Raw genomic sequence first — 57,671 nt, forward strand, 5'->3', positions numbered from 1 at the left:
GCCGAGGCAGGCCTGCCCGAAAAAGTCGATTACAATCTCCACATCAAACCTATTCTGTCGGATCGTTGCTTTGCCTGCCACGGGCCCGACAAGAATAAACAACAGGCGGGCCTGCGGCTCGACACGCCCGAGGGTGCTTATGAGGCCCTCGCCAAAAGCGGCAAAACGGCCGTCGTACCGGGCGATCCGGGCGGCAGCGAATTGGCCCATCGCATTCTGAGCACCGACCCCGACGAGGTCATGCCCACGCCAAAGTCGAACCTGACGCTTAGCACCGACGAAAAAGCGATGCTGCTGCGCTGGATTGAGCAAGGGGCCGAATACAAACAGCACTGGTCGCTGGTAGCACCCACAATGCCCGAAGTGCCTCGGCCCAACAACGACCGCTGGTCGCGGAACGACATCGACCGGTTTGTGCTGACGAAACTGAATGAGAAAAAGTTGGCTTACGCTCCCGAAGCCGAAAAATCGACCCTGCTCCGCCGCGTCAGCCTCGACCTGACGGGCCTCCCCCCCACCCCGGCTGAAGTCGATGCGTTTCTGGCCGACAAATCACCGAATGCTTATGAGAAAGTAGTCGATCGGTTGCTGAAAAGCCCGCATTACGGCGAACGGCAGGCGATGGAATGGCTCGACGTGGCCCGCTATGCCGACACCCACGGCTACCAGGACGACGGACTGCGCACGGTATGGCCCTACCGCGACTGGGTAATTCGTTCCTACAACGCCAACCAGCCGTTTGATCAGTTCGTGACCTGGCAACTGGCAGGCGATATGCTGCCCCGTTCGGCCAATATCAACGAGCAGCGCGACAAATGGCTGGCTACAGCCTTCAACCGAAATCACCAGCAAACGCAGGAAGGGGGCGTCGTTGATGAAGAATACCGCGTGGAATACGTTGCCGACCGGGTCAACACGTTCGGGAAAGCCTTTCTGGGCCTGACCACCGAATGCGCCCGTTGCCATGACCACAAGTATGATCCCATTTCGCAGAAAGATTATTTCTCGCTCTACGCCTTTTTCAACACGAACAACGAACGGGGACAGATCCCCTACAACGGCGAAGCAGCGCCCACCGTTACGCTTCTTAACCCACAGGAGCAGGCGCAGTTGGCCTACATCCGGCAAAAGCTGACGCCGCTCCAGAAGCAACTCAATCCTAATCAACCGGCTTATCAACAGCGCTTTACCGGCTGGCTTGCTCAGGCCGAACAGCTTGCCTCGACTGGGCGGGGTACCCAGCCGAAGCCCAACGAAACGGCACTAGTGGCGCACTACACCTTCGATGAGGAAAACCGGGGCGACATTAAGGCGTTTGACGAAAAACGAAATGCCGAAAACCGGAAGAAAGACGAGGAGCGCCAACGCCTTGAAGCCCGCGCCAAAGCGGCCGGGAAGCCCTTCGTATCCAAACCGGAACCCCGCCAGCCCAAAACCCGCGCTTCGGTTGAGCAGAACCCACGCAATGCGTTCCTCAACAGTGCCAACGATACGTTACACGCTCAGTTGGGTGGCGACGTCGACAACCTGCCCCGCTCGGTGCCGGGTCGCTTTGGCAAGGCCCGGTTCCTTCCCGGCGATAGCTACATTACGTTGCCCTACGAAATGGCCGCGTTTGAGCAAAATCAGCCGTTCACCATCAGTTCGTGGTTTAAGCTGAACAAAACAGGTAGCAGTCTCACCTTACTGGGCCGAACCACCGGCCCGATGGACGGACAACGCGGCTACCAGCTCGACCTGCTCAGCGACGGGCGGCTGAAACTCATGCTAAGCCACGTGTGGCCAGCCAATGCCCTCGATGTGGAGTCGGTGGGGAACGTACCCGTTGGCCAGTGGTTCCAGGTGGCGTTCACCTACGACGGATTGGGTAAAGCCAAAGGACTGACGCTGTATTTGAATGGCGAACCGATGCCGAGTCGCATCGTAACAGACCATCTGATTCACAGCACGGTATGGGGCCGCCACAAGTCGCACTGGGCGCAGCATTCGTTTTACGTAGGGCGGATGCACGACAATTTTTACAAGGATTTTGCCGTCGACGAACTACGGATTTATAACCGCTGCCTTACCCCCATCGAGATGCCCCGGCTGGCCGGTAAACCCGACGCGCTGGCTACGGCCTTGCGTACGCCCTCGGCTAACCGCACGCCTGAGCAGCGGGCTGCCCTGTATACCTACTATGTCCGCACGCAGGACTCTGGTTACCGGGCGACCTTCGACAGCACGATGGTCTACCGGGGCAAGCATTTCATGACCCTCACCGATGCCAATCAGGTCATGGTAATGAGCGAGATGAATCAGCCCCGCCGGACCTTCTTACTGAAACGGGGGGCCTACGACGCACCCGGCGAGGAAGTGAAGCCCGAGACGCCCCACTTCCTGCCCGCCCTGCCCAACAACATACCTAAAAACCGCCTTGGCCTGGCCCAGTGGCTGCTGAGCGCCGAGAATCCGCTCTTCAGCCGAGTGATGGTCAACCGGGTGTGGCAGCAATATTTCGGGCAGGGGCTGGCCAAAAACGTCGACGATTTCGGGAATCAGGGCGCACTCCCCTCCCACCCTGAGCTACTCGATTACCTGGCCGTACGTTTCCGGCTTGGCGACGGCGAGGCCGTTAAGCCCTGGGATCTGAAAGCCATGCATCGCCTCATCGTCACGTCGGCGACCTATCGGCAAAGCTCATCTGTAGCGGCGGCGGCTCGCGAAGCTGACTTCGACAATACGTACCTGAGCCGCGGACCCAGCTACCGGCTGTCGGCCGAGCAGGTGCGCGATAACGCGTTGGCGGCAAGCGGTCTGCTCACGCGCCGTATAGGCGGGCCGAGCGTGCGACCTTATCAACCGGCGGGCATCTGGGAGGCGCTTTCGACCCGCAACGCCGTCAACTACGTGCAGAGCAAGGGCGATAGCCTTTATCGGCGTAGCATGTACACGATCTGGAAACGGTCGTCGCCCCCGCCGATGATGCTCAACTTCGACGCGTCGGAACGGCACATCTGTATTGTGAAACGGCAAAAAACGAGTACCCCGTTGCAGGCCCTCGTGACCCTCAACGACCCGCAGTTTGTGGAAGCCGCCCGTGTGCTGGCGCAGAAAGCAGGTAGCTCGGCACGTGAGGCTGAAGGGTCGGGTTCAGCAATCATCAACCAGTTTTTCAAGGCCATTATCAGCCGCCCGGCCCGGCCGCAGGAGCTAACGCTGATGCAGCAGCTCTACGCCGAAGAACTGACCGATTTCCAGAAAAACCCGAAACGCGCCTCCAAACTGCTGGCGGTAGGTGAATATCCAGTCGACAAAGCGCTGCCACCCGCGCAGCTTGCCGCCTGGACGGTCGTAGCCAGCACCCTTCTCAACTTCGACGAAGCGATTATTAAGCGATAAAGAAGTCAGTAGCCTTCGGCATTATTTATAGTCATTGGGTAGTCATTTATCGCAACTAGAACAACTAATGACTATAAATGACGCCGAAGGGTACTGACTACAAATGACATGACTTCATGGACATTCAGGACGAAATACATGACACCTTGAGTCGCCGGACGTTTCTGGGGCAGACCGGCGCGGGGCTGGGTACGTTGGCGCTGGCGTCGCTACTCAATCCGGGGCAGTTGTTTGCCAAACCGGCCACGGGCGACGTACCTGCTTTAGGTAAACCGCATTTTCCGCCGAAAGTGAAACGGGTCATCTACCTGTTTCAAAGCGGTGCCCCTTCCCAGCTCGACCTGTTCGATTACAAGCCGAAGCTCGAAAGCATGTGGGGTCAGGATCTGCCCGCGTCGGTACGCAATGGCCAACGGCTGACAGGCATGAGCGCCGGGCAGAACAAATTTCCGCTGGCGGCTTCGGCGTTCAAGTTTGCGCAGCACGGACCGGGACGCATGTGGGTGAGTGAGTTGCTGCCTAACATTGCGGGCATCGCCGGCGACGCCACGTTTATCCGGACCATGAACACCGACGCCATTAACCACGACCCCGCCGTTACGTTTATCCAGACGGGCAGTCAGCAGGGTGGGCGGCCCAGTTTTGGGTCGTGGGTAAGCTATGGTCTGGGCAGCGACAATCAGAACCTACCATCGTTTGTGGTGCTGCTATCCAAAGCCCGCAACGGCGATCAGCCGCTTTACGCCAAACTGTGGAGCAACGGTTTTCTGCCGTCGGTGCATCAGGGCGTAGTCTTTCGGTCGGGGCCCGACCCGGTTTTTTACCTTAACAACCCGCCGGGTATCGACCGCACGAGCCGTCGCCGCATGCTCGATTACCTGACCAAGCTCCATGCCGAGCAAAGCCACCATGTGCTGGACCCGGAGATCAACAGCCGGATGCAGCAGTACGAAATGGCCTATCGGATGCAGGCGTCGGTACCCGAAACGCTGGATATCGCGCATGAACCCAATTACATTTTCGACATGTATGGCCCCGACAGCCGCAAGCCGGGTACGTTTGCGGCCAACTGCCTGCTGGCCCGTAAGCTGATCGAAAAAGACGTAAAGTTTGTGCAACTCTACCATCAGGGCTGGGATCAGCACGGCAACCTGCCCAACGACATTCAGACGATGACCAAGAGCGTCGATCAGGCGTCGGCAGCACTGGTGAAAGACCTCAAGCAACGCGGCCTGCTCGACGACACGCTCGTGATCTGGGGCGGCGAATTTGGTCGGACCAACTACTCACAGGGTAAGCTGAGCAAAGAAAATTATGGTCGCGATCACCACCCGCGCTGTTATACCATCTGGATGGCCGGGGCGGGCGTGAAGAAAGGCCTGGTCTACGGTGAAACTGATGAATTTGGCTATAACGTGGCTAAAGATCCGGTACACATCCACGACTTCCAGGCAACGATTATGCACCTGATGGGTGTCGACCACGAGAAACTAACCTTCAAACACCAGGGTCGCCGCTATCGCCTCACCGACGTTCACGGTAAAATAGTAAAGCCGCTGCTGGCGTAGTATCAATGAATTGCAAAAAATGCGGCACTGATAATTGGGGCACTTGGGTTTCATCATCTACGTCGAAACTCCATGTGTACTGCAAAACATGCCGAAGAGGAAGGGCTAATGCTTATACGCAACGGAGAGCCAAAGCTCATGGTACACACACTATTAAGGAATGGCTTACCAAGTTAAAAGAACACGATAAGTGTCCCAACTGTAATCGGCTATGGGCATCTATTCCACGCAGGCCTGACAAGCGCTATCGCTACGTTTGGACGAAAGATCATATTATTCCTTTGAGCAGGGGCGGCACCAACAGCATCGAAAATATTCAGCCACTATGCTATCAGTGCAATTTTGGTAAGCGGTAAAGACTTTTGCTGTTTGAATCTTCTTACAACGCTCGCGACCCTAGCTACTCCACCCGAAACGCAGCCAGCACTTTGGTCGGTTTGCCGTCGTTGCCCCAGGCACTGAGGGCGTATTTGCTCCAGCTTCGGGCGCCTTGCGGTTCCCAGTATAACACGCCGAGCCCTTTGCGGTTAGGGACGGCCTTTACTTTTTGCTGCACAGCCACCAGCATGTCGTAGGTATTCTGCACTTTAGTGTCTTCACCGCCGACTTCCACGACCATCACCTCTTTGTTATACCGCGCCGCCAGATCGGTTAGGTTATCGCCCAAATCGTTGATCGACAGCGTGTAGTCTGGGTTACCATCGAGCCAGTATGGGTAGTATGATAACCCGATTACATCGTAGCGGGCTTTATGCACGGTGGCACTATCAAACCAGGCCCGAAACCGGGGGCGGTTATTGCCCTGATCGACGTGCAGAATCACTTTCGACTGCGGGCTCACGGCCTTAATGGCGTCGTAGCCTTTGTTGATCAGTTGCGCCAACTGATTCCAGTGAGCCGTGCTGCCTTCGGGAAGGAGCATACCGCCGGGCGTTTCGTTGCCCACCTGCACCCATTCCGGTGTAATACCTTTGGCCTTGAGGGCCGTCATCACGTCGCGGGTATAGTCATATACGTCGGTGAGCAGCGTAGGAAAGCCGTGGGTTTGCCAGGCGGCGGGCTTAATCTGCTTCGAGGGGTCGGCCCAACTGTCGCTGTAATGAAAATCGATCATCACGCGCATGCCGGCCTGCTGCGCCCGCACGGCCATCGCTACGGTTTCGTCGCGGCTACAATGTCCGCTCTGGGGATCGTTGGATGGATTCACCCAGGTACGTAGCCGCACGCTGTTCATGCCGTGGTCTTTCAGGATCTGAAAGCAGTCCTGTGCCACACCCTGCTCGTTATAGAATTTGTAGCCGGTAGCCTCCATCTGCGGCAGCCAGCTAATATCGGCTCCTTTGGCAAAAGCCGTTTGGGCGGTCGAGTTTGTTGTAGTCGGCCTGAGCGTTCGTTTGGCACAGCCTACGCCCAGGATCGTCAGCAACCCGGCTACGGCCAATAGCCGTCCGTTGAGTACATGCATACAGTTCATTGTACAAAGAACGCCTCGAATACTCCGCTGTGTATGACTTTTCCGTCTGAAAAGTAACGTCTGGCTGTTCGTTTGGCCTTTTTCGTACAGTAAATCAAGGCTGTGAGGCTTGTATAGTGTATGGGCTTTCTCATCTTCGTAGTGCATTAACCAACACACTATGACCAACCGCTACCTCATTCTGATGCTCTGTCTGTTCACATACCTGACCGCTTCGGCGCAGGTTGCCGACAGCTACTACCTTCCCCAAACCGTTCAATACAACGCCTCCATCCCAACGCCCCGGCAGCACCTGGGCTATCAGGTCGGCGAATGGCACGTCTCGCACGATCAGATCGTGGGCTACATGAAAAAGCTCGACGAGGTGTCGGACCGGATTACGCTTGTTGAGTATGGACGTACCTACGAGAATCGTCCGCTGTTGCTGCTTACGATCACCTCGCCGCAAAACCAGCAACAGATCGACCGGCTCAAGGCCGAGCACGTTCAGTTGGCCGACCCCGCCCGCTCGACGAGCCTCGATGTGAGCAAGATGCCCGCCGTGGTCTGGATGGGCTATACCGTCCACGGGAACGAACCCAGCGGCAATAACTCGGCCCTGCTGGCGGCGTATTACCTGGCGGCGGCACAGGGGCCGGGCATCGACTCGCTGCTCAACGAAAGTATCATCCTGCTCGATCCCTGCATCAACCCCGATGGCGCCAACCGCTTTGCCAACTGGGTCAACGCCCACAAGAGCCAGAATCTGGTCAGCGACCCGTCGAGCCGAGAGTTCAACGAGGTGTGGCCCAACGGGCGCACCAACCATTACTGGTTCGATCTGAACCGCGATTACCTTTATCAACAGCATCCCGAGAGCCAGAGCCGGATGGTGAAGTTTCACGAATGGAAGCCGAACCTGCTCACCGACCATCACGAGATGGGCACCAACAGCACGTTTTTCTTCCAGCCCGGCGTACCCAGCCGCACGCACCCACTGACGCCCCGCCGCAACGTGGAGCTGACCAACCGGTTCGGGCAATTTCAGGCCGAAGGCATGCAACGGATTGGCTCGTCGTTCTACACGCAGGAAAACTTCGACGATTTCTATTACGGCAAAGGCTCAACGTACCCCGACGTGCACGGCTGTGTCGGGATCTTGTTTGAGCAGGCTAGTTCGCGGGGGCACGCGCAGGAAGGCAGCAACGGCCTACTCACCTTCCCGTTTACGATCCGCAACCAGTTTACGGCCATGCTCTCGACGCTCCGGGCAGCCCGGTCGATGCGCGTCGACCTGCTCAATTTTCAGCGCGATCATTACCGCGAAACCAACGCCGACGACGTGCGGGCCTATGTCTTCGGCAACAGCAACGACCGGGTACGTACCTGGGAAATGGTGAACATCCTGCGGCGGAATCAGGTGGCGGTGTATGAACTGAACCGCGACGAAACCCTCGACGGACGTACCTACACACGTGGGAATGCGTACCTCGTGCCATTGGCCCAGCCGCAGCACCGCCTCATCCGCAGCATGTTCGAGAAACGAACGACCTTTCAGGACAGCCTCTTCTACGACATCTCGGCCTGGTCGATGCCCCATTGCTTCAATGTGCCGTATTCCGAGGCCCGTACCGCGCTGACGCCCGGTGCCAGAGTCGAGGCCAACCCCTTCCCGAAGGGGCGAGTCGTGAGTGGCCCCGTCGGCAGCGATTATACCTACCTCTTCGCTTGGGACAGCTATTTCGCGCCCCGCGCCGCCAGCGAACTCATGCGAAAAGGCTACCGGCTCAAAAGTGCATCGCAGCCCTTCGCCGTGCAGGTGTATGGCCAGATGCAACCCATGCGGTTCGACTACGGAACCGTACAGATTCTGGCCAACGGGCAAGACGCCACTCAGCTTCGTAGCCTGCTGGCTACCCTGGCCGAGCGCGATGGCGTCGATTTCTACGCCGTATCGTCGGGCATGACGCCCGAAGGCATTGACCTGGGCAGCGATAATTTCAAAAACATGCGGCAACCCCGGCCCCTGCTGGTAGTGGGCGCAGGCGTGAGTAACCTCGACGCGGGCGAGGTATGGCACCTGCTCGATACCCGCGTGAATATCCCACTGTCGACCGTCGATATGGCGCAGATGAGCCGCGTCAACCTCGACCGGTACAATGTGCTGGTACTCGTAAGCGGCGATTACAACGGCCTGCCGACGGAGAAAATCAGGCAGTGGGTACAAAACGGCGGCACGCTCGTGATCATGACCGACGCCGTGCGTTGGGCAAGCGAAAAAGGGCTGTCGACCGCCCGCCTCAAGCGCATGCCGACCGATACGACCGGCACGCGCGCCTATGCAGACTACGAACGCTACAGCGGATCACGCGTGATTGGCGGGGCCATTTTCCAAACCCGCGCCGACCTGACCCATCCGCTGCTCTACGGCTACAAAACCAACCTGCTCTCGGTCTTCAAAGACAATACGGTGTTCCTGGAAAAGAGCCGTGACCCTTTCGCCACGCCGCTGTATTATACACCAACGCCACTGGTCAGTGGGTACGTGGCGTCGGCCAACGAACGGCTCTTCCGCGATACGCCCGCCATCGTGGTGAATACGCTGGGTAGTGGCCGGGTCATTGCCATGGCCGACAACCCGAATTTCCGGGCGTTCTGGTATGGCACCAACAAACTCTTTCTGAATGCCCTTTTCTTTGGTAATCAGATCGGTGCTTTCGCCCGCAGCAGTTCTGACGAAAACGACTGATGCGTTTCAGGTTAAACGGTTGACGTTGACCAAAGACGCTGTTACCCTCAAACGTTAAACCTGGACCGTTAAACCTGTCCCTTTTGCGCGAGCTACTCCACGACATCCGAACGTACCTGCGGGCCGATTTTAAACCTGGCCTGTATGCGGCCACTGCTGCCTGGATAAGCCTGCTCATCGGCATTAACTATGCCATTGGGCTGGAAAATACGATTATCGACTCACAGCCATTCAATCCCTGGCGGCCTGTGTGGTACTTCGGTCTGTACACGACGGCTTACTACGGGGCGTTCTGGCTGTGGAGCCGCTTCCATCACCGGCACGACATCTGGCAAAACCGCCTTTTCTGGCAGCATACGCTGGTAGCGTTGGTCGTTTACAGCTACGCCGTTGGCTCCAGTGTCTACGCCGATCTGGCCCGGCGGGTCGAGGACATGCGGCTCTATCCGTATGTGCACCGAATCCTCGGTAACCTACACTCGATCCTGACGATTCTGCTGCCGCTAGTGCTTTATTATTACCTGATCGACAAGGCGCAAAACGGCTTTTACGGTCTTCAGCCCAAGCGAAAAGGGTTGCTTGTGTACCTCACGCTGCTGCTGCTAATGGTGCCTGTTATTGCGTTGGCAGCAACCCAGCCCGATTTTTTGCTGGCCTACCCCACCTACCGAGACACGGGCGCTCATCTGGCGTTGAACGTACCTGAGTGGCTCACCATTCTGGGGTATGAACTAGCATATGGCTGGGATTTCGTTCCGACGGAATTACTATTCCGGGGCTTTCTCGTAATTGGCCTCGGTCGGTTCATCAACCCCAAGCCGGTGGGCTCTGTGGCTGATCAGACAGCCCTGACCCTGCCGGGTCCAGTTTTACCAATGATTATCTGGTATGCCAGCATTCATTTTGGGCGACCGCTGGGCGAGACAATCTCATCCTTGTTTGGCGGCTATATCCTGGGCGTTCTGGCCCTGTCGACACGCAGCATCTGGGGCGGGCTGTTCATCCACATTGGCATTGCCTGGCTGATGGAGGCGGCCGCCTTTCTAGCCAGCCGGTAGATTCAGGCGCTCCCTTACGGGCCAGACCTATCTCAAGAAAAACTTTAATAAGAGACCCCAAACTGATTTAATCCACAATCACTTAGGTTATCCACACTGTTTTCTTACCAAATTGTGGATAACTTGGTAACAAAGGCGCCCATGGCAGTAGCTATGGGCGCCTTTGTTACTGAATAACCAATTACTTAACCATTCACCAACGAGCCGCGAGCCGATGATGTTGGGAGTAACTGCTGCCGTTTATGGTAGTACACATACGAGACGTACCCAACCAGCGGAATTACCAATATGGGTGCCCACGTACCCAGCGGTTTCCCACTCATGGCAATGCAGTAGATGGCACCTAAGATGTCGATCATCAGACCCGCATAGGCCCATTCGCGCAAGCGAGGAAAGCCAGGCACAAACAACGCAATTACGCCGAACAGTTTAGCCCAACCTACAAGAGGAAGCAGGTAAGCAGGCAAACCAATCTCTTTAAACCCCTGCACGGCTTCGGGCATCACCATAATGTCAGGAATAGCCGAGCCTAGCATAACAAAGGCGAATAAACCCGTAGTGATCCAATAGATCAGATTAGTCGTTTTCATAATGACAGTACGTTTTCGTGTTAACTCCAGGGTATAAGTGAGGGAAATTAGGCAGTTTCTGGCTTGCTGAAATTCAGAAACCAGTGGAACCCAAACTGATCGGTGAAATCACAGAAAAGGCTGTTCCAGAAGGTATGTTCCAACGGATGGAATACTTCGCCGCCCGCCGATAGCTTGGCAAATAACTCATTGATTTCGGTTTCGCTACTGCATTCAAGCATCAGCGATACGGGATGACCAATGGCATCGCCAGACCCAACGTGCAAATCATCGCCCATGAGCATAAAGCTGCCCAGTTTCAGGTCAGCGTGCATAATCTGGTTTCTTTTTTCGGCAGGGAAGTCGCCCGCCATCGGTGAGTCGCCAATCGGTAACACCACCAGTTCGCCGCCGAGGCACTCCTGATAAAACGTCATGGCCTCGCGGCAGTTGCCGTTGAAATGCAGATACGAAATAAGCTGTGTCATAACCCTGTATTTGTTGTTTTTGGCTTGGTAATAGCACAAAGATACAGGGACGCTACTGCCCAAATCGGGGGTGAAAGCGGCAACGTAGGGGGGCTTTTGCGCCATAGTTTTCGACCAGATCAGGCACCTAAAAAGAGCGGTTCTGCACCAACTACAGACCAACTCAGTAACTTGTAGGGCAAGGCTTCCTTCTCCATGAACCCCTCCGGCACGCTGACTTATCCTCAACTGACCTCGACCCGCTTTGTCGCGGCCTTTCTGGTTATTGTTTATCACTTCGGGATTTTACCCAGGCGAGTCATTCCCTTCCACTGGTTCGACCAGATTCATTTTTTCAACTTGGCTGGTGGTTCGGCGGTTTATTACTTTTTTGTCCTATCCGGCTTCGTCCTGACAGCCGCCTACCACGGCAGGCCGCTTCATTACGGGCTGTTTATAGCCAATCGGTTAGGTCGAATTTACCCGGTTTATTTTGTTGCCCTGTGCCTGACGCTGCTCGTCACAAGCCTGCCTTTGGAGCTCGTCAGCGGGTTACTCCATACCCCATCGATTGATGCCACTAAGCAACTGGTGAAGGTCGCGTTGCTGTCGGCAAAGACGCTGAACAAACGGGATCTATGCCTGTCTGTTTTTTTGCTACAGGGGTGGCACGTCACCACCTGGCAAGTATTCAACGGGCCGGGCTGGTCCTTGTCGGTGGAGTTCTTTTTGTATCTGCTCTTTCCCTTTCTGCTGCCACTTGTTCGTCGGAAAACAGAAACCTACCGCCTTGTCTTTTTAATCGCGGGTATTGCAGGGTCTATTGCCTGCCCGCTGCTGCTGGCATCGCCCTTGGTCGATAGCAGCCGGGGTTTTCTGTTTATCGGCTCCCCCCTGTTGGCCCTTCCCGGTTTTCTGCTCGGCATGGTCGCCTACGAGTTCGGTCTGCGGAATCGCCTGCCAGCGGGATCGCTTGTGCCTGCTTTTGTTTTTCTGGGAAGTGTCGGCTGCTGCGTTCTATTGCTCAGTGTCTTTGTCTTTGAGGCCAGCGACTTTTTACTCAATCCATTTTTCGCACTCATCATCTGGAGTTTGTCGCAGGATACCTCACTTATCGCCCGCACGCTGGCTCATCCCAAACTGGTTTTGCTCGGGGAGATAAGCTACGGGTATTACATCCTGCAACTTCCGGTATTCCTAATCGCCAGCCAATGGCTGCACCTGTTTGACGGACTGACCGATACGGCCTTTTTCTATCTCTTCAACAGCCTGTTGTTGCTGGTAGCCTGGGGAAGCTTCAGGGGGCTTGAAACGCCGGTCAGGCGTTTTGTAAAAACGATCACCGCCCGCATTGACCATCGCCTTACGGCCCTGAAACAACGTGACCTCCCCTTGCAGGAGTCGGCTTGACAGAAGGCCCGAAAGGGATTTGATACGGGCGATACAGTACGCCTGTCCCTATTTTTAGCTCCCAGTTACTAACGTGGTTAGCCTTTCTCACCGGGCTTCCGTATTTTTGTACTTTATTAAGAATAGCACTTAACAAACTGCTGTTAGTCAATACTATGCAAACGTCAACCTACGTCCCCTACAAGGTTAAGGACATTGCCCTCGCGGAGTGGGGCCGGAAAGAAATTCGTTTGGCCGAGGCCGAAATGCCGGGTCTGATGGCCCTGCGGGCTGAATACGGCCCAAGCAAGCCTCTGGCTGGTGCGCGGATTGCCGGTTGCCTGCACATGACCATCCAGACGGCGGTACTCATCGAGACGCTGGTTGAGTTGGGTGCCGATGTAACCTGGTCATCCTGCAACATCTTCTCTACGCAGGACCACGCCGCCGCCGCCATTGCCGCTGCGGGTATCCCCGTTTACGCCTGGAAAGGCATGAACGAAGAAGAATTCAACTGGTGTATCGAGCAGACGCTGTTCTTCGGTGAAGATCGCCAGCCGCTTAATATGATCCTCGATGATGGTGGCGACCTCACCAACATGGTGTTCGATGTATACCCTGAGCTAATCGGCGGTATCAAAGGGCTCTCGGAAGAAACGACGACGGGGGTTCACCGGCTTTATGAGCGTATGAAAAACGGAACGCTCCACCTGCCTTCTATCAACGTGAACGACTCGGTGACGAAGTCGAAATTTGATAACAAATACGGCTGCCGCGAATCGCTGGTTGATGCCATCCGCCGCGCTACCGATCTGATGCTGGCTGGTAAAGTAGCTGTTGTGGCTGGTTACGGCGACGTAGGCAAAGGCTCGGCTGAGTCGTTGCGGGGAGCTGGCTGCCGCGTATTGGTGACCGAAATTGACCCGATCTGTGCGTTGCAAGCCGCTATGGATGGGTATGAGGTGCTGCCGATGGACGAGGCCGTAACCCGCGCCAACATCTTCGTGACGGCTACGGGCAACATTGGTATCATTAAAGACCGCCACTTCCGGGCCATGCGCGATAAGTCGGTGGTTTGTAACATTGGCCACTTCGACAACGAGATCGACATGGCGTGGCTGAATGATAACTATGGCCACACCAAGAGCCAGATCAAGCCGCAGGTGGATATGTATGAAGTCGATGGCAAAGAGATCATCGTGCTAGCCGAGGGCCGCCTGGTGAACTTGGGTTGTGCGATGGGCCACCCGTCGTTCGTGATGTCGTGCTCGTTCTCAAACCAGACACTGGCGCAGCTTGAACTGTGGACTAACGCCGACAAGTACGAAAACAAGGTTTACGTGCTGCCGAAAGTGCTCGACGAAAAAGTAGCCGCCCTTCACCTGTCGCACGTGGGTGCCAAGCTGGAACCGCTGGCGCAGGAGCAGGCCGACTACATTGGCGTGCAGGTATCGGGTCCGTTCAAATCAGAACTGTACCGCTACTAGTCTTCGATTACCAAACCCACTTTGGTTTAGCGCGGCTTCGGAAACGGAGCCGCGTTTTTTTGTCAGGTACGTTGTGTAAGTCATCGGCAGGAACCAACTGGCTCGGTTCAGAAAACATGTAGCTTTGAGCAACCACCGGAAGGCACAAAAGCCCTTCAACCAGACTGATGCTCAAGACTATACGCTGCTTCTCTACGATAATCCACTGGATCGTGCTGGTCGTATGGCTGGCCGGAACTGCACCGCTCCTGGGGCAGGGCCCTCAACTGCAACTAACTCCGCACGTAACTGGTCTTTATCACCCAGTCGATATGGCGGCGATTGGGACGCAGCAGTTGCTTGTGGCGCAGACCAACGGGCAAATTTGGCTGATTCAGAACGGGGTAAAACAGTCACCCGTTGTGCTCGACATTGGTCCGTTGCTTTACGACCTCGACTTCAACGGCATCTTTGGCCTGTGTGTGCATCCTCAGTTTGCTCAGAACGGCTATCTCTACGTGCAGTATTTCCGAAAAACGGATCAGGCGGCCGTTATAGCCCGCTATACCTGCACACGAACGGCGCCCATACAGGCCAACATAGCCTCGGCACAACTCATTTTTACGGTGCCTTACCCAGCCGCGGGGCATCGGTCGGGGCGCATCACGTTTGGGCCGGATGGCTATCTGTACATCAGCACCGGCGATTCGGGCGAAGGCGCACGCGGTAGCCAGGGCGACCTCAACCAGTTCGCTCAGAACCAACAAAGTCCGTTCGGCAAACTGTTTCGGATTGATGTCGACGGTGGTACGCCTTACGCCATTCCGCCCGGCAACCCCTTTGCCAGCCCAACCGACGGCATCCCCGACGAACTGTTCGCGCTAGGGTTGCGCAATCCGTGGCGGTGGAGCTTCGACAAACTCACGGGTGATCTCTGGATGGCCGACATTGGGCAGGACGGCTGGGAAGAGTTAACCGTAACGCCTGCCAGCGCACCGGCTCCGCAGAATTACGGCTGGCCCTGCTACGAAGGCACGCACCCCTACGCCACCAGCGGGTGTAGCCTGACCACCGTTTTTGCCCAGCCGCTGCTCGAGTATGCCGGCTACAACAACAACGGTCAGCAGACCCGGTCGATCACGGGCGGGTTTGTGTACCGGGGCAATGCCTACCCTAGCTTGCGAGGCTGGTACGTCTACGGCGACTGGTCGCAGGGAACGCTCTGGACGCTGCGCCGCCCTACTAGCACAACCCATCAGAACGTTACCCAAACACCAACCGTCGACGGACTGGTGTCGTTTGGCGAAGGTACCGACGGGCAGCTCTATGCCTTGTCTTTCTGGAGCGGAACGGTCTATGCCTTGGGCGTTTACACACTCGCCAGTACCCAAACCGGCAACTGGCAGGCGTCTGCCACCTGGTCCTGCAACTGCGTTCCCGACGCCACGGCAGCCACCGTAATCGCTGCCAACCACACCGTCGAGATCAGCCAAAATACCCCGGCCCAGTCGGTTCAGCTACGGGGTAAGGTTCGGTTCTCGGGCAGTGGCTCATTGCGTTTTCAATGAACCTTCGGGCGGGCGAACCGATGGCGATGAGCGCAGCAGCCCACCTGCCCGGTATTTGCCCGGCGACGTACCCAGTCTGGCCTGAAACAGCCGATTCAGCGTGCTGATGTTGTCGAAACCAGCCTGCGCGGCAATCTGGCTGATGGGCAGGTCGGTGGCGGTGAGCAACTGGCAGACGTGCGTGAGCCGTACTTTATTGAGGTAGTCCACAAACGTAACCCCCATATGTTGCCTGAACCACCGGCAGAACGCATTGGGCGAAAAATGGCAGGCGTGGGCCATTTCCTGAAGCGGAACCGGCCGCTGGTAGTGCGCATTAATGTAATCGATCGCCGTTCGGATGCGGGTGGCAGAGCTGGTCATAACCGCGTGGCGCTGGTATGCCTGTTGCAGAATCGGCCCTCGTTCAGGTACGTTACACAGGCGGTCTAACAGGTCAATAAGCCGCACCAGCGCCGACGTACCTGCGTGCTGTACCACCTCTTTCAACAGCGTAATCAGCGCCGCGTCGGGGTTCGGGAAGGCAAGCCCCCGCCGGGCTTCCTCGAAGAAAGCGGCCAACGGCCTGCATTCGGCAAACGAATCGAGCAGGTTCTTGGGAAACTGGATACAGTAGGCCTCGACTAGCGGCGTGGCTTCGTCGGCGTAACTGACAAATGTATGGGGCAAGCTGTCGCCAATCAGGAACAGATCGCCTTCGTCGTACAGCGAAATATCATCGCCAATAAACCGTACTCCTTTCCCACGCGCAAAATAGACCAGTTCCAGTTCGGGGTGGTAATGCCAGTGTGAGTCAAAAGCTGGCTGATAGAGCCGAAACGCTTTGAACGAGGCTGTCGCCAGATTGGTAATGCCCGCCTCCAGTTCAGGTTTCATAGCTAAGCAGCATCAACTAGTTGAGAACAACGATAGGCCAATATTACCCTGTAGAATAGGGTGACCAGTCGTGAATGCTAATATCCGAAAAGTATTGGCTTAAAGTGGTAAAACAGCTGCCGATTTCATCCGCGCATCTTTGTAGCATCCGAGCCGGTACGTTGTCTTGTCGGCTCCATCTTACATCTATTCCTGACTACGCACATGCAATTGCTGGATGCCCCCTACGCACTTCAACCCGAACAGATCGCTTTTTACCAGAAAAACCGGTTCATCAAACTCAAGCAGGTGTTCGATGCCGATACGTTGGCCCACTACAACAAGGTGATCAGTCAGCAGGTGGCCAAGATGAACACCGTAGCGACTGCCCTCAATCAGCGCGATACGTACGGTAAAGCCTTTTTGCAATTGTTTAACCTGTGGCGCGAAAATGACGATATCAGGACGTTTGTCTTTAGCCGACGGCTGGCCAAAATCGCTGCCGATCTAATGCAAGTCGACGGGGTGCGCATGTACCACGATCAGGCCTTATTTAAAGAAGGCGGCGGCGGTATTACGCCCTGGCACGCCGACCAGTATTACTGGCCGCTTAGCAGCGACAAAACCATCACAGCCTGGATTCCCCTTCAGGCAGTTCCACTGGAAATGGGGCCGCTCGAATTCAGTGCCGCCAGCCATCAGATTGTAGAAGGGCGCGACTTGAAAATCAGCGACGACAGCGAAAAGCTCATCGCCGAGAAACTGCGCGTCACCGATTTTGAGCACGTTATCGAGCCATTTGAACTGGGCGAAGTGAGTTTTCACTCGGGTTGGGTTTTCCACCGTGCCGGAGCCAACGTAACCGATCAGATCCGGAAGGTGATGACGGTGATTTACATGGACAAGGATATGGTGCTACAGCAGCCTACCAACAAGAATCAGGAAAACGACTGGCATACCTGGTGCCCCGGCGCCACAGTAGGCGAAGTGATCGACACGGAGTTGAATCCGGTACTGTATTGATTATGAATGAAAAGCTGTGTGTTACCCTGGCCTTGGTCTATCTGCTATTCTCCACTTCGTTCATTACGCCCAAATCGATGTCTGTAAAAACCGTGAACGTTGCGCTGGCTCAACTACTCTGCCTGGATAGCGACCGGTCGGGTAATCTGCTGCGGATTGAAAACGCACTGATCGAAGCCAAAGCCAAACAGGCCGAGATCGTAGTCTTTCCGGAGTCGTCTATCTTAGGATGGATCAATCCTGAAGCGCACAGCAGGGCAACACCGATTCCCGGCGCTGACTCCGATCATCTTTGTCGGTTGGCTAAGAAGTACCAACTGTATATCTGTATTGGGCTGGATGAAAAAGACGGAACACGTCTGTTCGACAGCGCTATTCTGATCGACGATACCGGCACCATTCTGTTGAAACACCGTAAGATCAACGTGTTACCCGATCTGATGTCGCCCTCGTATGCTATTGGCAAAGGCGTGACGTCGGTCAATACCAAATTCGGGAAAGTGGGGGTGATGATCTGCGCCGACTCGTTTCAGGAGGATCTGCTCCAAAGCATGGCGTCGCAAAAGCCGGCTTTGCTGCTGATTCCGTATGGCTGGGCTGCCCCGGAAAGTAAATGGCCTGCTCACGGGAAAGAACTGGCGAAAGTAGTGCAGAACGCCGCCCGAACAATCCGGTGTCCGGTGATCGGAACGGATCTGGTTGGGCAGGTATCGCACGGACCGTGGGCGGGCCATATCTATGGAGGGCAAAGTGTGGCCTGCGACAAGAACGGAAACGTGCTGATGATCGGTAAAGATCGCGAGCGGGATATTATGGTGGTTAAAGTGACGCTAAACTGATTGGCCTATATGAATAAGCTATTACTGGTTTGCCAACTCTTGTTTTCAACCGTCATAATGGCGCAGGAACTTCCCAAACCGGTGTCGGGCACCATCAAACGGCTGGCTAATTTCCCGTCGAAATATGTCGAGGCCCGTAACGTTGACGTTTGGCTTCCTGCGGGTTACGCTGCTAACAAAAAATATGCGGTACTGTATATGCATGATGGGCAGATGCTATTCGATTCGGCTACGACCTGGAACCACCAAAGCTGGGATGTCGACGACGTAGCCACCAAACTCATGGCGGCACATCAGGTGCAGGACTTTATTGTGGTAGGTGTCTGGAATGCCGGAAAGGACCGCCATGCCGATTATTTTCCGCAAAAACCCTTCGAATCGCTGACAACCGAGCAGCAAGCCTTCGTTAACCGGCAGCTTCAGGCCGTCGGGCGAACCACCGACATTTTCCGGCCTAACTCAGATGCGTACCTGAAGTTTCTGGTGAAGGAACTGAAACCCCTCATCGACAGCACCTATGCCGTCTACACCGACCGGGCGCATACGTTTGTGGCGGGCAGCAGCATGGGCGGGCTCATTTCCATGTATGCCCTCTGCGAGTACCCGGCGGTGTTTGGCGGGGCAGCCTGCCTCTCAACCCATTGGCCCGGTATTTTTTCAGTAGACGATAACCCCGTCCCGGCGGCTTTTGCCGCTTACCTACGTACCCAGCTGCCTAACGCCAAAACGCACAAACTCTACTTCGACTATGGCGATCAGACGCTCGATGCGCTCTATCCGCCGCTGCAACGACAAGTCGACGAGGTTATGCAGGCGAAAGGATACACAGCTGCCAACTGGACAACCCGGTTTTTCCCCGGCAACGACCACAGCGAAAAATCGTGGCGCGAGCGGCTGAGCGTCCCCCTTGACTTCCTACTGAAAAAATAACCGTATGCATAAGCGAATCAGGAAGGAAGCCAGTACTGGATTAAACGGGCATCACTGCTCCGGAAAAATGAAAACTATATTTTTCCCGGTTCTTTTATGGGTGCTGGCCCTGAACGCCTGGGGTCAGAAAAAGATGTCATTGCCGACAAAAGGCGAAGTTATTTACCACGTTTCGCAACGGAGTTTCTACGATAGCAACGGCGATTTACACGGCGACCTCAACGGGTTGCGGCAGCAACTGGATTACCTGCAAAACCTGGGAGTCACGTCTATACTACTGTTGCCGTTGTACGAGGCTGATTGCTACCATAACTATTTCGCCAACGATTTTGAGAAAATAGATGCCGAATTCGGCACTATGAACGACTATGTGTCGCTGGTAAAAGCCGTTCATAAACGGGGGATGAAAATCTACCTGGACATGGAAACCCAGTACGTTACAGCCAAGCATATCTGGTGGAAAGAGGCCGTTGGCCACCCGGAATCGGCCTACAGCGACTATATTCTATTTGATGACGCCGCCCATAACGTACCGGCAACGATGGTCTTCGGCCTGCGGGAGTTGCACAGTTACAACGGTACAGTAATTCCAATAACGACAGTCAATCTACGGAGCCAGCAGGTGTTGGATTACAACATTGGCTTGTTCTCGTATTTTCTGGATCCCAACAAAGACGGCAAATTCGACGATGGGGCAGATGGCTTTCGGCTAGACCACGCCATGGATAATCTGGACGAAAAACCTGCTCTTACCAATCTCTTCGAGCTATTCTGGAAGCCACTGCTGGTTAGTCTGAAAAAGGTGAACCCGAACGCAAAAATTGTGGCCGAACAGGCCAACTGGAAAGATTATGGCTTCGACTATTTTGAGAAAGCCGGGGTTGATCGAATGTTTGGCTTTGGCTTACAACAGGCCATTTTGTCGTTCGATAAACAGCAATTGATCAACAAGGCCGATACGATTTTGCGGCTGTGCCCACCCGGAAAAGAGCAGCTGATCTTTCTCGAAAACCACGATCTTGACCGGTTTGCGTCGCTGGAAACGAACCCCAGAAAGCAACGGGTAGCGGCGGCCCTACAGTTGCTGATCGGTGGTATTCCGTCCATTTATTACGGGCAGGAACTCGGGATGAAAGGCAGGATCGGGGCCTTTGGTAATACCGATGGCAACGACATTCCGCGTCGGGAGGCATTTGAGTGGTATCAATCCGGCGAGGGGAAAGGTATGGCCTTGTGGTATAAAAATACGGGCGGCTGGTGGACGCAATCGAACATAAAGGCCAATGATGGTATCTCGCTGGACGAGCAAAAACGACCCGCAAACTCGCTGTTCAATTACTATAAAACGCTGATTGCCCTGAAGCAAAGCAACCCGGCACTGGCAAACGGGCGCTACGAAAATGCGCCGAACGATAACCCAAGCGTATATAGTTTCCGTCGAATCCTTGGTTCAGACAAGGTGCTCATCGTGGCAAACCTGTCGAATCAGGTGCAGAAAGCTAAAGTGCCAAACCAGCTCAAAGCGACCCGTCGGTTGATGGGCGACGCCAGAATAGAAGGAAAAGCGATTGCCTTAAAGCCTTATGAACTGGGGGTTTGGGCGCTAAAATAACCAGAGAACTACATTCAGATTTAGCCAGCAACATGAACCGCATACTCTTGTTTGCCCTGCTGGTTTTGTGCCTGAAAACGCAGGCGCAAAACCAGCCACCACTCCCCGAACACTACCAGTTGCTGCCGTTGGGAGACGTGAAGCCACAGGGCTGGCTGAAAACCCAGATGCAGCAGGATTTGCAGGGCTTTGTGGGTAACCTCGACCGCCTGGTGCCCGACCTGATCGTGAAAGACGACATATACGGTAAAAACCGCCTCACCAAAGCCATCAAATCGAAAGACGTGGGGGCGTTGGGCCTGGGCGACGACAAGGTGCAGATTTTGTGGTGGAACAGCGAAACCCAGTCGAACTGGCGGGATGGCTTCGTGCGGCAGGCTTTCCTGTCGGGCGACCTCAAGGCGCAGCAGCGGGCCAAGGCCTATATCGCCGGTATCCTCGCCACGCAGGATGCCGATGGGTATCTGGGTGTATACGCTCCCGACCTGCGCTACAAACTCACGGGCGAAAACGGCGAACTCTGGGCCAAAGCCACGCTGTATCGTGTGCTGCTGGGTTATTATGAGCTGACCAAAGATCCCAAAACGTGGCAGGCGGTGTTGAAAGCCGTCGATAACGTGATGGTCAATTACCCCATCAACCAGTCGTCGCCGTTCAAGGCCGAAAAACCGTTTGCGGGGCTGAGCCACGGCCTCGTGTTTACCGATGTACTCGACCGATTGTACCAGCTCACCAACGACCGGAAATACCTCGACTATGCCCTGTTTCTATACACGGATTACTCAAAAAATGCTGTCTCAGAAACCGACATTCAGCTACCCAACATCCTGAACGACAGCTATCAGATGCATGGTCACGGCGTACATAGTTACGAGCACCTGCGCCCCCTGACGGTGGCTTACTGGGCCTCGGGCGATGCGCAGTTGAAACAGGCGCTGGACCGGTATCAGCAACGGATCATTCGGCTGACTACGCCCACGGGCGGCCCCATTGGCGACGAGTGGATCACCCAGCAAACGGCCGATGCCACCCAAACCGGCTACGAATATTGCTCGCTGCATGAGTTGTTGCATAGCTATGCCATGCTGCTGCAAAAGACCGGCAACGTGGCCTATACCGACCAAATCGAGCAGCTATTTTTCAACGCCGCGCAGGGAGCCAGGCACCCGCAAAAAAGCAGCATAGCCTACCTCAAAACCGATAATTCGTATGAGATGACAGGTACGAAAAACGGCGGTGGCGACCCGAAACAGACCCGCTACAAATACTCGCCCGCTCATCAGGACGCGGCCGTATGCTGTGTACCCAATGCCGGCCGAATTGCTTCGTATTATGTGCAGACGATGTGGATGAAGGAGGATGACAAGCTGGTCGCCAACCTGCTCGGTCCCTGCCAGTTGACTACAAAACTGGGTGGCAACGCGGTTCAGATTCTGGAAAATACCGACTACCCGTATCAGACCAGTTTTGTGTTTACGATAAAGGCGCAAAAGCCATTTACGCTGAAAATCAGAAAACCCAACTGGGTTGAAACGGCTACCTGTAGCCACGCTTACATGAGTGAAAACGGCTATCTGACTATGGCTGTTAAAGCAGGCGAAACGGTTGTTCGGCTGGCATACAAAACAGCGGTACAAGCCCGTACCTTTGCCGCCAGCGAGACCTATTTCAGCTACGGTCCGCTGGTGTATGCACACCCGATCGAAGCCACTGAAGCTGTGGTCAAAACGTTTCCCGTAGCTGGCTTTGCCGACCATACCTATAAACCAACCAAGCCAGCCACGTATCGATACGTACCCAATAGCCCGGCAACGTACCTGAACTCGACGATAACGGTCAAGGCTAAAAACGACAAGACCCAGACCATTGAACCAATCCGGTTGGTACCCGTTGGCCAGACGATTCTGCGGCAAGTTACTTTTTAAATAATCCTTTGCTCGTTTTTGGCCGCCGATGGCGAATGGCCTAAGTCATAATGTGCCGCAGTAGTCACGGATGCATCTTCAGCCCCGTAGCGTCGAGGTGCCAGTGGCTTATGCAACTAACTTGATTTGGCGGGGCGGTCCAGGTACCCAAACTGAACGTACCTGAGCCGTCGGCGGTCCCTTGTACTTCGATGGCCCGCAGTGCCTTCTTACCGCCAACCCAGACCAAGGGCTTGCCTGCCACACACTGATCGGGCTTTGTGGGTTTGGTGGGTGCGACGAAATAAGCCACCCCTTGGCCAAAGACTTTCGCCAGGCCGTCGGCGTCAATCGCAACCGCCGTTTGTTCACTCACGCCAATGCCCCGCCCGGTCAGGTTCCAGTCGGTACGCATGCGGGCCAGAAATGCCGCCAGCCGCCCCTGTCGCTTTCGTTCGGCAAAATGGGTGTCGGTGATGGTGTTGGCCAGCAGGGGTACGTCGATAAAATCGTTACGGCCCAGCATCAGGTTCGGGTGGTATGGGTCGCTTACCGCTTCGGCCGATGTAAGGCTCTCGCGAAAGGCCGGGTAATACAGTCCCCCCAATATGGCACAGCCCGCGCTGGTGCCGCCAACGGGCACTTTTTTGGTATTGATCAGGTAATTGATGGCTTCTTCCACCTTCGAATCTTTCCAGTAATTGACATACTTGGCCTGATCGCCGCCCGCGATGAACAGCGCTTCGGCATTCCTGATTGTCTGCGCTACGGAGTCGTCGTTGGCCCAATCCCCCGAATTCAACAATATGGTTTCGACGGAATTGACCGTTTCGCCCAATTCCGAAAAAAGGTATTGATTGTACCCATCTGCACCGCTGGCCCGCAGAATGACGACGTCGCCCCCACCGGCTTTTTTCAGAAACCATTGCATAGCCGCTGCGACATCGGTACTGCCACCTGCCAGTAAAATACCGGGCGTGGTGGTCGTGTTTACGTCGGCGGGGTCGCCCGTGAGCCAACTGGTGGGAATATCAGGTACGTTAGCAGGCCGTAGTGACAGGCCAAGCAGGCTGAGCAAGGCCAGCATCAGGAGGAATGTGCGATTCATAGATGGGTGGTGGTGGCAAGCGGCGCACAGCAGGTAGTTCAACCTGAGTGACGAGCAAAAATAAAGCCCGACACCTTTCGGTGCCGGGCTTCTGCTCAAATCTAGTCGAATTAGTCGCGGCTACGACCATTCAGAATGCTCACGTAATAGAGCAACGTGGCCAGCGAACTCAGGGCAGCGACTACGTAGGTCATGGCGGCCCATTTCAGGCCATCCTTTGCTACGCCGTATTCCTGTTGCGATACCACACCCCGGCTTTCGATCCAGGCCAACGCGCGTTTACTGGCGTCGAATTCAACGGGCAACGTGATGAAGCTGAACAGGGTCGTGACGGCAAAGAGCCCGACACCGATCGTCAGCGGAATCAACGTGCTGTTGATCATCAGGATACCCGCCAGCAGAATCCACTGCATGTATTGCGAGGATATGCTTACAAACGGCACAATAGCCGAGCGAAACTGTAAAGGGCCATAGGCTACTTTATGCTGCACGGCGTGGCCACACTCGTGGGCTGCCACGGCCGCCGCCATCACACTCCGACCGTGATACACATCGGGCGACAGGTTGACGGTTTTGTCCTGCGGATTGTAGTGGTCGGTGAGTTGGCCTTCAACCGACAGTACCCGCACGTCGGAAACGCCGTTTTCGTACAACATCTTTTCCGCTACTTCAGCCCCGGTCAGGCCGCTACTGAGCGGAATTTGTGAGTATTCGCTGAATTTGCTCCGCAGTCGCCACTGCACAAACAGGCCGACAAGGAACAGGATAATCATTAACAAATAAGCACCAGGCATGGTCGTTGGAATTGGTTACGGTTGCTAACACACATTAACAACTCACTAAGAAAACAAAGTGTTGGCCGAAAATGTCCCATTTCCCACTCCACTCGTCCAGTTAGGCAGCCGTTGGTCAAGGGGGTGGCTGGGTACGTTGTTAACCGTAGGCCTCCACAATTTTTCCGATCAGCGCGGTGGTCGAGTAGCCCGGCACCAGCGCTATGGTTTCGACACGGCCGCCGTTGCCGAGCACAAAATCGGCCCCTACGATGGTGGCAACGCTGTAATCATCGCCTTTCACGAGCACGTCGGGCCGTACGGCTTCGATCAGTTCCAGCGGCGTGGGCTCATCGAACAGGGTCACGATGTCCACAAATTGCAGAGCCGCCATCAGCCGGGCGCGGGCCGTTTCGTTAACCACCGGCCGCAACGGGCCTTTAATTCGGCTCACCGAGGCGTCGGTGTTGAGGCCCAGTACCAGTTTATCGCCCAGCGCGCGGGCTTTTTCGAGGTAATCGATATGGCCCAAGTGCACGATATCGAAACACCCATTGGTGAAGACCACACGCAGCCCCTGCCGATGCCAGTCGGCTACCTGCGCGACGGCTTCATCGCGGGTACGTATTTTAGTGGCAGTCATGGCAATACTTTTTCAGTAAACACTAAGTCCAGGCCAATCAACGGCCTTCCCCGATCGTGGCCGCACCAACCGTTGGGTCGGCAGCCCGGCCCCGGCCCAGCACCAGCAGAAACGCCAGTCCACCCGCCACGATCACCACGGCCCATTGCGACAGCAGCATCAGCGTGGCGAGTGTTTGCCCGTCCTGCTTGGTAAGTCCATACAGCACCAGCGCCGACCCCACCATAATGTTAAACGACCCCAGCCCGCCCTGCGTGGGCGCCGCCATACCGATGCTGCCCATCATCAGGATGGTAAGCGCCGCCACCGGCCCCAGAGTGGCCGTTTGCGGCATGGCAAAAAACAGCACGTAGGTGGAGAGGTAATAGAGCGTCCAGATGAGTAGCGTATGAAAGATGAACAGGCCCGGCTGACGCAGCTTTCGTACGCTCAACAGGCCGTCGATCAGGCCTAGCACAAAAGTTTCGACCTTGGCGAACAGGGCATTACGCCGCAGTACCTCTTTGTATTTGTTGTACAAAAACAAGGCAACCACGGCTCCGCCTAGCCCAACGGCCAGCAGCCAGTACAAACCCGCTTTGGAACCGCCACCGCTTTTGCCCGCAAACAGTTCCACCACCAGATCGCCCAGCCGACCAGCTTCCATTACGAGCGTCAGACCGATCACCAGCAGCAACATTAGTACGTCGAAAATCCGCTCGGCAACGACCGTTCCGAAACTGACGTTGACAGGTACGTTGTTGAGCCGGTTGAGCGTACCGCAGCGCGTTACCTCACCCATGCGCGGAATCAGCAGGTTGGCAAAGTAGCCCGTCATTACCGACAGCAGCGCGTTGGTCTGCGACGGCCGCTGCCCCACCACTGGCTCAAGCAGCAGACTCCACCGAACGCCCCGGCTCCAGTGGGCCACCATGATGATGACGGCATAGGCGCCTACCCATAGGTAGTTGGCCTGCGCGATGGCGGCAAACATGGCGTCGAGGTCGATGTCTTTGAAGACATACCACAGCAGTCCACCCGCAATGGCCAGCGAGATGGCGTAGGTTAGCAAGTTTTTCATTACCGGATGCGGTTCGATTCGCGCACGAGCTTTTCGTCGCGACGGATGAAGCGGTTGGCCAGCGCGTTCAACACCAGTGCCACCACAATAGACCAGAAACCCGTCAGAAAGGAACCCTGATCAGCGGGATTTCCGTACGATTTTCCGTTTATTAGTACGTTATACAAAATAACGCCCATGGAAGCCGTCAGCAGAATGGCGTTGACGGCGCAAAGGCCCATTTGCAGCAACCTTTTTTTGTACTGAAAAATAGCTACCAGCGCGATGACCGCGATGATAATGAGCAGGCCACCCAGATACCAGAGCGGCGTAACAAAGGTGGTGACGCTGCCAGAACCTGCTTGTTCATAAGCATATTGCAGCGACGTAAGCTCGGCTTCTTCACCGGGTTTGCTACCCGCTTTCTCCCAGATCGGGTTGGCCAGCGTTACCCCCATAGCGGCGGCAATCAGGAACAGGAAGACACTTTGAATGCGTTGAATCATGATCGGACTCGAAAACTAACTTTAGTAATAAAACTGTTTAGCCATCAGTAAACAACTGAGGCTGTTTTGCTCTTATTGATTAACCCCGTGCGGTAGTTAATCCCATACAAAAGTAGCCCGAAAGCATGGCATAACGCATGAATACGCAAGTCGTCGTTACGGCAGATGGGTCACATTCGATCCTGAACACCGACATTGGTCAGCATTATCATTCTATTTACGGAGCCATTCAGGAATCGGAGCGGGTTTTTATTGAACTCGGTCTGACCTACGCGCTTTCCCTATTCGAGGGCCCGATCCGGGTTTTCGAGATGGGATTTGGCACGGGTCTCAATGCCCTGATGACTACCCGGGAAGCGATGCGGCTGCACCATCCCATCGACTACGTAGCCGTAGAAGCCTACCCGATTGACCCCACAGCGGGCAAATCGCTTAATTACGACGGGCAACTAACCACATTCTGGCTCAACGATCTGCACGATGCACCCTGGGGCGTGCAAACGCCCATCACTCCCTATTTCACACTGACCAAATACCGAACGGCCATTCAGGCACTGCCCAACGTTGGTCCGTTTCATGTGGTTTATTACGATGCCTTTGCCCCTGAAGGGCAGCCCGAACTCTGGACAACCGAGATCTTTGAGCAAATGGCTTCCATGCTTCGGCCCGGCGGTATCCTAACGACCTACTGCTCGAAATCGGCCGTACAACGCAACCTGCGCGATGCTGGATTCCGGGTCGAGAAACACACGGGTCCGGCCCGCAAACGGGAGGTGATTCGGGCAATCCGGTTGTGATGCACCCATCTCCTTGCCTCACAGATCATCCCAATTGATGTCGTGCAGGTCTTTGATGGAGCCGAAGCCAATCAGATCTTTCAGGCCTTCTCCCTCCCGCAGCTCGGCAGCCCGGATCAGGTGTTTTCCGCCCAACCGATCGTTGATGGCATAGAGCGTCTGGCGCAGTTTGTCTTTACGGCTATGGTCTTCGAATAGCGTATACTGTACGTCGTTAGCGGCGACAAAATCACTCACTCCCACCCCGATCTGTCGCACGTCGGCGTTCAGGAGCGGTCCGCGACGGTGGTGCTGTGCGTAGCTGACCATCCGCTGGCAAATTGTCTGAAACAGTTCGATGCCATCCTGCATCGGCACACTGAAGGCCAGTTCGTCTTCGTAGCGTTGATCATTCCAGTAACGTACCCAGGCCTGTATACGCTGGCAAAACAACTGCCGATGCACCATGCGGCGTTCGAGGGTCAGGCACAGCGTCCGCAGGATCATTTCCAGCACCTCGACCGACTGCCGCTGCTCGGCCGATACCGACCGAATGGCCTGCATGTTTTTGTAGGCCTGCGTGGCCAGATCAACCTCGCCCCCAAAATTGAGCCGTAGGTGCCAGTGCCAGCCGATAATGCTCTGGCAAACCACCTTGAGCCGGTCGAGCGACGCGTACCGCAGGTCGAGCGGGGTTCGAATTCCCCCTTTCTGAAGGCGGATTGCCATGCGCTCACCAATACCGGGCAGGTCAGTAAGGGTAAGCTTTGCCAGTATCGCGTCGATGTTGTCGGGCGAAATAATTGTCAGGCCATCGGGCTTTTGCTGATTCGAGGCAAGCTTAGCCAGGAATACGTTGGGCGCAATACCGATGGAGCATTGCAGGTAATCGCCCACGTCGGCGCAGATCGCCGCTTTGATGCGCCGCGCTACCTCATCCATACTTTTGTAGGCAAGTTGGTAGCGGGTTAGATCTACAACTGCCTCATCGATGCTTTTCGGCAACACATCCGCCGAAAACCGCTTCAGCACGTCGATGATCTTGACGTGGTACTGCCGGTATCGATCCGGACTGGTTTCAATCGCGATCAGGTCGGGGCAGTGGTGCCGGGCGTCATCGAGGCGCATGCCCGTTCGTACGCCCCGTTTTTTTGCTTCGATCGACGGCGCGATCACGCACCCACGTGGGCCCGTATACACACAAACCGCCACAGGTTTATGCCGCAACCGGTGGTCGTCCTGCTGTTCACAACTGGCAAAAAAGCTGTTCATATCCACAAACAGGACGGTCGGTTTTGTATGAGGGCGCAGGTGATTTGCGTTCATGTATTATTCGCTATAAAGACATGAAATATGCTTTCCTTTTGATAGTAATTTGTTGTAAACTTGCATTGAACGGGTGCAATATATTTCAATCAAAATATACTATCCAATTTTTATAACATAAAAATGGAAGAGTGTGCAGTAAACATCGAGGCAGTGGAAACGATTCAAGATCGGCTGAAGCAGGTATTTGAGGCGTTGGGCATGACCATCTATCAGATATCGAAGGACTTAGGCGAAAACCCGTCGAAATTCTATAATATCCTAAGCGGCCGGGCGAAACCGTCGTACGACACCATCATGAGTCTGCTGGCCTGCTACCCGCAGATCCGGGCCGATTATTTGCTCCGGGGTATTCTGCCCGTACTGGGCGAGAGCGAGCAGGAAGGCAACAGCCGCTTTACGGTAGCCGACGAAAACCTGGTTGAGGTGCCGTTCGTGCCCATTAAGTTTTACGCCAGCTTTGTGGAGACCTACACCGAAGGCTTCCGCAGAATGGACATGGATACCTACCGGGTACGTAGCTCGTCGATTCGGTCGAGCCGGCCGGTGGTTGTTATCGAAATTTCGGGGAATAGTATGACGCCCCAACTAAGCAACGGGGCGAAAGTCCTGGCTGAGCAGGTCGACCAAAGCAACTGGGAATACCAGTCGGGTGGCATTTTTGCGGTGATGTACCGCGACTTTTTCGTGGTCAAGCGGATTCGCGACAACGAGCTGATGACCAAAAAATACCTGACGCTCCACTCCGACAATCCGCTGGGTGGTAGTGTCACGGTGAGCCACAAAGACCTGCGTGGCATGTGGAAAATCGTGAGTATCGTCGATTCTCCAGTTGAATAGAAAGTTTAAGGTTTGGTGTTTACCGTTTAAGGTTGGCTGACGCCAAAGTAAGACGCGTCAGCCAACCTTAAACGGTAAACACCAAACCTTAAACTTTTTACAGAATTCCCTTCGCGAAGTTCAGCACGCCGCCAAGCTGCTGCTTTACAGCCGGTTCGGCCGCCGCACCACCTACCCCCGACAATTTACTGACGCTCGAAAGCGCGTTGCTGATGAGCGAACTGCCGGTTGCGGCAGCAGCCCCTCCGCCAATAGCAGGCAGGGCGCCTTTCATCAGATTGAGGCCACCCGTGAGGGCGCCTACCGAACCAAGCAGGCCTCCGCCCCCACCCAGCAGACTACTGATCTGATTGGCACCAAGCGCCATTTTCACCAGCGACACGGCTTTGCTCAGCACATTGCCCCCCACCAAACCGCTGCTCACACCGGGAATCAGTTTCTTCAAATTACCCGCCTGACTCATTAGCTTGTCTTTAAAATCGCCTTTGCTGGTAGCAGCTTGTGCTTCGGCTGCGGCTACGCCCGCATTAAGTGCGCTCACCGTGGCGGCTTTGTCGCCTTTGCTACTGGCAGCAAGGGCCGCGTCGAGCTTAGCCGCGGCCGTATCGGCAGGAGACTGCGCCGCGGTGTCGGCGGTCATCGTGGTGGGTGCTTTAGGCAGCCCAGCCGGAAGTTGGGCCAACGCGACGGTGCTACCTAAAAGAGTAACCAGCACGGGCAGTAAGCCGGTGAATGCAGGACGTATCATGATAAATTTGGTTTTCAAGTTGATCGGCGCTACTAATCATCCGGTATCTTCGGCGACCTTAGCAGGCCTAAGACGATGAATTAACCCTTTTGTAACGACAATCCAATGCGACACGCTTTTCTTTGCTTTGCCCTCTTTGTAAGTGGCATCATACCCGCCAGACTCCAGGCCCAGCCAACCCCAGAGCGGCTCTATGTGGGTACGTATTCGACGCGGGGCAGCGAGGGCATTTACACGTTTGCTTTCGATCGAACCACGGGTCACTTAACTCAGGTTGGCACAACCAACAACGATAAGAGTCCATCGTTTCTAGCGCTTCATCCGTCGAAACGCTTTCTGTACGCCGTCAACGAATCGAGCGATGGCGCCAATGGCGTTAGTGCCTATGCGATTGATGCAAAAACCGGCGCGCTTACGCTGCTGAACCGAGCCTCATCAGAAGGGGGTGGCCCCTGCCACGTCAGCCTCGACAAAACCGGACGGCTTGCGTTTATTTCGGCCTATGGTGGCGGTACGTTCGCAGCCCTGCCCGTCGGTGCAGATGGTAAAGTGGGGGCGGCTTCGTTCAAGATGAAATACGAGGGTGGCAACCCCGCCAATCCTCGTCAGAATGGGGTGCACATTCACTCGGCGACGGTTTCGCCCGACAATCGGTTTGTGTACGTAGCCGATCTGGGTTCCGATCGGATATATACCTACGCTATCGATGCCACCAAACAGCGAGTCTCGCCCGCCGCTACGCCCTACACAACGGTAAAAGGTGGGTCGGGGCCGCGGCACATGGCCATTCATCCTAACGGCCGGTTTGCCTACCTGGTTGAAGAACTTACCTCGTCAACGGCTGCGTTCAGCCGCGATGCCAAAACGGGCGCCCTGACGCTCTTGCAGGATAACGTACCTACGCTCCCGGCCGATTTTAATGCTCAAAACACCTCGGCCGACATCCACATGGACCCGGCAGGCAAGTTTGTGTACCAGTCGAACCGGGGGTTGAACGCCCTCTCGATGCTAGCCGTGGGTACTGATGGCAAACTGACTATGGCGGGAACTACGCCTACCGATGGCAAAATGCCGCGGAACTTCTGGGTCGACCCGCGCGGGCAGTTTGTGATCGTGGCCAATCAGGAAACAGACAACCTTGTCGTATTCCGCCGTGAGACCAAAACAGGTAAACTCACACCCACCGGCCACAGCGTGAAAGTCCCTGCGCCGGTTTGCGTTATTTCTGGTAATTAACCCCCTCCCAATCTATGCAACGGTTTCTGTTTGCGCTCTTCCTGCCCCTTCTGTTTGTGATGGCGGCCCCCACCAAAAAAGTAACGCTCTTCAATGGCAAAGACCTGACGGGCTGGAAAATCTACGGTACCGAGAAATGGTATGTCGACAACGGCGAACTGGTTTGCGAGAGCGGGCCCGACAAGCAGTATGGCTACTTGGCTACCGAGGCGTTCTACAAGAATTTTGACCTATCGGTACAATTCAAGCAGGAAGCTAATGGCAATAGCGGCGTGTTTTTCCGCTCGACGATCGAGGGCACAAAAATTAGTGGCTGGCAGGTCGAAGTAGCCCCCAAAGACCACGACACGGGCGGTATTTACGAATCGTATGGTCGGGGCTGGCTCGAACAGATTCCCGCCGAGAAAGAAACGATTCTGAAACCCGGCGAATGGAATACGCTCCGCATCCGCGTTGACGGCGACCACGTACAAACGTACCTGAACGGCAAGCCGATGGTCGATATGCACGACGCCAAAATCGGGGCTGCCAATGGCTCCATCGCCCTCCAAATTCACGACGGCGGCGGCATCAAAGTCCGCTGGCGCAAACTAGTGCTGAAGGAGTTGTAGGCCTACAGAATGTATAATGAATAATGCGGTCCGCCGCTGCGGCACGATGAACAATGTACAGTGGCGTTGCGAGTATGTGCTCTCACGCCAGCCCATTGTACATCGTGCCGCAGCGGCGGACCGCATTATTCATTATACACTCTATTCTATTTTAGCTCGATGTACGACATCGTGTGCACGTCGTCGGCTTTGCTGTTGACGAACTTCTTCTCCGGTTTGTCATAATCACTGATGTAGAGTCGCTTACCTTTCAATAATACTTCGGCGGGCTGGTCGAGGCGGCCATTTGCCCCATCGGTATCGCCATTCTGCGCCAGCGTGCTTACGTTTCCGTTCGCCAGATCGACCGTCATGATGGCGTTCATGCGGGAGTTGCAGAGATACATCGTATTCGTTGCCCGATCGACAATCAACCCGTCTACGCAGGCAATCGGCTGACTTACGCTCACAACCTCCTTTGAGGCAAAGCTACCATCCGGTTTGAGGGTTACTTTATACAGCGTTCCATCGCCAAACGAACCGGTGTACAAATTCCCCTGACTGTCGTAGTCTAGCCCATCGGCCCCATTATCCAGCCCCGTATCGTTTACCGTCGTGGTAAACGTAGTCAGTACGTGCGGGTCCATCGTTTTGGGCTTCAGAGCGATGGGTGCGTTGGTCGTCGCTTTATTCAGCTCGGCTAAGGTGAACCGGAAAATGGCGCTTCCTTTATCGTCTTTGTCGGTATCCCACTGGCTGTCCGTCACGTACAGGTTGTTGCCTTTCCAAAGTACCGCGTTCGACAAGCCGAAGCCTGTTACCAATTGATCGACGCCCAGCACCTTACCGCCCTTCATGCGGATGCGCATCAGGCGCGACTTATTATTTTTATCGTTCTCGTACTGATTGTCAGCGTAATACAGATTACCATCCGGACCAAAGGCCAAATCCATCGGGCAGGCGTGCTTGGTATCGGGGTGGGTCGGCAGGTCGCTGACGAATTGCACGGAATCACCGACGATTTTGAGCAAAACACCGGGGTAATCGTTGTTGGCCAGATTAGGCATCGAGAGGTACACCGTGCCATCAGGGCCTAGTGCCAGGCCGTCGGGTGTATTGTATTTGGCAGGTAGCTTAGCCAGTAGTACCGGATTACCGATGGTTGGCACAGAATCGGCTGCCATCGCCGTAGCGGTAGAATCGGCAATTTCGGTTGAGGTCTCCTTTTTCTGCTGCTGACAGCGAGCCAGAAAGCCGATGATAATCAGCGTAAGAAGTACGTAACGGGTCATATAACGTTAAGTGTTAAACAGGAAGTAAACAGCCTTCCCAACACTTTGTTGCGCTTCGTTACTTAACGGGTAGCCAGCAACTCGTTGAGGTTGAGCGGCCGCGTGTACATCTCGATACTACCATCGGGCTGTGTGGGCCATTCGTCGCGGGGGCGATCCCAATACAACTCAACGCCATTCTGGTCGGGGTCATTCAGGTAAATCGCTTCCGATACACCATGATCCGATGCCCCGGTGAGCGGATAGTCTGCGTCGATGAGACGTTGTAAGGCCACAGCCAGATCCCGGCGGGTAGGATACAGAATGGCCGTATGAAAAAGCCCGGCCGAACGTACCGGAGCTGGCGGCGCGTCTTTGCTGTACCAGGTGTTGAGGCCGATATGATGGTGGTAACCACCTGCCGAAATAAACGCCGCCTGATCGCCATACATGGTAATCAGTTCGAAGCCAAGCAGATCGCAGTAAAAAGCCATTGCCCGTTTCAGGTCGGCTACTTTCAGATGAACGTGCCCAATGCGGGTTTGGGCGGGTAGTGTATAGGGCGTCATGATATGGCCGTAACCTTCGCCGGGCAATTTGCGTTCTTGGGGTACGTTGGCCGCTGATTATACGGCTGGTCTTGATCGCTTAGCAAACTGACCGTTCCTCACTATGGACTTCATTGATTATTACAAGATTCTGGGCATACCGCAAACGGCCTCTGACGATGAAATCAAGAAGGCTTACCGGAAACTGGCCCGGAAAATGCACCCCGACCTGAACCCCAACGACCCGGAGGCTAACAAGAAGTTTCAGCAGTTGAATGAAGCCAATGAGGTATTGAGCGACCCCGAAAAGCGCAAAAAATACGACCAGTACGGCAAAGACTGGCAGCACGCCGAGCAGTTTGAGCAGTACCGGGAATCCGCGCGTCAACAGCAACGTACCCAGAACCCCTATGGCGGAGCCGACGGTGGCTATTCGTTCTCCGGCGATTTCGACGGCAGCAACTTCTCCGACTTCTTCGCCTCGATGTTTGGCGCTGAGTCGGGCGGCGGTTTTGGGCGGCGCGAGGCCCGTTTCCGCGGACAGGACTACGAAGCCGAACTCCGCCTCAGCCTGCGCGATGCCTACACAACCCACAAACAATCGCTGACCGTCAACGGCAAAACCATCGGCATCACCATCTACTCGGGTGTCGAAAACGGGCAGAAGATCAAGCTGACGGGTTATGGTGCGCCCGGCGTCAACGGCGGGCCCAACGGTGACCTATATCTGACTTTCCTAGTCGACGATGATCCACGCTATAAACGGCAGGGCAACGACCTTTACGTGACCGAAGAAATAGACCTGCTGACGGCCATGCTGGGTGGCGAAAAAGTAGTGGACACCCTGTCGGGTCAGGTGAAAGTGCCGGTGAAACCCGAAACGCAGCCCGGTACCAAGGTTCGGCTGCGGGGTAAAGGCTTCCCGATGTATCGGCAGGAAAATGCCTTTGGCGACCTGTATGTGCAATGGCAGGTGAAGCTACCCACCAACCTCACCGACGAACAGAAAGACCAACTTCGCGCAGCTCTTACCCGTTAACCGATCGTCTCATGTTTTCCAACGACCTGATTCCGGCCTCCGATTTCTGCGTCTATCACCACGTCGAAATCACCTTCATTCACACCCTGGCGCAACACGGGCTGATCAACGTGGTGACGGTTGAGGAAACCGACTACGTCCAACCCGAGCAGCTAACCCGCCTCGAAAAGCTCGTCCGGCTCCATCAAGAGCTAGCCATCCACCCCGACGATCTCGACATTGTCGATAACCTGCTCGATCAGGTCGAGGCGCTCCGGCGGCAGGTCACCAGCCTCCAGAACCGGCTGCGTTTTTACGAATAAGACCCGAGCTTGTTAGTTTACAAAACCTCCACTCTGACCGGTACACCCGATAGGGCGGCGTTGCCCGTCAGTGAATCTGTAAAGGCTTCGTCGGTCAGGTCGTTCACGCTGGCACCGGCATGTTGCTGTGCTACGTCGATCCGGGTGCCGGGGCGGTTGTGGCCATAGCCGTGCGGCATACAGACTACGCCGGGCATAATGTCGGGCGAAACATCGGCGGGGAGCTCGACGTCACCCACGCGGGAACGTACCCGGACGGCCTGCCCCGTTAACACACCCAACCGGGCCGCATCGATAGGGTGCATCAGCAGTGTGCAGCGATTCCGGCCCTTCATCAAAACACGGGCATTGTGCATCCACGAGTTGTTGTCGCGCAGATGCCGGCGGCTGATCAGCAGCAACGAATCGTGCGTAGGGGCGCTCTCTTGCAGAGCCGCCCGAGCGCGGGGCAGATCGGCCAGGAACGCGGCGGGCGCCACGTCGATGCGTCCATTGGGCGTAAGCAGCCGATCGGGTAGCTGCGACCGTAACGGCCCCAGGTCAACGCCGTGCGGGTGTTCGCGCAGGTACGTCAGACTCAATCCTTGTGAGGCATAAGGGCCATAGCGCAATCCCTCATCGATGGTTTTTTCCGGGTTTTGCAGCGTCCAATCGCCGCGCGACGTACCCAACAATCGTAACCGCAGGTGCTCAAAAATTTCCCAATCGTACAGCGTACCGTCGGGCTTAGGCACCATCGGCTCGGAGTAACGGGCCGTATTGCGGATTGCCAGCATATGGAACGTCAGGTCGTAATTGGCCGTTTCGAGGCCCGTTAGTGGTGGCAAAATGTAATGGGCGTGGCGCGTGGTTTCGTTCAGGTAAATATCAACCGACACCATGAAATCGAGTTGCGCCAGTGCCGCTTCCAGCCGCCGACCGTTGGGCGTTGACAACACCGGATTTCCGCAACTCGTGACCAGCGCCCGTAGCTGACCATCACCCGGCGTTTCGATCTCCTCCGCCAGACAAGCCACCGGCAATTCGCCCATAAATTCCGGCTTCTGGCTCACCCGGCTCTGAAACCGGTTGTACTTGTTGTAAACGGGCCGAGGCGTGCCGGGCCGTGCAGCCAATACATCAATGGCGGGCGAAGTAAACAGCATCCCACCCGGCTCGTCGAGATGGCCCGTCAGCAGGTTAAGCACGTTGATCAGCCAGAGGCAAAGCCCACCAAATTCCTGCGTCGAGACGCCCACCCGCCCGTAGAGGGCCGCGCGCGGCGTCTGCGCCAGTTCACGCGCCAACGCCCGGATGACGTCGGGCGCCATACCCGTTATGGCCGTTACCAATTCGGGCGTAAACGGGGCTACCGCTTCCTGCAACGTACCCAGCCCATCGGTCAGCACGGTCAGGCGGCCGGGGTCGACGAGCTTTTCGGTAAAGAGCGTCTGCGTCATAGCCAGCAGCAAGAACACGTCGGTGCCGGGCCGAATGAAATGGTGTTCATCAGCCCGGTGAGCCGTTTCGGTACGGCGGGGATCGATAACGACGACGCGGCCGCCCCGCTGCTGAATGGCTCGCAGGCGCGTACCCACATCCGGTGCCGTCATGATGCTACCGTTCGAAGCGATGGGATTCCCACCGATGATCAACCAAAAATCGGTCTGGTCGAGGTCAGGAACGGGCATCAGCAACGGGTGGCCAAACAACTGCCAGGCCGCAAAATGGTGCGGAAACTGATCGACCGACGAAGCCGAAAAAATGGCGCGAGCACCCAGCGCTTTCACCATCCCCGGCATCGCCAGAAACGACCCCGAGTTATGCACCGTTGGGTTACCGGCATATACCCCGATGGCACCCGGCCCGTGCTGGGTACGTACCTGATGCAGCCGGTCGGCCACTTCATCGAGGGCCTGCTCCCACTCGATTTCCTGCCAGTCAGCCCCTACCCGTTTCAGCGGCTTTCGCAGCCGGTTCGGGTCTTCATACACATCCCGTAACGCTACGGCTTTCGGGCAAATATGCCCACGGCTAAACGGATCGTCGGGATCGCCCGTGATACCAACAACCTGCCCGTCACGGTGGGTAACGATCAGGCCACAGATGGCTTCGCATAGGTTACAGGCTCGGTAGTGACTTTGCAGAGATGGGTCGGCTGATGAGTGCATTGGATGGGGCTAGTGGCGTTGGAAATTTATCGGAAATAAGGAAAAGTAAAGAAAGTTTATAGCTAAACATAGACAGCCCATAAACAGCTAATTTTCACTGGCGCTGATTCTGAAACAAAAAGGGCAATTCGGCAGATACGTAAATAGCACCTGATAGTAAACGCTGTTGACTATATGCTCAGCTACAGGCAGGCGCTTCTATTTATGTTATGAAAAAATACGGGTTACTTCTTCTCGTTTGGGGAATCAGCCTGATGGTTACCGATGTCGTTCTTGCGCAGAAATCGCCCGATTCGTTAGCCACAAGGGCTTATTTGACCGATTGCATTCAGTTCGCGCTCGCCAATCAACCCATTGTCCGTCAGTCGCTCATCGATCAGGAAATTGCCGATCGTACCATTCGCGTAAACCAGTCGGGTTGGTTACCACAGGTCAATGCGGGTTATAATCTCTTTCACTACCTCAAGCTGCCGGTAACGCTCATTCCCGACGCCACTACCGGCGAGCGCCGACCCGTCACGCTGGGCGCACGAAACACCTCGACCGCCTCTTTTTCGCTGTCGCAAAACTTGCTCAGTCGTGATCTGCTGCTAGCTAATCAGACGGCCGACGCCTACCGCACGCAGGCCCGGCAGGTGACAGCGAGTAACAAGATCGACGTGGTGATCAATGTCAGTAAGGCGTTCTACGACCTGATTCTGACGCAACGACAGGTAGAGGTGCTGTCTGAAGACATTGGGCGGCAGCAGCGCAGCTATCAGGACGCGACCAATCAGTACCAGAGCGGGCTGGTCGACAAAACCGATCCGCAACGGGCCAAAATTGCGCTTAACAACACCATTGCTCAACGCAAGCAATACGCCGATTTGGTGGGAGCCAAATACCAATCGTTGAAACAGTTGATGGGTTACCCGCCTAACGGCTCGCTCAATCTGGTGTACGATTCGCTCCAACTGGCGCAGGAATCGCGGCTCGATACGACGTTGCTGGTCGACCCGCGCAACCGGATCGAATACCAGTTGCTGGAAACGCAGGGCCGGCTGGCCGACGCCAACCTGCGCTACAACCGCTGGTCATACCTGCCCACGGTGTCGGCCGTAGCCAACTACAATTTTCTGTATCAGAACAATGTGTTCCCACAATTGTATGGTCAGGCCTTTCCTAACTCGCTGATCGGGCTGGTAGTGTCGCTACCCATCTATCAGGGTGGACGGCGGATTCAGCAAACGCGCATTGCCGAGTTACAGGTGAAACGACTGGAATGGGATAAAACAGCCCTGACCAGTTCCGTGGATGCGGAATACGCGCAGGCACTGGCCAACTACAAGGGCAACCTGGCCAATTATCAGGCCTTGCAGGAGAATTTACTGCTGGCGCAGGACACCTACCGCGTCATCAACCTGCAATACCGCTCGGGTATCCGGGCCTACCTCGACGTCACCGTAGCCGAGGCTGACCTTCGGGCGGCTCGGCTCAATGTATTTTCTGCCCTCAACCAACTCATCCTCAGCAAACTGGATGTAGAGCGGGCGCTGGGTCAAATTCGTTTTTAACGGAGGAGTCATTTCCCCACTATTCGTCAGTTCAGTAACCATTACTATGAGAACGTACCTGCTGTTGCCCGCCCTGCTGCTTATTGCTGCGGCTTGTGGGGGCAAAAAAGACGAGCAACAACAAGCCCCGCCACCACCCACGCCCGTTACGGCCGTGAAGGCGACCAAGGGCAATGCAACTTATTACGATGAATTTCCGGCGACGGTAACAGCGCTGGTCGATGTTGAGATTCAGCCACAGGTCGCGGGTAACATCACCGGCATTTTCTTCCAGGATGGGCAACGCGTGAAAAAAGGGCAGAAGCTGTACACCATCGATCCGCAACAATACAGGGCGAGTTACGATCAGGCAGTGGCCAATCTGAACGTGCAGAAGGCCAACCTCAACCGGGCTCAGAAAGACGCCGATCGCTACAACACGCTGGCCAAACAGGACGCCATTGCCCGGCAGGCGGTCGATAATGCCAACGCAACGCTGGAGGCGGCGCAGATGCAGGTGCAGGCCGCGCAGGCCAACATCCGGGCGGTGGCCACCAACCTCAAATACACCACGATTTACGCCCCGCTCGACGGCACCATCGGTATCTCGCAGGTACGTCTGGGCGCAGCGGTTGCGCCGGGGTCAACGCCGCTCAACACCATCTCGGCCGACAACCCCATTTCGGTGGACATCCAGGTCGACGAATCAGACATTCAGCGGTTTGTGAAACTACAAAGTCAGCCGACCAATCCGCGCGATTCGACCTTTGTCTTTCTGCTGACCGACGGATCGCGCTACCGGTATCCCGGTGCCGTTCGGATCGTCGACCGGGCCGTTGACCCGCAGACAGGTACGTTGCGCGTGCGGGTGGCCTTCCCCAACTCCGAGCGGCAACTCAAGGTAGGCCTCAACGGTAACCTGCGCGTGAAAGCCAGCACCGATATCCCGCAACTGCTGATTCCGTATCAGGCCGTTACCGAGCAGATGAGCGAGTACTTCGTTTTCGTGGTGGGTGATAGCAGCAAGGTGACCCAGAAAAAAGTGACGCTGGGCACCCGTATCAACGACAAGGTGATCGTTAAGAATGGCCTCAACGAAGGTGAGCTCATCGTAACGGAGGGCACCCAGAAAATCAGAGAAGGCGCGCGCGTCAAGGCAGCGGTTAAATGAATGTAAAATGAACGATGTACAATGCACAATTGACTCTCTACTAATGAGTTAATCAACATTATACATCGTCCATTGTGCATTGTACATTAAACTATCATGTTTGCAGAAATATTCATTAATCGCCCGGTCACGGCCATTGTCGCGTCGATCATTATTGTAGCACTGGGCGTGTTGGCACTACTTAGCCTGCCCGTCGGCCAATACCCCGACATCACGCCGCCTGTGGTGCAGGTGACCAGTAACTATACCGGTGCCGATGCCCAGACGGTGGAGCAGACCGTGGCCACGCCCATCGAGACACAGGTCAACGGTACGCCGGGCATGAGCTACGTGCAGACCAACGCCACCAACGACGGCCGCATGACCATGAACGTGACCTTCGACGTGGGCACCGACGTGAACATCGCCGCCCTCGACGTGCAAAACCGGGTCGGCATTGCCACGCCCCAACTGCCCGAAGAGGTAACGCGCCTGGGCGTGACGGTGCGGAAACGGAACCCGTCGCTGTTCATGCTGGTGGCCATTTTCTCGCCCAAAGGCACGCACAATGTGTCGTTTCTCGACAACTACACCAACGTCTACATCCGCGACGCCTTGCTGCGGGTGAAAGGTGTGGGTGACATCTTTAGCCGGGCCGACGATTTCAGTATGCGGATATGGCTCAAGCCCGACCGGCTGGCCCAACTCGGTATGACTGCCGACGACGTTACGGCCGCCCTTCAGGAGCAGAACCTGCAAGTAGCGGGTGGGTCGGTTGGGGGACCGCCGCAACCGTCGTCGCAGGCGTTTGAATACACTGTCTTCACCAACAGCCGAATCAGCAAGGAAACCGAGTTTGAGAACATCGTTGTGCGGTCCGATCCGGCCCGTGGGTCGCTGGTGTACCTGAAAGACGTGGCGCGGGTACAGTTGGGCAAGTTTTCGTACGCCAGTAACTCGTTCGTCGATGGCAAACGGGCGGCCTATCTGCTGGTGTATCAGCTGCCCGGCAGTAACGCGCTGTCAACGGCGCAGGGTGTGTACGCGGCGATGGATCAGTTGAAGAAAACCTTTCCGAAAGATATCGACTATGTAGTGCCGTTCGAGTCGGTGTCCGTGATTCAGGTGTCGATTTCGGAGGTGGTCGAAACGTTGCTCGAAGCGCTCGTGCTGGTAATTCTGGTGGTGTTTCTGTTTCTACAAAGCTGGCGGGCCACGCTCATCACCCTGCTGGCCATTCCGGTGTCCATCATAGGTACGTTCGCGCTGTTTGTGCCGTTAGGTTTTACCATCAACACGCTGACGCTCTTCGCCTTCGTGCTGGCTATTGGTATCGTGGTGGATGATGCCATCGTGGTGGTGGAAGCCGTACAGGCCAACATTGACGAAAAGGGGCTGTCGCCTAAGGACGCCACCCGCGAAGCCATGCGCGAGATTTCGGCACCGGTTATCGCCATCGCCCTCATTCTGGCGGCGGTATTCGTGCCAGTCGGGTTCATTCCCGGTATTGTCGGGCGATTGTATCAGCAGTTTGCTATCACCATCGCCGTGTCAGTACTGATCTCGGCGTTTGTGGCGCTGTCGCTCACGCCCGCCCTTTGCACACTGCTCCTGCGTGAACAGCATATCGACGAAAATGCGAAAGGGCTAAACAAGTTCTTTTACAAATTCAACCAGTGGTTTGCGCGGGTCACCAACTCCTACTCCAACGGCGTGCAGCGGCTGATCAAAGCCACACCGCTCGTATTGGTTGGGCTGGCCGTTGTCTACGTCGGTACGGTGCTGATGTTCCGGGCTAAACCAACCGGCTTTATCCCGACGGAAGATGAAGGGCGACTCATCGTCACCTACGAAATTCCCGAAGCCGCCTCGACCGCCCGAAGCCTCGCCGTGCTGAACCGGGTGATGGATACCCTGCGGCGGCAATCGTACGTCAATCACTTTGCGGCATTGGGTGGTTTGAACGCCATCACGTTTGCCTCCAAGTCGAACAGCGGCACGGTGTTTATGTCGCTGAAACCGTGGGAGGAACGGAAGGAACGCGGCCTACAGGCCGATTCGCTCGTGGTGAAACTGCAACGGGCGCTGAGTTCGATCAACGATGCCCGCGTACAGGTGGTGCAGCCTCCCGCCATTCCTGGTTTGGGACAAAGCTCAGGGTTCACGTTTGAGATTCAGCAGCGCGAAACCAACGACGACGTGCGGGCCTTCGACGGGGTGGTGCAGAACTTCCTGGCTGAAGCGAACAAGCGCCCCGAAATTGGCCGGGCCTTCACCTACTTCACCGCCAAATCACCCGCCTATCGCGTCGACGTCGATCGCGACAAGTGTAAGAAGCTGGGTCTCTCGGTAAGCAACGTGTACCGCACCATTCAAACGTACCTGGGCAGTCAGTACATAAACGATTTCATCATCTACGGGCGTAAGTTCCGGGTCGTGGCGCAGGCCGACACCATGTATCGGTCTGACCTGAAAGCGCTCAATCAGTTCTATGTGCGCAACAGCAACAACCAGCTTATCCCGATCAGCAATGTCATCACCACCAGCGTGATCGAAAACGCGCCGCTCATCTCGCACTTCAACCTATTCCGGTCAGTCGAACTGAATGGCGCGGCCAAACCGGGTTTCAGTAGCAGTCAGGCCAACGACGCACTGCGCGAGGTGGCCGATAAGGTGCTGCCAGCGGGTTACTCCTACGACTTCTCAGGCCTGAGCCGTGAAGAGATCAACGCGGGTAGTAGTTCAGTATACATTTTCTTACTCAGCGTCGGGTTTGTGTTCTTGTTTCTGGCGGCGCTTTACGAGAGTTGGTCCGTGCCATTCTCGGTGTTGCTCTCGGTACCGCTGGGTGCCTTGGGGGCCATTATCGCACTGTTGCTCTTCCCCTATCTGAGCAACAACGTTTACGCGCAGATCGGCCTGATTACGCTGATCGGTCTGGCGGCGAAAAACGCCATCCTGATCGTTGAATTTGCCAAAGAACGCGTCGATAAAGGTGAAGATCTGCTCGAATCGACGATCGAGGCTGTCCGGCTGCGGTTACGGCCCATTCTGATGACCTCACTGGCCTTTATTCTCGGTGTTATTCCACTGGCCCTCGCTACCGGAGCCGGTGGCGTAGCCCGCGCCACCATCGGCCGCACCGTATTGGGCGGAATGCTCGCCGCTACGTCGCTCGCCATCTTTGTTGTCCCCGTCCTCTACGTCGGCATTACCCGACTAGCCTATGGTAAAAAAGGATTGGAAGAACTGAAAAAGAACGCCCAAAAGGACAAACCTACAGAGGATGGTCAAGCCCCGGAGGCGGGCCAACCGCAGCAGGCTTAGGATATGGTCTTCAACACAATCTAGAGCCTATTCGTAGTGTCTGGTTGGGTCTTGCCAAGTAACGGGTAACAGCGCTTTAATCACGGACTGGTAAAAACCCTTTGCTGCCCAGCATTTTCATCACGCTGCGGAGTAAATAGTTATTGTCAAACCGAATGGTGTATTTACGTTTGGCTATTTCATCCGATTGGATGAGTTTTTTCTCTCGCAAGTACCGCAGTTGTCTGGATAATTCAGCAGCTTGTTTGCCTGGAAAAAACTCCGCAACGTCAGCAGCCTGAATCTGCTGATTCGGTGAGTTAACGATTTTGGTCAAAATTCTATAATCGGCTTGCGTTATGTATTTCATTTCCAACGCATCTTTCAGGGCTGGCACCAAAATTTCAGCCTTGAGATAGCTATAGTCCAACAGCCGATCTATTTTCTCGATTTCGTCCCGCAGGCCCCGAAGTACATAGTCACACCAGCGTAGCAGTCCTTCGACTTGGCCCGTATCGGCTTCTGATAGAAAATGGTAGTATGCGTTGCGGTTGTTACAAAAAACGGCGGTTGGATTGAGTATTCGACCAACCTCCACGTTAAAACCACTACGCACCAACATGGCGTAGGTAAAAAGTCGTCCTGTGCGGCCATTACCATTCCCAAAAGGGTGAATCCACATAAACCGGTGATGAGCAAGTGCGATTTTCAGCAAATCATATTTGGGCGAATCACTCTGGTTGATGAACGTCATTAACTCATCAACATAATCGGTGATCAGCAAAGGATCAGGCGGAGTATGATTTGCTTTTTCGATGCGAACAATGTGGTTTCTAAATTGCCCCGGCGTATGATCGCCTTCACCTTGTGGTGGTGCTTTCAAGCCCTTTACCACAAGCTGGTGAAGTTCCCGGATAAACTGCCGGTCGAATGGTCGATCGTGGACATACGCATCTATAAAGGTCATTGCCTCTTCCAGATTCCGTATCTCGATCACACTGGGCATATGACTCAGCGACGTGTCGCCTAGAGTCTCTTCCACATACTCAGCTATTGTCGTGTTATTTCCTTCTATACGAGCTGAACCTATACTTTCCAGTATGTGAAAGAGATGCTTCAACTGAAAAAAAACGGAGGGGTGGGTCGTGCCGCCTAACTGTTTGCGACGCAGATGGTCAAGGTCAATAATCAGATCGGTTATTGGATCGTCGAAAGAAGGCTTGATCAGCGTGAGTGGGTAGTGCATTCAATGATATTTTTCATTTTCATAAAGCTATCCTTGTTTATCTTTTTAACAAACAAGATTTTACTATTTAACAGCAACCCTACATAAAATATTAAATATCAATTTATTGCATCCAAATTATCTTCAATCAATATTAACATTCATCGTAATCCAAAGTTAACAAACGCAGGTAAGCTGAACTTGCTACAAAGCAGCAGGGAGGGCTACCGATATCGATCATCAAGAGTAGCTCTCCTTGCTGCTTGTGTGCATCTACAAACTCACTTTCTTCAAATTGTCGGTCGGAATGCGGTCGGCGAGGTAACTGAGCGGATCGACGCCTGCTTCGTAGGGTGGCTCTTTCACCGTAAATGTGAACGTACCTGACGGCGCTTTCATACGGGTACGTCGGATCGCCAGCAGCTTACCGATTTTTTTGCCATCGGCGGGTTTGCCATACACGCCCACGTCGATGAGGTCATTGAGCGGCAAGGGCGTTTCGCGGCCTAGCGAGTCGGCGCGGAGTTTGGCTGTTTGCACAGTTATGGTCACGTCATACTGGCCATCGCTGCGCTTTTTGGCGGTAGCCGTGGTCGCACGGTTGTCGTAGATGGTAATCTGCTCGAACAGGTCGCGGATGGTCGATTGCAGGCTGTCGGGCGTTTGCGTGCGTAGCCGGTCGACGAGCGCGTAGGACGTAGGATATGGGGGCAGGCGATAGGCGTAGGTGTTGACCAGATCGCGTAGCGCCGTGTTGACCGCCGTTTCGCCAATGAATTCCTTCAGGTTAAACATCACCAGACTGCCTTTGCGATAATGGATGTACCCCTGATTTTCAACCGTTTCAAGCGGCACCTCCTTCTCCGACTCACTCCCGCGCGATTTCAGGTAATTATCAGATTCATACCCCAGGAACCGTTTCATCCGATCGCGGCCATACGCTTTCTGCATCACCATCAGCGCCGAATACTGCGCCATCGTTTCCGAAAGCAGCGTAGCGCCCTGCATTTCGGCCCCAATCACCTGATGCGCCCACCACTGATGCCCCATTTCGTGCGCCACCACGTACTTCACCATGTCGATGTCGGTTTCGGGGTCGATTTTGGCGATGAACCCAATACTTTCCGAATAAGGCATGGTGCCGGGGAAAGCCTGCGCAAACGAGGCATAGCGCGGGAACTCGATGATGCGGGCCTGCTTGTGCCGATACGGCCCGAAATGCTCGGTATAATACGCCAGCGATTGCTTGATCGACTCGCTCATATTCCTGACGTTGTAGGCGTGTTTTTTGTCGTAATACACCTCCACATCGACGCCGTTCCATTTGCTGCGGTCAACTTCAAACTGCGCCGAAATGAACGAATAGAAATTGAGCGACGGATGGTCGAGGGCGTAGCTGAAATAGCGGCGTGGGCGGCCCTGTTTGTCGTTACCCGTCCACTCTTTCCGCAGCGAACCCGGTGCCACAGCGATTTGGTCGGGGCTGGTGCTGATTGTCGTTTTCACGTTGACCCAGTCGGCATTGCCGCCGATGTAGGTGTTCATGCAGGCGTCGGTACACGTACGTTGCAGCTTCGGCATCCGGGCGCGTTCGGGCAGGTCGTATTCCTTACGGTCGTTTTTGCCGCTGATTTCCCCTTCTTTCTGGTAGCCAATCTGCGGCGAAATATCGCCGTTGTTGAAAAACGAACCGTTCTGATTGATCTGTTGCACAAACTCGACTTCGTTCTCGATGCCTTTTGCCCGGTGCCGTGTCGTCCAGTTGAGTTGAATCGAATCACCGGGTGCCATCGGGCGGGTCAGTCGGTAGATCTGGTACTGATGCACCGAATCGTTGAGTACCCGTTGCGCACCCGGCAGCGTCAGCGCGTAGTCCATCCGGTTGGGCAACACAATGTGCAACGAGTCGATGGGTACGTTGGTGTGGTTGGTGAGCTGATATTGCCCCTGCACGGCCAGTTCACGTTCGTCGGGATATAGGTCGATCGTATAGGCAACGTCGGTAATACGAGGCTGCGGCCGGTTCTCAAACTTCTTGTACGTTTTTTCGTAAGCGACCTGTCGTTTTTCCTGCACTTTGGTCGTCACGTACTCGTTCAGCATCTGCGTGTTGTAGAACAGGAAGCCACCCACCGCCAGCCAGACGACCAACGTACCCAGCGCCACGCGGGCGTTCAGTCCTGCAAACGCCTGTCTGGCCTGTTGCCAGCGCGACCGCCAGGCCGTGTCTTTACCACGTACCCAGAACAGCACCGTCCCGATACTCAGCAGGACCGCAAACAGCAGCCAGTAGGCCCGGAACCACGCAATAGCGGCCACGTATGGCCCCCAACCGTTCATGTCTGAATATGTATAATCGGGGCTGGCGTTGAACTGCACCAGATTGCTCTGCACGTCGAGCGGGCTCCAGATATAAGCGTTCATGATTAGGATGACCACGACGGCAAAAAAGGCGACGTATTTGTTATTGACCAGCGTGTGCACCAGCATCGACAGCACGATGATCGGGATGAGCCGGAGCATGCTAATGACGCCCATCTCGACTATATATTGCTGAAGGTCGTAGGCCGTGTAGCCTTTCAGCGTCTGGGCCAGCAACCCGGCTACCAGACACAAGAGTTGCACCACGAACACGACCCCGGTCATAGCTAGCAGTTTCCCCACAAACACGCTCCAGTTGCGGTGAGGCATGGAGTCGTAAATCTGGGCCAGATCGGCGTCGCGTTCTTTCCAGATCAGGTCGCCGGAATAGAAAATGATGATGGCAAACAGAAAGATCCCCATCGTGCCCTGAATGGTCTGGATGACCTGATACGTAACCGGATACGAGTACAGCCCGTAGAACTGATCGGCGAAGCGTAGCGAAAAGCCCATGTTGAGCAGGCCCGCCAGCAGAATCACCAGAAACGCTACGCCTTTGATGATCCCCCAGAAGTCGGTACGGGCCACCCGCCACGCCTGCGCCCACTGCACTCCAGCGCCAGTCTGTATACGTACCTGCGGCAGCGGCCTGATAGCGCCAAATACACCCACGCCCGCTGCGTCGGTTGGCAACTCATCAGTTGAGCGAGCGGCTTTCTTCCCGCGACCAAACCAGCTCGCACGGGCGGGTTTGGCGGTTCGTTCGGCAAATGAAAAGCGGACATAAGTAACGGCCAGCCAGAGCAGCCCTACGCCGAACCAGATGAGCCGGTTGATGCCCATATCGCCATCGAGCAGGCTCACCGAGCGCGTGTTTTTATCGGCCACGGTCCAGTATTTGGTAACCAGTTCAAAGGGTCCGAAACCCAGCGCGTCGAAGTAGGCGACCAGCTTCTCGTTGTCGAGGTCCTGGAGCATATTGCCCGCCACGGCCTGTGCGACCAGCAGCAGCACGGCCCCTACGAACGCCACCACTGTGGACCGGCTCAACGCGGCAAGCATGAAGATGAACGTACCTGAAATGAAGGTGTTGCCCACGGCAAACGTCAGGAACGCGTTCAGGTGCGCCGACCAGATTACCGGCCCGTAACGGTCGGCATCCGTAGCGCCGGTAGCCAGCCCGATGAACGTACCCAGCAGGATACCGATGGAAATGCCAAGAAACGGAATCAGTGCCACGCAGAACGACCCGAAAAACCGACCGGCCAGATAGTCGATCTTGCGGATGGGCGACGAAAAAACGAGCTGATGGCTATTGTACGTAAAATCGCGAAGGGCGGCGTTTTGCACGAAAGCCGTCGTCATCAGCAGGGCAAAAACAGTCCAAACGCCGTACTGATTCTGGATGACGAAAGGCGCATTCTTGTAAATATTGCCAAACGATCCGCCAATGGTGAGGTCGTCGGAAGCGGCCGCCCAGGCAAACATCGTGATGTTGACGAGCATAAAGATCCAGACCATCGGCTGCCGCAGCCAATACCGGATTTCGAAGGTAAAAATAGAGGCGAACATAGGTAGTGAGGGTGAACGCGGATGTCGCGGATTAGGCGGATCATCACGGATTTCTAGGAATGAAGAGATAGCTTTAGATGAGCGCATCGGCCTACACGGGCCCGATCTGTGGCAGTATGAAGCAGCATGATCCGCTTCATCGGTGTCATCTGCGTTCCACTCCTGTCTGAATCTCACTAAAGAACACGTCTTCCAGATCGGGCATGACGGCCTCGAATCCATCGCCGGGATCGGCCTCGCTCAAGACGTGGATTTGCGGCTTGCCGCCAACGAGCTTGCTCGAAATGATCGTGTGCGTTTGCTGGTAGGTAGGCAGCTCGGCCTTCGTGATCGACTTGCCCCACACGTTCCCCGACAGGCTGGCCACGGCGGCGGCCGGCGTACCGCCATACAGCACGCGGCCCTGATGGATGATCGCCATGTTGTTGCAGAGTTCCATCACGTCCTGCACGATGTGCGTGGACAGAATCACGATGACGTTTTCACCGATTTCGGAAAGCAGGTTGTAGAACCGGTTGCGCTCGCCGGGGTCGAGGCCTGCCGTGGGTTCATCCACGATGATGAGCTGCGGGTCGCCAATCAACGCCTGCGCAATGCCGAAGCGCTGTTTCATGCCGCCCGAATAACTGCTGACGGCTTTTTTCCGATGCTCAAATAGATTGACCCGGTGCAACAGCGCTTCCACCAGCTGGGTACGTTCGCGGCTATTGACCACGCCCTTGAGCAGGGCAAAATGATCGAGTAGTTCGGTGGCCGAGATACGCGGATAAACGCCAAATTCCTGCGGCAGGTAGCCCAGCGTGCGCCGAACAGCTTCTTTCTGGTTTAATACGTCCAACTCACCGAGGAAAGCCGAACCGCTGTCGGCATCCTGCAAGGTGGCCAACGTGCGCATGAGCGTGCTTTTACCGGCTCCGTTCTGCCCCAACAGCCCGTACATGCCCGTCGGGATGGTTAGCGAAACGTTATCGAGCGCCCGAACGCCATTGACGTATGTTTTAGATAGGTTTTGAATAACTAGTTGCATAGAAAATTCGGCGGAAAGGTTCTGTAACCAATGATCTGTTCGGTAATCTACAGATTCGTTACGTACCTGACTCCGTTTCTATGCCACCGGTTGTATAAGGGGATGCACGGTTTACACAATGAACAATGAATGATGGACAATGCACAATGGGCTGGCGCAAGTGTAATTCCGCGTCAGCCCATTGTGCATTGTCCATCATACATTGTTCATCGTACATTGTGCATTATGCATTGTGCATTGTACATTACTTAAACCGCTGGATGCTGTAAGCAGAGGCGGTCAGGCTGGCGGGGTTGCCACTCATTGCGGCTGCCGAGACTTCGCCAATGCGGGCATTCAGGGTGTAAATCTGCCCGTTGACCACCGTGTTAGTTGTCGCCTGATCGTAACCGGCTGCGTCGGTCTTGACGATCGAGGCTGTAGCCCAATTGTTGGCACCGCGCAGCTGCGTTACCTGATTACGATTGTTCACCACATACAGATCATCGCCGATCAGCACCATGCCATCGCCGCCAACCACCGGCGAGAAACCGGTTACTTCCGTAATCGCGTTCTGAGCGCCCAGATCAATCTTATAGAGTTGCCCGGTCGCCGCTTTCACCACCAGCAGGTAGTTGCCTGTGTGCCACACAATACCATTCAGGCCAAATTGACCAGTGGGTGCGCCCAGCGTTGCGTTGTTGACCAGGATGCTACCGACGCCATCGGTACCCACGCGGTACACCACCGGCGAAAATGAATCGGTTACGTAAGCTACGCCCTGCGCATCGAGAGCCACATCATTGGCCAGGTGCGATGCATTGGGCAACAGCGCCGCCAGATCGGTACGGCGTTCAATCTGCCGGGTGTTGAGGTTGTACACAAACAGCCCGGCCGTTTTCATGACCGCCTGCGGCGTGGCCTTTGTAGCTACGGCCTGCGCCGCGTTGCACACATAAACCCGGTCATTGAACACCTTAATACCCTGCGCAGAAATCAGCTGTGCATCGGTGAACAGGTCGGTATACGTACCGTTTACATCAACGGTACCCACCTTCCCCTGTGTGAGCGACGTCACCAGAAACTGATTGAGCGAGGGCGCGTAGGCAATGCCTTCGGGGTATTGCCGGTCGGCGGTGAAGTTGATGCGTTCGGCAAATTGCGGAGCGTCTACGTCGGTGTTTTTCTTACAGGCATTCAAACTCACGAGGGCAGCTACGGCCCAGATTACGCTGTTTTTCATAGTTGAGCAATTCGATGTTTAAACACCTAAATCGCTTACCAGGTGGTTTGTTTCACAAAATCTACCAAACAACAAGAGTAAATAAGCAAACCGATCAATCAGACGCCGAACAACCATCCATCCTGTTGGTTAACTAGAAAACAGACTACCGTCATGACACACTTCACCACCCTGACCGAGGCTATGCAGGATTTGCAGGCCCGCGGCTATACCGAAGAATTTGCTCCGGAGAAAGATCACATTAAGGTCACGACGAAAGACGAGGTTCGTTATAGCAGCGATGAATTCAAAGTCGACGAGTTTCACCGCTTCGAGGGCACTTCAGATCCCGGCGATGAAATGACACTTTATGCCATTTCGTGCAAAAACGGCGTGAAGGGATTGTTCGTCTCGCCGCAGGGCACCTATTCCAACGAGGTTTCGCCCGAACTAATGGCTAAGTTCAACCTCTCCGACCGCGCCGAAGTCAACACGGAAGGCTCCGTGCAACCGATCACGCCGAATAGTTAGGCGTCTAGTGTTTGATGTTTAAGGTTTGACGTTGGTTGCCGCCCGAACACCATGCGGTAACCAACGTCAAACCTTAAACATCAAACGCCTAACCTCTTTTTAACCCGTTTCGCTACAACTTCCCACCCACATTTGCAAATAAATGCGGGACTAAAAATCGCAACGGGGTTTTGACGTAGTATATTTGCGAACTTCCCCTATTTTATCTGCTTATTTGTCAAGGGGATCATTCTATGAAGCTATCCGAATTCCGATTCGACCTCCCCGAAAGTCTCATTGCCAAATACCCGGTTGAACGAGGCGAGTCGCGGTTGATGGTCATTGACCGCAAGACAAAAACCATTGAGCATAAAAAATTCGGCGACATCCTGAGCTACTTCAATGATGGCGATTCGATGGTCATCAACAACACCAAGGTGTTTCCCGCCCGTCTATACGGCAATAAGGAAAAAACCGGTGCCAAAATTGAAGTGTTCCTGCTGCGCGAGTTGAACCGCGAAATGAAACTGTGGGACGTGCTGGTTGATCCGGCGCGTAAGATTCGGGTCGGCAACAAGCTTTATTTCGGTGATAGCGATCTGGTCGCCGAAGTCATCGACAATACCACCTCACGCGGGCGTACCATCCGCTTCCTGTTCGACGGGAATCATGACGAATTCATGAAAGCCGTTGACCAACTGGGCGAGATGCCTATTCCCCGCGAAATCATGCGCGAATCGGTCGATGCCGACCGTGAGCATTTCCAGACGGTTTTTGCCGAACACGTAGGTGCTGTAGCCGCCCCCACAGCGGGCCTGCACTTCACCCGCGCCATGATGAAGCGGATGGAGATCAAGGGCATTCACTTCGCGCCTATTACGCTGCATATCGGGCTGGGTACGTTCCGGCAGGTCGACGTGGAAGACCTGACCAAGCACAAAACCGATTCCGAGAATTTCCGCATCGGTCCCGAAGCCGCCACTATCGTCAATGCCAGCCTCGACGCCGGCAAGCGGGTGTGCGCCATCGGAACTACGGCCCTGAAAGCCATCGAATCGTCGGTGTCGGCAAACGCCCGGCTCAAGCCCGTTGAAGGCTGGACTGACCGGTTTATTTTCCCGCCCTACGAGTTTAAAATCGCCAATGCCCTGCTGACCAACCTGCATCTGCCCGAGTCGGTGCTACTGATGATGACGTCGGCGTTTGGTGGTCATGAACTGATCAAAGAAGCCTACCAGGTTGCCATCAAAGAGAAGTATCGCTTCTTTACCTACGGCGACGCGATGCTGATCCTGTAAGTCTGAAAAGCCGTTTTTATCAAAGAGTCCAAAGTCTGGAAAGTCGCATTGATTATGTGCTCTACAAGCATCACAAAATCAACTTTCCAGACTTTGGGCTCTTCCATTTAGCCAACTGTCAAGACTTACAACATTGACACGTACCGATCATTTCTACGCCATCATCGTGGCGGGAGGTTCTGGCAGCCGCATGAAAAGCGACATTGCCAAGCAGTTTCTGCCGTTGCGTGGTAAGCCCATCCTGCAACACACTATCGAGCAGTTTCTGGCCTATTCTGACACCATGCCGATCCGGCTGGTACTGCCCGAACGCGACCTGCCGATCTGGGAAACGCTCTGCGCCGAACGCCGCTTCCGCCCCACCAACGTTACAACGGTCATCGGGGGGGCGTCGCGCTTTCAGTCGGTACGAAACGGGCTGGCCAGCATCCCTACCGAATCCGATAAAACGGGGCTGGTAGCTGTGCATGATGGGGTGCGACCGTATGTTTCTCCCGCGATCATCGCCGAAAGCTTTGCTACGGCCTCGCACCGGGGCAGCGCCGTCACCTGCGTACCCGCCAAAGATTCGGTACGGCTGGTCAACGCCGACGGAAGTAACGCCGCCGTCGATCGGGCGCGGGTGCGGCTGATTCAGACGCCCCAAACCTTCCGGCTCGACTGGTTCCGGCAGGCGTTTGCCGTAGCCGAACAACCCCATTTTACCGACTGTGCCAGTGTGCTGGAGTTTGCCAACTACCCGATCACGCTGATCGAAGGATCGTACGAAAACATTAAGATCACCACGCCCGACGATCTAAAATGAATAATGGACAATGCGGTCCGCCGCTGCGGCATAATGCACAAGGAAGGCGCCGTTCATTACCCGTTGTTCATTGTACCGCAGCGGCGGACCGCATTGTCCATTATTCATTGACTGCTCATGCGCCCTCGTCAACCCGCTTCTTTCTACATCGATGGTATTCGGGCCGGCGACCGGCTGGTGCTGAGTAGGGCCATTACGCTGGTGGAAAGCCATCGCCCCGATGATCAGACACTAGCCCAGGCCGTGCTGGAGGGCGTACTGGCGTTCGCGCCAACCGATAGCATCCGGGTGGGTATCACGGGTGTACCGGGCGTGGGGAAGAGCACCTTCATCGAAGCCTTCGGAACGTACCTGACCAGCCTGGGCAAGCGCTTGGCCGTTCTGGCCGTTGACCCCACCAGCCAACGGTCGGGCGGGAGCATTCTGGGCGATAAAACGCGCATGGAAACGCTGTCCGTCAACCCGCAGGCCTACATCCGCCCTTCGCCCGCTGGCGACTCGCTGGGCGGCGTGGCTCATCGCACCCGCGAGACCATGCTTCTGTGCGAAGCGGCGGGGTTCGACACTATTCTTGTCGAAACCGTGGGCGTAGGGCAGTCGGAAACGCTGGTCCATGGCATGGTCGATTTTTTTCTACTGCTGATGCTGGCGGGTGCCGGCGACGAGTTGCAGGGCATGAAACGGGGCATTATGGAACTGGCCGATGCGTTGGCTATTACTAAAGCCGATGGCGACAACGCCGCCGCTGCCAACCGTGCCCGTGTGGAATATACGAATGCGCTGCACCTGTTTCCGCCCACGCCAAGCGGCTGGCAGCCCCCCGTACTGACCTGCTCAGCCCTGACCAACGCGGGCATTGCCAACCTCTGGACCACCATCGAACAACATCAGGTACGTATGACCGAGACCACGCACGACGGCGTATCGGAACGTACCTATCACCGGCAACGACAGGCCCTTGATTGGTTTCGGACCTTGCTGCGGCAGCGGATCGAAAGCCAGTTTTTTGGGCAACCAGGCCTACGCGAGAAAGTGCATCAGCTAGAGCAGTTGGTGCAGGCAGGGGAGCTGTTACCAACCCGGGCAGTGGAGCAGTTGGTACGTTAAAGCAACAGTCAACGTACCTGGCCGCGCCAGTTCAACAGCCAGTTTGGTTAAACCCGCCCCCTTTTCTGCTTCTACAGGCACTTACTCTTTCTTCGATGCGCATACGCCTCCTTTTACTTTTATCGTTACTGGCAATGGGTGGAGTGGCCACGGCTCAGGCAGTACGTGACACGACCATATTGATCAAAACTATGGCCGGGTTGCAGTTCAGCGAGAAACGGCTGGTGCTGCGTCCACAAACCCGACTGACGCTGATCGTCGAAAACGACGACGATATGGCGCACAACCTGGTGGTAACAAAGCCCAACAGCCGCGCCCGCGTGGTTGAGTTTGCGCTGGCGCTGGGCGATGCTGGCCCCGCCCGTCAGTTTGTACCTGCCCTCTCCGATGTGCTTGCCCATACACGGCTGCTCTCGCCCGGCGATAGCGATACCCTGACACTAACCCTCCCCGACGAAGGCGATTTTTCGTATGTCTGTACGTACCCCGGCCACGGCTCCATCATGTACGGCATGCTGTACGTCACCAGTTCACCACGGCGCCTCCCTCCTATCGAGCGCGATCCTAACCTGCCTCAGACAGAGGCACACATGGGTCACCCCCATACCGCCGGACCACCGGCCGAACACCCGTACACGCTACGCTTGCCTGCCGTTTACCGTACCTTTATGCCCGACGCCAGCCCGGCCGCGATTGCCGTGGGCCTTCCCGGTCTGAGTGGTGGGCCGCAACAGTCGTATTGCTGGGACGCTACGACCTGCCAGCTGCGCTATGCCTGGGCGGGTGGTTTTGTCGACAACACCGAGCAATGGGACGGCAAGGGCCAGCGTCTCACCAAACTCGTTGGCGATCTGTTCTTTCGTGACTCAACCACCCATACACCCTGGTACGTTGGTGGTCAACCGGCTCAGGTACGTTTCGGGGGCTACGCGCTACTCAATCGCTACCCCGAGTTCACGTATACGGCCAGTGGCGTAACGATTCGCGAACTAACCAAACCACAAGCTGGACAGCGTGGGTTGGTACGTCGGTTTACGATTGGCCCAACCCGGCAGGAATTACGGTTGCGGCTGGGCGATGCCGCCAATCAGTACAAAACATCGGCGGGACGCATCGAACGGGGCTGGCTGATTATCCCGCCCACGGTCCGCTCGGTTACGCTGTCAAGTGTTGTTTTGCCCACCGCCCAACTGCCTTAACTCATGCTGAACACGTTGCTGCTGCTGGGTACGTTGCTCACCGCCCCGGCCGATACCATTACCGACTATTACGAGGTTGAGACGATACCGACGCCAGCGGGTCTGGTTGCCGAAACGGGTGGACTGGCCTTTCTGCCCGATGGTCGTCTGGCGGCCTGTTTTCACCGGGGTGAAGTGATGCTGTATTCACCCAAAACCAAACAGTGGCGCGTGTTTGCCGAAGGCCTGCACGACCCGCTGGGGGTGATTGCCATCAGCAACCGGGAACTGCTGGTGATGCAGCGCCCCGAGCTGACCCGCCTCACCGACACCAACGGCGACGGGGTGGCCGACCGCTACGAGACAGTTTCCGATCAGTTTGGGATGTCGGGCAATTACCACGAGTTTGCATTCGGGCCCGTGCGTGACGCCAAAGGCAACCTGTATATTGGGCTTAATACGGCCTCCAACGGGGCGGGTATCCGCCAACAGTTGCGCGGGGAGTTCAACCCGCTGGGCAGGCCTGGCCGCATGTACGCCTGTGTGCCGTATCGCGGCTGGGTGATGCAGATTACGCCCACGGGTAAAACAATTCCCTATGCGCTGGGCTTTCGCTCGCCTGACGGGCTGGGCTTCGATGCAAAGGGGCGGTTTCTGGTTACTGATAACCAGGGCGATTGGCTTGGCACTAGCAAACTCTATGTGGTGAAGCCGGGCGCTTTTCATGGGCACGTAACCAGCCTTGTCTGGAAAGACGGTTTCCCTAAAATCGACCCGCTTACTTTACCCGTTTCTACCCTCGACAGCCTGCGAACGCACGAGGCCGTAGCCTTCCCGCACAGCCTCATGGCGCATTCGCCCACACAGCCGATTGTCGACAACACAGGGGGAAAATTTGGGCCCTTTGCGGGTCAAACGTTTATCGGCGAAATGGACTACCCGCACTTGCTGCGCGTCTTGCTGGAGGAAGTCGGTGGGCAAACGCAGGGTGCCTGTATTCCTTTTTTGTCTAAAGCTGGTCAACGTATCGGTAACCACCGGCTGGTCTTTGGTCCCGACGGCAGCCTGTATCTGGGTCAGACCGACCACGGCTGGACCGGTGCACGCGGCATTCAACGGGTACGTTTCAAGGGCGGGCAGTTTCTCGACATCGCGGCTATGCACCTTACTGCAACGGGCTTTGAGCTAACCTTCACGCTCCCGGTACGTGAGGCCGAGGCCCGCGAGCTTGCCAGCTACGCGGTTCAGCGCTATCAGTACAAGTACCACCGCGACTATGGTTCGCCACAGGTCAACAAGGCCCTGGTGCCGGTGCAGGCGGTGCGCGTATCAGCCGATCGCCGAACCGTGTCGATCGACCTTTCCGACTTACAGGAAGGCTTTATCTATGAACTGTCGATGAGGCCTCTGCAAACCGAAACCGGCAAACGATTGCAGAATACGACGATTTGCTATACGCTTAATAAACTTAACAAATAAGTCATTCCACTCAATTATTTCTTTCCATTATCCTATTCCGTATCTTTGTAGACGTACAGTTTCCTATTCCTGAACCCTTTCCTTTCACTTTCTGGAGAAGCGTTACGTCAAAGCTTAGGTCGTTCTAATTCTTCCCTTCAGGTAGGATCGATAGAACACTATTGCTAACGGACTCACGCCTCTCCAACGCTTGT

46 protein-coding genes (1 of these 46 cut by a window edge) are annotated in these 57,671 nt (G+C 55.5%); 28 read left to right on the forward strand and 18 right to left on the reverse strand.

What is annotated here, in order from left to right:
• The 3 genes from ACAW74_RS06615 to ACAW74_RS06625 all read left to right on the forward strand — a co-directional run.
• Positions 1 to 3,381, forward strand: the 3' portion of a protein-coding gene (locus ACAW74_RS06615; protein ID WP_370697419.1) for a DUF1553 domain-containing protein. The gene continues 129 nt to the left of window position 1, outside the view; 3,381 of the gene's 3,510 nt are visible here — the last part of the coding sequence; its start codon lies beyond the left edge, outside the window; its stop codon occupies positions 3,379 to 3,381.
• A gap of 116 nt (positions 3,382 to 3,497) precedes the next feature.
• On the forward strand, positions 3,498 to 4,949 hold the full coding sequence (locus ACAW74_RS06620) for a DUF1501 domain-containing protein (RefSeq protein WP_370697420.1): 1,452 nt from the start codon (positions 3,498 to 3,500) through the stop codon (positions 4,947 to 4,949).
• Positions 4,950 to 4,954: 5 nt separating this feature from the next.
• Positions 4,955 to 5,305, forward strand: coding sequence for an HNH endonuclease (locus tag ACAW74_RS06625; RefSeq protein ID WP_370697421.1), 351 nt, complete (start codon positions 4,955 to 4,957; stop codon positions 5,303 to 5,305).
• Positions 5,306 to 5,349: 44 nt separating this feature from the next.
• Here ACAW74_RS06625 and ACAW74_RS06630 read toward each other — a convergent pair whose 3' ends face one another.
• Positions 5,350 to 6,414 carry a glycoside hydrolase family 53 protein gene (locus tag ACAW74_RS06630; RefSeq protein WP_370697422.1) on the reverse strand — a complete coding sequence of 355 codons (1,065 nt, stop codon included), beginning with the start codon at positions 6,412 to 6,414 and terminating at the stop codon, positions 5,350 to 5,352.
• Between the two features lie 169 nt (positions 6,415 to 6,583).
• Between ACAW74_RS06630 and ACAW74_RS06635 the strand changes: the two genes are divergently transcribed.
• The gene (locus tag ACAW74_RS06635) at positions 6,584 to 9,151 is read left to right on the forward strand and encodes a M14 family zinc carboxypeptidase (RefSeq protein ID WP_370697423.1); all 2,568 of its coding nucleotides are present in this window, start codon (positions 6,584 to 6,586) and stop codon (positions 9,149 to 9,151) included.
• An 83-nt stretch (positions 9,152 to 9,234) separates the two neighbouring features.
• The gene (locus tag ACAW74_RS06640) at positions 9,235 to 10,209 is read left to right on the forward strand and encodes a CPBP family intramembrane glutamic endopeptidase (RefSeq protein WP_370697424.1); all 975 of its coding nucleotides are present in this window, start codon (positions 9,235 to 9,237) and stop codon (positions 10,207 to 10,209) included.
• 185 nt (positions 10,210 to 10,394) lie between these two features.
• On the opposite strand, the gene ACAW74_RS06645 is transcribed toward ACAW74_RS06640, so the two are convergent.
• Both ACAW74_RS06645 and ACAW74_RS06650 read right to left on the reverse strand, forming a co-directional pair.
• The gene (locus tag ACAW74_RS06645; protein ID WP_370697425.1) at positions 10,395 to 10,799 is read right to left on the reverse strand and encodes a DoxX family protein; all 405 of its coding nucleotides are present in this window, start codon (positions 10,797 to 10,799) and stop codon (positions 10,395 to 10,397) included.
• A gap of 47 nt (positions 10,800 to 10,846) precedes the next feature.
• Positions 10,847 to 11,266, reverse strand: coding sequence for a VOC family protein (locus ACAW74_RS06650; protein WP_370697426.1), 420 nt, complete (start codon positions 11,264 to 11,266; stop codon positions 10,847 to 10,849).
• Between the two features lie 195 nt (positions 11,267 to 11,461).
• Between ACAW74_RS06650 and ACAW74_RS06655 the strand changes: the two genes are divergently transcribed.
• The 3 genes from ACAW74_RS06655 to ACAW74_RS06665 all read left to right on the forward strand — a co-directional run bounded on the left by ACAW74_RS06655 (position 11,462) and on the right by ACAW74_RS06665 (position 15,668).
• The gene (locus ACAW74_RS06655; protein WP_370697427.1) at positions 11,462 to 12,655 is read left to right on the forward strand and encodes an acyltransferase family protein; all 1,194 of its coding nucleotides are present in this window, start codon (positions 11,462 to 11,464) and stop codon (positions 12,653 to 12,655) included.
• Positions 12,656 to 12,810: 155 nt separating this feature from the next.
• Entirely contained in the window at positions 12,811 to 14,121 is a 1,311-nt protein-coding gene (gene ahcY / locus ACAW74_RS06660; protein ID WP_370697428.1) for an adenosylhomocysteinase, read from the forward strand.
• 167 nt (positions 14,122 to 14,288) lie between these two features.
• Entirely contained in the window at positions 14,289 to 15,668 is a 1,380-nt protein-coding gene (locus tag ACAW74_RS06665; RefSeq protein ID WP_370697429.1) for a PQQ-dependent sugar dehydrogenase, read from the forward strand.
• Here the strand turns inward: ACAW74_RS06665 and ACAW74_RS06670 are convergent.
• Positions 15,651 to 16,544 (reverse strand): helix-turn-helix domain-containing protein, encoded by an 894-nt coding sequence (locus ACAW74_RS06670; protein WP_370697430.1) that lies wholly within the window; start codon positions 16,542 to 16,544, stop codon positions 15,651 to 15,653. The genes ACAW74_RS06665 and ACAW74_RS06670 overlap by 18 nt on opposite strands.
• Positions 16,545 to 16,748: 204 nt before the next feature.
• Between ACAW74_RS06670 and ACAW74_RS06675 the strand changes: the two genes are divergently transcribed.
• The 5 genes from ACAW74_RS06675 to ACAW74_RS06695 all read left to right on the forward strand — a co-directional run bounded on the left by ACAW74_RS06675 (position 16,749) and on the right by ACAW74_RS06695 (position 22,852).
• The gene (locus ACAW74_RS06675) at positions 16,749 to 17,546 is read left to right on the forward strand and encodes a phytanoyl-CoA dioxygenase family protein (protein ID WP_370697431.1); all 798 of its coding nucleotides are present in this window, start codon (positions 16,749 to 16,751) and stop codon (positions 17,544 to 17,546) included.
• A 77-nt stretch (positions 17,547 to 17,623) separates the two neighbouring features.
• Positions 17,624 to 18,385: a carbon-nitrogen hydrolase family protein gene (locus ACAW74_RS06680; RefSeq protein ID WP_370697432.1), complete on the forward strand. Its 762-nt coding sequence runs from the start codon at positions 17,624 to 17,626 to the stop codon at positions 18,383 to 18,385.
• 9 nt (positions 18,386 to 18,394) lie between these two features.
• Positions 18,395 to 19,315: an alpha/beta hydrolase gene (locus tag ACAW74_RS06685; RefSeq protein ID WP_370697433.1), complete on the forward strand. Its 921-nt coding sequence runs from the start codon at positions 18,395 to 18,397 to the stop codon at positions 19,313 to 19,315.
• Positions 19,316 to 19,382: 67 nt separating this feature from the next.
• Positions 19,383 to 20,927, forward strand: coding sequence for an alpha-amylase family glycosyl hydrolase (locus ACAW74_RS06690; protein WP_370697434.1), 1,545 nt, complete (start codon positions 19,383 to 19,385; stop codon positions 20,925 to 20,927).
• A 32-nt stretch (positions 20,928 to 20,959) separates the two neighbouring features.
• Positions 20,960 to 22,852, forward strand: a complete 1,893-nt coding sequence (locus tag ACAW74_RS06695; protein WP_370697435.1) for a beta-L-arabinofuranosidase domain-containing protein — start codon at positions 20,960 to 20,962, stop codon at positions 22,850 to 22,852.
• 64 nt (positions 22,853 to 22,916) lie between these two features.
• Here the strand turns inward: ACAW74_RS06695 and ACAW74_RS06700 are convergent, their stop codons facing one another.
• From ACAW74_RS06700 to ACAW74_RS06720, 5 genes are all read right to left on the reverse strand, one after another.
• On the reverse strand, positions 22,917 to 23,939 hold the full coding sequence (locus ACAW74_RS06700; protein WP_370697436.1) for a cyanophycinase: 1,023 nt from the start codon (positions 23,937 to 23,939) through the stop codon (positions 22,917 to 22,919).
• Between the two features lie 110 nt (positions 23,940 to 24,049).
• On the reverse strand, positions 24,050 to 24,733 hold the full coding sequence (locus ACAW74_RS06705) for a zinc metallopeptidase (RefSeq protein WP_370697437.1): 684 nt from the start codon (positions 24,731 to 24,733) through the stop codon (positions 24,050 to 24,052).
• Between the two features lie 139 nt (positions 24,734 to 24,872).
• Positions 24,873 to 25,355, reverse strand: a complete 483-nt coding sequence (gene rfaE2, locus ACAW74_RS06710) for a D-glycero-beta-D-manno-heptose 1-phosphate adenylyltransferase (RefSeq protein ID WP_370697438.1) — start codon at positions 25,353 to 25,355, stop codon at positions 24,873 to 24,875.
• Between the two features lie 37 nt (positions 25,356 to 25,392).
• The gene (locus tag ACAW74_RS06715) at positions 25,393 to 26,415 is read right to left on the reverse strand and encodes a lysylphosphatidylglycerol synthase transmembrane domain-containing protein (protein WP_370697439.1); all 1,023 of its coding nucleotides are present in this window, start codon (positions 26,413 to 26,415) and stop codon (positions 25,393 to 25,395) included.
• The gene (locus ACAW74_RS06720) at positions 26,415 to 26,900 is read right to left on the reverse strand and encodes a DUF4293 domain-containing protein (protein ID WP_370697440.1); all 486 of its coding nucleotides are present in this window, start codon (positions 26,898 to 26,900) and stop codon (positions 26,415 to 26,417) included. Before ACAW74_RS06720 ends, ACAW74_RS06715 begins: the two co-directional genes overlap by 1 nt.
• A 137-nt stretch (positions 26,901 to 27,037) precedes the next feature.
• On the opposite strand from ACAW74_RS06720, the gene mnmC2 reads away from it, so the two are divergent.
• Entirely contained in the window at positions 27,038 to 27,697 is a 660-nt protein-coding gene (gene mnmC2, locus ACAW74_RS06725) for a tRNA (5-methylaminomethyl-2-thiouridine)(34)-methyltransferase MnmC2 (RefSeq protein ID WP_370697441.1), read from the forward strand.
• An 18-nt stretch (positions 27,698 to 27,715) separates the two neighbouring features.
• Here mnmC2 and ACAW74_RS06730 read toward each other — a convergent pair whose 3' ends face one another.
• A complete protein-coding gene (locus ACAW74_RS06730; RefSeq protein WP_370697442.1) occupies positions 27,716 to 28,948 on the reverse strand; it encodes a DNA polymerase Y family protein in 1,233 nt (410 codons plus the stop codon).
• Positions 28,949 to 29,125: 177 nt separating this feature from the next.
• Here ACAW74_RS06730 and ACAW74_RS06735 point away from each other — a divergent pair, with 177 nt between their 5' ends.
• Positions 29,126 to 29,842 (forward strand): LexA family transcriptional regulator, encoded by a 717-nt coding sequence (locus tag ACAW74_RS06735; RefSeq protein ID WP_370697443.1) that lies wholly within the window; start codon positions 29,126 to 29,128, stop codon positions 29,840 to 29,842.
• A 97-nt stretch (positions 29,843 to 29,939) separates the two neighbouring features.
• Here the strand turns inward: ACAW74_RS06735 and ACAW74_RS06740 are convergent, their stop codons facing one another.
• Positions 29,940 to 30,590: a hypothetical protein gene (locus tag ACAW74_RS06740; protein ID WP_370697444.1), complete on the reverse strand. Its 651-nt coding sequence runs from the start codon at positions 30,588 to 30,590 to the stop codon at positions 29,940 to 29,942.
• A gap of 105 nt (positions 30,591 to 30,695) precedes the next feature.
• Between ACAW74_RS06740 and ACAW74_RS06745 the strand changes: the two genes are divergently transcribed.
• Both ACAW74_RS06745 and ACAW74_RS06750 read left to right on the forward strand, forming a co-directional pair.
• Positions 30,696 to 31,826 carry a lactonase family protein gene (locus ACAW74_RS06745; protein ID WP_370697445.1) on the forward strand — a complete coding sequence of 377 codons (1,131 nt, stop codon included), beginning with the start codon at positions 30,696 to 30,698 and terminating at the stop codon, positions 31,824 to 31,826.
• A 14-nt stretch (positions 31,827 to 31,840) separates the two neighbouring features.
• Positions 31,841 to 32,437 carry a 3-keto-disaccharide hydrolase gene (locus ACAW74_RS06750; protein WP_370697446.1) on the forward strand — a complete coding sequence of 199 codons (597 nt, stop codon included), beginning with the start codon at positions 31,841 to 31,843 and terminating at the stop codon, positions 32,435 to 32,437.
• A 146-nt stretch (positions 32,438 to 32,583) separates the two neighbouring features.
• Here the strand turns inward: ACAW74_RS06750 and ACAW74_RS06755 are convergent, their stop codons facing one another.
• Positions 32,584 to 33,708, reverse strand: coding sequence for an SMP-30/gluconolactonase/LRE family protein (locus tag ACAW74_RS06755; protein WP_370697447.1), 1,125 nt, complete (start codon positions 33,706 to 33,708; stop codon positions 32,584 to 32,586).
• A 62-nt stretch (positions 33,709 to 33,770) separates the two neighbouring features.
• On the reverse strand, positions 33,771 to 34,256 hold the full coding sequence (locus tag ACAW74_RS06760) for a VOC family protein (RefSeq protein ID WP_370697448.1): 486 nt from the start codon (positions 34,254 to 34,256) through the stop codon (positions 33,771 to 33,773).
• A gap of 103 nt (positions 34,257 to 34,359) precedes the next feature.
• Here ACAW74_RS06760 and ACAW74_RS06765 point away from each other — a divergent pair, with 103 nt between their 5' ends.
• Positions 34,360 to 35,274, forward strand: a complete 915-nt coding sequence (locus ACAW74_RS06765; protein WP_370697449.1) for a DnaJ C-terminal domain-containing protein — start codon at positions 34,360 to 34,362, stop codon at positions 35,272 to 35,274.
• 11 nt (positions 35,275 to 35,285) lie between these two features.
• Positions 35,286 to 35,576, forward strand: coding sequence for a chaperone modulator CbpM (locus ACAW74_RS06770; RefSeq protein WP_370697450.1), 291 nt, complete (start codon positions 35,286 to 35,288; stop codon positions 35,574 to 35,576).
• A gap of 17 nt (positions 35,577 to 35,593) precedes the next feature.
• Here the strand turns inward: ACAW74_RS06770 and ACAW74_RS06775 are convergent, their stop codons facing one another.
• Positions 35,594 to 37,726, reverse strand: coding sequence for a molybdopterin-dependent oxidoreductase (locus ACAW74_RS06775; RefSeq protein WP_370697451.1), 2,133 nt, complete (start codon positions 37,724 to 37,726; stop codon positions 35,594 to 35,596).
• A 254-nt stretch (positions 37,727 to 37,980) separates the two neighbouring features.
• Between ACAW74_RS06775 and ACAW74_RS06780 the strand changes: the two genes are divergently transcribed.
• The 3 genes from ACAW74_RS06780 (at position 37,981) to ACAW74_RS06790 (ending at position 43,735) form a co-directional block, all read left to right on the forward strand.
• Positions 37,981 to 39,279 (forward strand): TolC family protein, encoded by a 1,299-nt coding sequence (locus ACAW74_RS06780; protein ID WP_370698027.1) that lies wholly within the window; start codon positions 37,981 to 37,983, stop codon positions 39,277 to 39,279.
• A 46-nt stretch (positions 39,280 to 39,325) separates the two neighbouring features.
• Positions 39,326 to 40,429, forward strand: a complete 1,104-nt coding sequence (locus ACAW74_RS06785; protein ID WP_370697452.1) for an efflux RND transporter periplasmic adaptor subunit — start codon at positions 39,326 to 39,328, stop codon at positions 40,427 to 40,429.
• Positions 40,430 to 40,525: 96 nt separating this feature from the next.
• Positions 40,526 to 43,735 (forward strand): efflux RND transporter permease subunit, encoded by a 3,210-nt coding sequence (locus ACAW74_RS06790; RefSeq protein ID WP_370697453.1) that lies wholly within the window; start codon positions 40,526 to 40,528, stop codon positions 43,733 to 43,735.
• 76 nt (positions 43,736 to 43,811) lie between these two features.
• Here ACAW74_RS06790 and ACAW74_RS06795 read toward each other — a convergent pair whose 3' ends face one another.
• The 4 genes from ACAW74_RS06795 to ACAW74_RS06810 form a co-directional block, all read right to left on the reverse strand.
• Positions 43,812 to 44,960 (reverse strand): Fic family protein, encoded by a 1,149-nt coding sequence (locus ACAW74_RS06795; RefSeq protein ID WP_370697454.1) that lies wholly within the window; start codon positions 44,958 to 44,960, stop codon positions 43,812 to 43,814.
• A 252-nt stretch (positions 44,961 to 45,212) separates the two neighbouring features.
• The gene (locus ACAW74_RS06800) at positions 45,213 to 48,872 is read right to left on the reverse strand and encodes an ABC transporter permease/M1 family aminopeptidase (RefSeq protein WP_370697455.1); all 3,660 of its coding nucleotides are present in this window, start codon (positions 48,870 to 48,872) and stop codon (positions 45,213 to 45,215) included.
• Positions 48,873 to 49,017: 145 nt separating this feature from the next.
• Positions 49,018 to 49,899 carry an ABC transporter ATP-binding protein gene (locus ACAW74_RS06805; RefSeq protein WP_370697456.1) on the reverse strand — a complete coding sequence of 294 codons (882 nt, stop codon included), beginning with the start codon at positions 49,897 to 49,899 and terminating at the stop codon, positions 49,018 to 49,020.
• Between the two features lie 244 nt (positions 49,900 to 50,143).
• Positions 50,144 to 51,121 carry a gluconolaconase gene (locus ACAW74_RS06810; RefSeq protein WP_370697457.1) on the reverse strand — a complete coding sequence of 326 codons (978 nt, stop codon included), beginning with the start codon at positions 51,119 to 51,121 and terminating at the stop codon, positions 50,144 to 50,146.
• Between the two features lie 153 nt (positions 51,122 to 51,274).
• Here ACAW74_RS06810 and ACAW74_RS06815 point away from each other — a divergent pair, with 153 nt between their 5' ends.
• The 6 genes from ACAW74_RS06815 (at position 51,275) to ACAW74_RS06840 (ending at position 57,477) form a co-directional block, all read left to right on the forward strand.
• On the forward strand, positions 51,275 to 51,631 hold the full coding sequence (locus ACAW74_RS06815; protein ID WP_370697458.1) for a hypothetical protein: 357 nt from the start codon (positions 51,275 to 51,277) through the stop codon (positions 51,629 to 51,631).
• A gap of 233 nt (positions 51,632 to 51,864) precedes the next feature.
• Positions 51,865 to 52,908 (forward strand): tRNA preQ1(34) S-adenosylmethionine ribosyltransferase-isomerase QueA, encoded by a 1,044-nt coding sequence (gene queA, locus ACAW74_RS06820; RefSeq protein WP_370697459.1) that lies wholly within the window; start codon positions 51,865 to 51,867, stop codon positions 52,906 to 52,908.
• Between the two features lie 133 nt (positions 52,909 to 53,041).
• Entirely contained in the window at positions 53,042 to 53,713 is a 672-nt protein-coding gene (locus ACAW74_RS06825) for a 2-C-methyl-D-erythritol 4-phosphate cytidylyltransferase (protein WP_370697460.1), read from the forward strand.
• Positions 53,714 to 53,830: 117 nt separating this feature from the next.
• Positions 53,831 to 54,820, forward strand: a complete 990-nt coding sequence (gene meaB, locus ACAW74_RS06830) for a methylmalonyl Co-A mutase-associated GTPase MeaB (protein WP_370697461.1) — start codon at positions 53,831 to 53,833, stop codon at positions 54,818 to 54,820.
• Between the two features lie 95 nt (positions 54,821 to 54,915).
• Positions 54,916 to 56,019 carry a plastocyanin/azurin family copper-binding protein gene (locus ACAW74_RS06835; RefSeq protein ID WP_370697462.1) on the forward strand — a complete coding sequence of 368 codons (1,104 nt, stop codon included), beginning with the start codon at positions 54,916 to 54,918 and terminating at the stop codon, positions 56,017 to 56,019.
• A gap of 3 nt (positions 56,020 to 56,022) precedes the next feature.
• On the forward strand, positions 56,023 to 57,477 hold the full coding sequence (locus ACAW74_RS06840; RefSeq protein WP_370697463.1) for a DUF7133 domain-containing protein: 1,455 nt from the start codon (positions 56,023 to 56,025) through the stop codon (positions 57,475 to 57,477).
• The last annotated feature ends 194 nt before the right edge of the window (positions 57,478 to 57,671 follow it).

This window comes from Fibrella musci, assembly GCF_041321105.1.
Lineage (GTDB): Bacteria > Bacteroidota > Bacteroidia > Cytophagales > Spirosomataceae > Fibrella > Fibrella musci.

Excerpts from the sequence above, each read along its gene's own strand:
- ACAW74_RS06745 (WP_370697445.1), top strand. The coding sequence starts at position 30,696 with ATGCGACACGCTTTTCTTTGCTTTGCCCTCTTTGTAAGTGGCATCATA.
- ACAW74_RS06760 (WP_370697448.1), bottom strand. The coding sequence starts at position 34,256 with ATGACGCCCTATACACTACCCGCCCAAACCCGCATTGGGCACGTTCAT.
- ACAW74_RS06620 (WP_370697420.1), top strand. The coding sequence starts at position 3,498 with ATGGACATTCAGGACGAAATACATGACACCTTGAGTCGCCGGACGTTT.
- meaB (WP_370697461.1), top strand. The coding sequence starts at position 53,831 with ATGCGCCCTCGTCAACCCGCTTCTTTCTACATCGATGGTATTCGGGCC.
- ACAW74_RS06690 (WP_370697434.1), top strand. The coding sequence starts at position 19,383 with ATGAAAACTATATTTTTCCCGGTTCTTTTATGGGTGCTGGCCCTGAAC.
- ACAW74_RS06625 (WP_370697421.1), top strand. The coding sequence starts at position 4,955 with ATGAATTGCAAAAAATGCGGCACTGATAATTGGGGCACTTGGGTTTCA.
- ACAW74_RS06645 (WP_370697425.1), bottom strand. The coding sequence starts at position 10,799 with ATGAAAACGACTAATCTGATCTATTGGATCACTACGGGTTTATTCGCC.
- ACAW74_RS06705 (WP_370697437.1), bottom strand. The coding sequence starts at position 24,733 with ATGCCTGGTGCTTATTTGTTAATGATTATCCTGTTCCTTGTCGGCCTG.
- ACAW74_RS06685 (WP_370697433.1), top strand. The coding sequence starts at position 18,395 with ATGAATAAGCTATTACTGGTTTGCCAACTCTTGTTTTCAACCGTCATA.
- ACAW74_RS06805 (WP_370697456.1), bottom strand. The coding sequence starts at position 49,899 with ATGCAACTAGTTATTCAAAACCTATCTAAAACATACGTCAATGGCGTT.
- ACAW74_RS06720 (WP_370697440.1), bottom strand. The coding sequence starts at position 26,900 with ATGATTCAACGCATTCAAAGTGTCTTCCTGTTCCTGATTGCCGCCGCT.
- ACAW74_RS06635 (WP_370697423.1), top strand. The coding sequence starts at position 6,584 with ATGACCAACCGCTACCTCATTCTGATGCTCTGTCTGTTCACATACCTG.
- ACAW74_RS06695 (WP_370697435.1), top strand. The coding sequence starts at position 20,960 with ATGAACCGCATACTCTTGTTTGCCCTGCTGGTTTTGTGCCTGAAAACG.
- ACAW74_RS06650 (WP_370697426.1), bottom strand. The coding sequence starts at position 11,266 with ATGACACAGCTTATTTCGTATCTGCATTTCAACGGCAACTGCCGCGAG.
- ACAW74_RS06840 (WP_370697463.1), top strand. The coding sequence starts at position 56,023 with ATGCTGAACACGTTGCTGCTGCTGGGTACGTTGCTCACCGCCCCGGCC.
- ACAW74_RS06750 (WP_370697446.1), top strand. The coding sequence starts at position 31,841 with ATGCAACGGTTTCTGTTTGCGCTCTTCCTGCCCCTTCTGTTTGTGATG.
- ACAW74_RS06755 (WP_370697447.1), bottom strand. The coding sequence starts at position 33,708 with ATGACCCGTTACGTACTTCTTACGCTGATTATCATCGGCTTTCTGGCT.
- ACAW74_RS06715 (WP_370697439.1), bottom strand. The coding sequence starts at position 26,415 with ATGAAAAACTTGCTAACCTACGCCATCTCGCTGGCCATTGCGGGTGGA.
- queA (WP_370697459.1), top strand. The coding sequence starts at position 51,865 with ATGAAGCTATCCGAATTCCGATTCGACCTCCCCGAAAGTCTCATTGCC.
- ACAW74_RS06775 (WP_370697451.1), bottom strand. The coding sequence starts at position 37,726 with ATGCACTCATCAGCCGACCCATCTCTGCAAAGTCACTACCGAGCCTGT.
- ACAW74_RS06770 (WP_370697450.1), top strand. The coding sequence starts at position 35,286 with ATGTTTTCCAACGACCTGATTCCGGCCTCCGATTTCTGCGTCTATCAC.
- ACAW74_RS06730 (WP_370697442.1), bottom strand. The coding sequence starts at position 28,948 with ATGAACAGCTTTTTTGCCAGTTGTGAACAGCAGGACGACCACCGGTTG.
- ACAW74_RS06675 (WP_370697431.1), top strand. The coding sequence starts at position 16,749 with ATGCAATTGCTGGATGCCCCCTACGCACTTCAACCCGAACAGATCGCT.
- ACAW74_RS06800 (WP_370697455.1), bottom strand. The coding sequence starts at position 48,872 with ATGTTCGCCTCTATTTTTACCTTCGAAATCCGGTATTGGCTGCGGCAG.
- ACAW74_RS06780 (WP_370698027.1), top strand. The coding sequence starts at position 37,981 with ATGGTTACCGATGTCGTTCTTGCGCAGAAATCGCCCGATTCGTTAGCC.
- ahcY (WP_370697428.1), top strand. The coding sequence starts at position 12,811 with ATGCAAACGTCAACCTACGTCCCCTACAAGGTTAAGGACATTGCCCTC.
- ACAW74_RS06795 (WP_370697454.1), bottom strand. The coding sequence starts at position 44,960 with ATGCACTACCCACTCACGCTGATCAAGCCTTCTTTCGACGATCCAATA.
- ACAW74_RS06835 (WP_370697462.1), top strand. The coding sequence starts at position 54,916 with ATGCGCATACGCCTCCTTTTACTTTTATCGTTACTGGCAATGGGTGGA.
- ACAW74_RS06810 (WP_370697457.1), bottom strand. The coding sequence starts at position 51,121 with ATGAAAAACAGCGTAATCTGGGCCGTAGCTGCCCTCGTGAGTTTGAAT.
- ACAW74_RS06680 (WP_370697432.1), top strand. The coding sequence starts at position 17,624 with ATGTCTGTAAAAACCGTGAACGTTGCGCTGGCTCAACTACTCTGCCTG.
- mnmC2 (WP_370697441.1), top strand. The coding sequence starts at position 27,038 with ATGAATACGCAAGTCGTCGTTACGGCAGATGGGTCACATTCGATCCTG.
- ACAW74_RS06670 (WP_370697430.1), bottom strand. The coding sequence starts at position 16,544 with ATGAAACCTGAACTGGAGGCGGGCATTACCAATCTGGCGACAGCCTCG.
- ACAW74_RS06765 (WP_370697449.1), top strand. The coding sequence starts at position 34,360 with ATGGACTTCATTGATTATTACAAGATTCTGGGCATACCGCAAACGGCC.
- ACAW74_RS06785 (WP_370697452.1), top strand. The coding sequence starts at position 39,326 with ATGAGAACGTACCTGCTGTTGCCCGCCCTGCTGCTTATTGCTGCGGCT.
- ACAW74_RS06735 (WP_370697443.1), top strand. The coding sequence starts at position 29,126 with ATGGAAGAGTGTGCAGTAAACATCGAGGCAGTGGAAACGATTCAAGAT.
- ACAW74_RS06790 (WP_370697453.1), top strand. The coding sequence starts at position 40,526 with ATGTTTGCAGAAATATTCATTAATCGCCCGGTCACGGCCATTGTCGCG.
- rfaE2 (WP_370697438.1), bottom strand. The coding sequence starts at position 25,355 with ATGACTGCCACTAAAATACGTACCCGCGATGAAGCCGTCGCGCAGGTA.
- ACAW74_RS06655 (WP_370697427.1), top strand. The coding sequence starts at position 11,462 with ATGAACCCCTCCGGCACGCTGACTTATCCTCAACTGACCTCGACCCGC.
- ACAW74_RS06630 (WP_370697422.1), bottom strand. The coding sequence starts at position 6,414 with ATGCATGTACTCAACGGACGGCTATTGGCCGTAGCCGGGTTGCTGACG.
- ACAW74_RS06700 (WP_370697436.1), bottom strand. The coding sequence starts at position 23,939 with ATGAATCGCACATTCCTCCTGATGCTGGCCTTGCTCAGCCTGCTTGGC.
- ACAW74_RS06665 (WP_370697429.1), top strand. The coding sequence starts at position 14,289 with ATGCTCAAGACTATACGCTGCTTCTCTACGATAATCCACTGGATCGTG.
- ACAW74_RS06740 (WP_370697444.1), bottom strand. The coding sequence starts at position 30,590 with ATGATACGTCCTGCATTCACCGGCTTACTGCCCGTGCTGGTTACTCTT.
- ACAW74_RS06815 (WP_370697458.1), top strand. The coding sequence starts at position 51,275 with ATGACACACTTCACCACCCTGACCGAGGCTATGCAGGATTTGCAGGCC.